Raw genomic sequence first — 57671 nt, 5'->3', positions numbered from 1 at the left:
CGAGGCGCGGGCGGCTGCGCAGCGGCTGATGGAGGCGTTCCCGACCTACACGCTCACCCTGCAGAGACAGATCAACCCATGGCAGGACAAGATGTTCGGCGAGCGTTACGTCGAGGCCTTGGGCGTCGCCGGCGTGCCGGAGTGATCGTCGCGGATAAGATGGCAGCCTACCCCAACCGCCCCAGCACCGGAAAATTCTCCAGCAGCCAGTAGGAGACACTCTGCACGCCGCCGGTGAGGAAAAACACGCCGGCAACGACCAGCAGCGCGCCGATCCCCTTCTCGACGCGGCCGAGATGGACGCGGAATTTGCCGAGGAAGCGCATGAAAGCGCCGGAAAACAGCGCCGCGATCAGGAATGGAATGCCGAGGCCGAGCGAATAGGCGGCGAGCAGCAGCGCGCCCTCACCCACCGTCTCGCGCCCGCCGGCCAAAGTGAGGATCGGCCCCAGCACCGGGCCGATGCAGGGCGTCCAGCCGAAGGCGAAGGCGAGCCCCATGACATAGGCGGCGACCATGTTTGCGGGCTTGCCCTGCGATTGGAAGCGCGCCTCGCGCGACAAAAGCGGAATGCGCAATATGCCGAGGAAGTTCAGCCCCATGATGATGATCAGCGCGCCAGCCGCCATCGCCAGTGGCTCCTGCCACACGCGCAGCAGCCTGCCGATGGTCGAAGCTCCCGCGCCAAGCGCGACAAACACCGTGGAGAAGCCGAGCACGAAGGCAAGCGAGGCATAAAGCAGCGCGCCGCGCGTGCCTTCCCGCGCCGTCACGCCATGATTGCCGCGGAAATCGTCGACCGACACGCCGGCCATGTAACAGAGATAGGGCGGCACCAGCGGCAGCACGCAAGGCGACAGGAACGAGATCGCCCCCGCCCCGACCGCGCTGACATAGCCGATGTCCAATGCCATCCAATGAGTCCCGATTGTGCTCGCGTTCGATATAGCGATGCGGGCGTGCGCCTGCCAATCACCATTGTGTGGCAGGCGCCATTGTGTGGCACGTCGCCGCTTCGCCGCAGGAAGAAACAGGCTTTCCAACGCGTTGTCGGGATGAGCGCGCGATTGCGGCGCGCTCGTTCTCAGGGAGATTCAGCATGAAAACGATCGCACTCGGGTTTGCCGCCCTTCTGCTCGGCACCGCCGCGTCCCAGGCCGCCGAGGCCTGGAAGGAAGCCGAGGTTGGCGGCACGAAGATCTACACCGACGCCAAGGGCATGACGCTCTACACTTTCGACAAGGACGAGAAGGGCAAGTCCAACTGCTATGACAAATGCGCCGCCAACTGGCCGCCGCTGAAAGCCAAGGCGAGCGCGAAGACCGAAGGCGAATGGTCTGTCGTCAAGCGCACCGACGGCACCCATATGTGGGCCTATGACGGCAAGCCGGTCTACACCTTCGTCAAGGACAAGAAGGCCGGCGACATGAACGGCGAAGGCGTGGCCGGCGCCTGGCATGTCGTCAAGGCAGATTGAACTCGCCCCACCGAGCGATCCGGCTGCCGGGTTCCTTGATCCGGCAGCCAGCCATCTTTCCGCTGGTCACCACCGGTTCGGCGCGCGCATGCCTCCATCGCCAAAAAAGTGATCTTTGCCATACACTCTAAGAGTGTATCGTCGGCGACCGCTTCCCAAATTGGCCGCTTCCCCTTGACCGATTGCAAAAGCACGGCCATGTGAGCGACGAAAAGAGTGGGATTTCGTCGTGCGTCGCGGAGTTCTTCCGCCACCTCACAGCTGATTAAAGAGACCTCATGGACGTCGTCGTCGTCGAATCGCCGGCCAAGGCGAAGACAATCAACAAATATCTGGGCAAGAACTATAAGGTTCTGGCCTCGTTCGGCCATGTCCGCGACCTGCCCGCCAAGGACGGCTCGGTGCGCCCTGACGAGGACTTCGCCATGTCCTGGTCGGTCGACACGGCGTCCGGCAAGCGCCTCGCCGACATCGCCAAGGCGGTCAAGGACGCTGACGGCCTGATCCTCGCCACCGACCCGGATCGCGAGGGCGAGGCGATTTCATGGCATGTGCTGGAAGTCCTGAAGCAGAAGCGCGCGCTGAAGGACAAGCCTGTCAGCCGCGTCGTCTTCAACGCCATCACCAAGGCCTCGGTGCTCGACGCGATGGCCAATCCGCGCCAGATCGACGCGCCGCTGGTCGACGCCTATCTCGCCCGCCGCGCGCTGGACTATCTCGTCGGCTTCACGCTGTCGCCGGTGCTGTGGCGCAAGCTGCCGGGCGCCCGTTCCGCCGGCCGCGTGCAGTCGGTGGCGCTGCGCCTCGTCTGCGATCGCGAATCCGAGATCGAGCGCTTCATCCGCGAGGAATACTGGCAGATCGCCGCCATCCTCAACACGCCGCGCAACGACAGTTTCGAGGCGCGGCTCACGGCCTTTGCCGGCAAGAAGCTGCAAAAACTCGATATCGCCAACAAGGCGCAGGCCGACGACATCAAGGCGATGCTGGAAGGCGCGACCTTCAAGGCATTGTCGGTCGAGGCCAAGCCGACAAAACGCAATCCCGGCCCGCCCTTCACCACCTCGACGTTGCAGCAGGCCGCCTCGTCCGGGCTCGGCTTCTCGGCGACGCGTACCATGCAGGTGGCGCAAAAGCTCTATGAAGGCATGGATGTCGGCGGCGAGACTGCCGGTCTCATCACCTATATGCGTACCGACGGCGTGCAGATGGCCCCCGAGGCGATCGAGGCCGCCCGCAACGCCATCGTCAGCGAGTTCGGCGCGAAATATCTGCCGGAAAAGCCGCGTTTCTACACCACCAAGGCCAAGAACGCCCAGGAAGCGCATGAGGCGATCCGCCCGACCGATTTCCGGCGCACGCCGGCTTCCGTCCGGCAATATCTCGACGCCGACCAGGCCCGTCTTTACGAGCTGATCTGGAAGCGCGCCATCGCCAGCCAGATGCAGCCGGCCGAGATCGAGCGCACCACGGTCGAGATCGAGGCCGTCAACGGCGCCCGCACCGCGGAGCTGCGTGCGGTCGGCTCGGTCGTCCGCTTCGATGGCTTCATCGCCGCCTATACCGACCAGAAGGACGAGGACGCGGAGGACGAGGAGAGCCGCCGCCTGCCCGAGATCCGCTCCGGCGAGCAGCTCGCCCGCCAGGCGATCAACGCCACCCAGCACACCACCGAGCCGCCGCCGCGCTACTCCGAGGCGTCGCTGATCAAGAAGCTGGAAGAGCTCGGCATCGGCCGGCCGTCGACCTACACAGCGATCCTGAAGACGCTCGAGGACCGCGACTACGTCACCATCGACCGTCGCAAGCTGGTGCCGCAGGCCAAGGGCCGGCTGCTCTCGGCCTTCCTCGAGAGCTTCTTCGAGCGTTACGTCGAATATGACTTCACCGCCTCGCTCGAGGAAAAGCTCGACGAGATTTCCGACGGCAAGCTTGCCTGGAAGGACGTTCTGCGCGATTTCTGGAAGGATTTCTCCGGCGCCGTCGACGACATCAAGGAGCTGCGTGTCGCCGACGTGCTCGATGCGCTCAACGAAGAACTCGCGCCGCTTGTCTTCCCGGAGCGCGAGGACGGCTCCAACCCGCGCATCTGCCCGAAATGCGGCACCGGAAACCTGTCGCTGAAGCTTGGCAAGTTCGGCGCCTTCGTCGGCTGCTCGAACTATCCGGAGTGCTCCTACACCCGCCAGCTCGGCGACGCCGCCAATCCCAATGGCGAGAATGGCAATGGCGAGGACGGCGTCAAGCTGCTCGGCAAGGATCCCTACACGGCCGAGGAAATCACGCTGAGGAGCGGCCGTTTCGGCCCCTATATCCAGCGCGGCGAAGGCAAGGAAGCCAAGCGCTCCAGCCTGCCCAAGGGCTGGACGCCCGAGTCGATCGACCATGAGAAGGCGCTGGCGCTTCTGTCGCTGCCGCGCGATGTCGGAAAACATCCTGAGACCGGCAAGATGATCTCGGCCGGCCTCGGGCGCTACGGCCCGTTCGTGCTGCATGACGGCACCTACGCCAATCTGGAGAGCATCGAGGACGTGTTCTCGATCGGCCTGAACCGCGCCGTCTCGGTGATCGCCGAGAAGCAGCAGAAGGGCAAGGGCGGCCGCAACGGCGCCACGCCGGCAGCGCTGAAGGAGCTTGGCGACCATCCCGACGGCGGCGGCAAGATCGTCGTGCGCGACGGCCGCTACGGGCCTTATGTCAATTACGGCAAGGTCAACGCGACGCTGCCCAAGGGCAAGGACCCGCAATCGGTGACGATGGAAGAAGCGCTCGCCCTGATCGCCGAAAAGGAAGCCAAGGGCGGAGGCGGCAAGAAGCCCTTCCGCAGGGCGGCAAAGAAGGGGTAGCAGGACGTGGCGCGCAGGATCTCCGGAAGAAGCCACGGCGATCCGCGCCACGCCGACACCAGAGCCAAGGTCAAGGACGACTATCGGCCCTCGCGTGACGAGATCCTGCGCTACATCGCCGAAAATCCCGACCGTTCCGGCAAGCGCGAGATCGCCAAGGCCTTTGCGCTGCGCGGCGAGGATCGCGTCTGGCTGAAGGACATGCTGCGCGACCTGCAGGACGAGGGTCTGCTCAACAAGGAGCGGAAACGCCTCACCCGCGCGGGCGCCGTGCCGCACGTCGCCGTGCTCGACATTTTCGGCCGCGACGACAACGGCGTGCTTCTGGCCAATCCGAGCGAATATACCGGCGCCGGCTCGCCGCCCGTCATTGCCATCCGCATGTCGCGCGGCGCCAGCGGCCCGGCGCCCGGCATCGGCGACCGCGTGCTTGCCAAAACCTTCCCGACCGACGATCCGTCAGGCCCTGCCTATACCGGCCGGGTGATGAAGATCTTCGAGAAGCGCAGCGACGCGGTGCTCGGCGTCTTCCGCGTGCTGAAGGACGGCACGTTCCGCATCGAGCCCGTCGAACGCCGCCAGCCGGAATTGATCGTCGACAAGGAATTCCAGAACGGCGCGAAGAACGGCGACCTCGTCGAGGTCGAGCCGGCGCGCGCTTCGCGCTTCGGCCTGCCGCGCGCCAAGGTGCTGGCGGTGCTGGGGTCGCTCACCAGCGAGAAGGCGGTCTCGATGATCGCCATCCACGCCCATGACATTCCCCATGTCTTTCCGGCGGACGTGACTGCCGAGGCCGAGGCGGTGAAGCCGGCCACGCTTGCTCACCGCGAGGACTGGCGCGACCTGCCGCTGGTGACCATCGACCCCGCCGATGCCAAGGACCACGACGACGCTGTCTTCGCCGCACCCGATTCGGACGAGAACAATCCCGGCGGCGTCGTCGTCACCGTAGCGATTGCCGATGTCGCCGCCTATATCCGCTACGGCACGCCGCTCGACCGCGAAGCGTTGAAGCGCGGCAATTCCGTCTATTTCCCGGACCGCGTCGTGCCGATGCTGCCCGAACGCATCTCGAACGATCTCTGCTCGCTGCGCGAGGGCGAGGACCGGCCGGCGATCGCCGTGCGCATGACCTTTTCCGCCGAGGGCCGCAAGCTCAGGCACTCCTTCCACCGCGTCATGATGAAATCGGCGGCCAAGCTCGCCTATCCGCAGGCGCAGGCGGCGATCGATGGCGTCCCCGACGACAAGACGCGGCCGATCCTCGACAGGGTCCTGAAGCCGCTTTGGGAAGCCTATTCGGTGCTCAAGCGCGGCCGCGATGCCCGCCAGCCGCTGGAACTCGACCTGCCGGAACGCAAGATCCTGCTGAGGCCCGACGGCACCGTCGACCGGGTCGTGGTGCCGGAGCGCCTCGACGCGCATAAGCTCATCGAGGAGTTCATGATCCAGGCCAATGTCGCGGCCGCCGAGACGTTGGAGGGTAAGAAAGAGCCCCTCGTCTACCGTATCCACGACGCGCCGTCGCTCGCCAAGCAGGAATCGCTGCGCGACTTCCTGCAGACGCTCAGCCTGTCCCTGGCGCGCGGCGCGCAGATGCGGCCCAGCCAGTTTAATGGCATTCTGGAGCGGGTGCGCGGCGCCGACAACGAGGCGCTGGTCAACGAAGTGGTGCTGCGCTCGCAGAGCCAGGCGGAGTACTCGCCGAAGAACATCGGCCATTTCGGCCTCAACCTCCGGCGCTACGCGCATTTCACCTCGCCGATCCGCCGCTATGCCGATCTGATCGTGCACCGGGGGCTGATCTCGGCGCTTGGCCTCGGGCAAGGCGGGTTGACGCAGCAGGAGGCGGACCGGCTGGAAGAAGTCGCCGCGCTGATCTCCGCCACCGAGCGCCGCGCCATGGCCGCCGAGCGCGACACGGTCGACCGGCTGATCGCCGCCTATCTGGCCGAGCGCGTCAACGACACGTTCGACGCGCGCATCTCCGGCGTCACCAAGGCGGGGCTCTTTGTCCAATTGCCGCAGTATGGCGCCGACGGCTTTATTCCGGTGTCAACTCTGGGCGGCGATTACTATATCTACGACGAAACCGCCCGATCGCTCTTCGGAGAACGCACCGGCAAAGGCTACCAGCTTGCGGATCGCGTCGAAGTCCGGCTGGTCGAGGTCGCGCCGATGGCCGGCGCGATGCGTTTCGAGATGCTGACCGACCCGAAGCCCCTGCCCGGATCGAGGCGGTCGTTCCACAAGGCCAAGGGCCGCGCCCGCGCGTCGCAATCGCGCGTCGGACCGCGCGGCAGGAGACGGTAATGCCAGGCAACTTCCAGGTGGAAGAACAGGTTTTCGGCGGCGAGCATCATTCGAGCCGCGTCGCCCGCCCGCTGTGGACGGCTATCAAGCGCGGCTTGCTCGGTCGCTGCCCGCATTGCGGCAAGGGAAAGCTGTTCCGCGCTTTCGTGAAATCCGTGGACAAGTGCGAGGTCTGCGGCGAGGAGCTGCACCACCATCGCGCGGACGACCTGCCTGCCTATCTGGTCATCGTCATTGTCGGCCACATCGTGGTTGGCTCCTTCATGGCAGTGGAGGCGGCCACTACGCTGTCGACCTGGCAGCACGCGCTGATCTGGGTGCCGCTGACCATCATTCTGGCCGTCGCGCTGCTGCAGCCGGTCAAGGGCGCTGTCATCGGCCTGCAATGGGCGCTTTATATGCACGGCTTCGGCGACGAGAAGGACGAGTTCGAGAGCCATTGATAAGCCGGAATGCGCGGCTGTCCGTCCTGGTGCAAAGACCATGGCGCGCAAGCCACTTTCACATCCGAGAAGTTTCCGCTAGGTCGAGCGCATGGAACGAATGACCAAGGCGGATGTCGACAGGCTCGATAAAGGCCTGGCCGTACGCAGCGGCCGGGCATTGCGTCCGCGCGATGCCGCGACCCTCATCCTGCTCGATCGCAAGAACAAGGACGTTCTGGTGCTGATGGGCCGGCGCCATGCCGGCCACGCCTTCATGCCCGGTAAATTCGTCTTCCCCGGCGGCCGCACCGATCCGGCGGACAGCCGCATTGCCGTCGGCTCCCCTTTGCGCGGCGAAGAAGAGAAAAAGCTGGCCGCCGGCCCCGGCCGCGCCAGTCCGGCGCGGGCGCGGGCAATCGCCCTGTCGGCGATTCGCGAGACCTATGAGGAAGCCGGCCTGCTGATCGGCTGCAAGGGCGCCTTCTCGACCACGAAGCGCGACTGGCAGGGTTTCGCCGAACATGGCGTCATCCCGTCGCTGGACGTGCTCCGCTTCATCGCCCGCGCCATCACTCCGCCCAATCGCGTGCGCCGTTTCGACACGCGTTTCTTCAGCGCCTGGCGCCACGACGTTGCCGTCGAGTTGCCCGGCGGCGGCCCGACCAACGAGCTGGAGGAACTCGTCTGGCTGCCGCTTGCCGATGCCCGCAAGGCCGACATTCCCGACATTACCGGCATGATCCTGGAAGAACTGGAAGGTCGGCTTGCCGATGATCCCTTGCTGCGGCCGGGCGGCGCCGTGCCGTTCTTCCGGCTCGTCCGCAACCGCTTCGTCCGCGAAGTCCTTTAGAAGCAGAGCATTTTGATCCCATGACGGTCGATACCCAACAACAGGGCGACGAACGTGTACACTGGTTGCCGATGGTCGCGGCGATCTCCTCGATCAGCGTCGTCGGCATCGCCATCGGTCTCGGCATGCCTCTGCTCAGCGTCATTCTGGAAAGCCGCGGCCACTCCGCTTCGATGATCGGCCTCAACACGGCCGTCGCCGGCCTCGCCTCTATCGCCGGCGCGCCGCTTGCAACCCCGCTTGCCATGCGGCTTGGCGTCGCCTGGACCATGCTGTTGATGATCGCCATCGGCGCGCTCGCCTTCGTCGGCTTTCACTTCGCGCCGGATTTCTGGATGTGGTTCCCGCTCCGCGTCGCCCTGCATATCTCGCTGACGGTGCTGTTCATCCTGTCGGAATTCTGGATCAGCACCTCAGCTCCGCCGAACCGCCGCGGCCTTGTGCTTGGCATCTACGCCACCGTTTTGTCGCTCGGCTTCGCCGCCGGACCGTGGCTGTTCGCCCATCTCGGCAGTTCGGGCTTCCTGCCATTCGGCGTCACCATAGCGCTGGTCACGCTTGCCGCGATTCCGGTGCTGGCGGCCCGCAACGAGAGCCCGACCATCGTCGCCGACAGCGAGACCAGCCATTTCCTGCGCTACGTCTGGCTGGTGCCGACCGCGACCTTCGCCGTGCTTGTTTTCGGCGCGGTCGAGACCGGCGGTTTCGCGCTTTTCCCCGTCTATGGCAGCCGCATCGGCTATTCGGAGGCCGACGCCGCGCTCCTGCTGACGATGATCGGGCTCGGCAACGTGCTTCTGCAGATCCCGATCGGCATGATCAGCGACCGTGTCTCGGACCGCCGCCATCTGCTCCTGGGCTGCGCCACCGTCGGCCTGATCGGCACCGTATTCATGCCCTTCTTCGCGCAGAACTGGCATCTGATGGCCGCCCTCCTGTTTGTCTGGGGCGGTGTCGTCGCGGCCATGTACACGATCGGCCTTGCCCATCTAGGCTCGCAGCTTTCCGGCCATGAACTGGCATCCGCCAACGCGGCCTTCGTGCTGTGCTACGGCGTCGGCATGGTTATCGGCCCGCAGGCGATCGGCATCGGCATGGACGCCTTCGGCCCCTCAGGCTTCGGCTGGTCGCTGGCCGTCTTCTTCGCCGCCTACATGCTGCTGGTCCTGGTCAGGCTGGTGCGCAGGATTCTCTAGGCGAATGTCCTGAACGTCGAGCATCCTGACATCACCGTGTCAGCAGCACCCCTGCTATACCTGCCTCCGACGCCAGGCAGGAGAATTGCGATGATCGACAGCGGCTTTGAAACCAAATCCCTCAGGATGGAACTGCTTCTGCTCGTCACATTTCAGGCGCCGGCCGCCGATGTCGAGCGCATCATGGAGGCCGTGGTGGCGATCACGTCACTGCGCATGGGCAAATACGACAGCAATGCCTATCAGTCGGCGCAAGGCATCGAGCGCTACCGGCCGCTCGAGGGCGCCGCCGCCGGTGCCGAGAGCGAACTGCGCCGGCGACCCGGCACCGTCGAAGTGTCGTTCGAGATTGCCGACGACCAGGCGCTCGCCGCCCGTGTCGTCGAGGCGATATTCCAGGCCCATTCCTACCAGGAGCCCGTCATCCGCATTCAGCCGCTGCTCGCCAGCCGCTCCAAGGGCCTTGACGATCGCGCCAATCCGAATCGCTGGTGGAACACCACGGGCGACTGGAAAAAGGCGGGTCAGCCGATCAGGGAGAATGCTTGAAGCCGTCAGATCGGCGACCTGGAATGAGGCAAGGACGGCGCCCGGGCTTGACTTTCCGGGCGCGTTCTTTATGTGTCGCGCCAAGTTTCCCGCGTCCGGGTGTTTTCCCCGTGCTCCAGCGGCCAAAACTCCACGAACATTAACGGACGAACATCATGGCCAAAGCCGCAAACATCAAGATCAAGCTTCTGTCGACCGCCGACACCGGGTTCTTCTACGTGACCAGCAAGAACAGCCGTACCAAGACGGACAAGCTCTCGTTCCGCAAGTACGACCCGATCGCCAAGAAGCACGTCGAGTTCAAGGAAACCAAGATCAAGTAATCTGGTTACCCCGAGAAATCGAAACGCCGCCCTCGGGGCGGCGTTTTTGTTTTGGAGCAATTTTCAGGAAGCACGGTTTTCCGACAGGAAGAAAGACCGCGACGCAGAGCCGCGCGGCTGTCAGCGCAAGGTCAGTCGGCGGCTTTGTAGGAAAAAGGGGGCCGGTCGGCGTTTGGCAGCGGTACGAGGAGGCCACTATGTGCCAGCGCCGGCCGGCCGACCCCACGGACCCAGGAGATGCGGCGGACCTGAGCATCATGGGGTATTTTTCGGATCGGGCCGGCTTGTCTACCCTCGTGCCGGCCTCATCATCTGTCTATGCGCCGCAGATTTGCGCAAGACCTTATAAAAATCAACCATTTCTTAACCACCGCTCGCGAATCGCTCGGGTTAAGGTAAATTCGTAACCCTGTGGGGACAGTCGCTAATCGGCGCCCTTTGCAGGCATGCCGCCGAAGCGCGAACATGCGCAAAATCTAAATCTAGAGCATAAACAGCGGGTCTGGAAGATTGCGAGGGCGCCTTAGGCCGCCTTGGCGACCACCCGGTTGCGGCCGCCGCTTTTGGCTTCATAAAGCGCAAGATCGGCGCGCTTCATCAGCGCCGCGACGCTGTCGGTTCCCTTCAGAAGCGAGGATACGCCGACGCTGACCGTCACCTCGATCGTCTTGCCGTCGCTCCCGATGGCAAAAGGCGCCTGCGCGATCTCGGCGCGGATGCGCTCGGCCACCTTCTCGGCGATCGCGCCGTCGGTATCCGGCATGACCACGACGAACTCCTCGCCGCCGAAGCGACAGGCCAAATCGATGCCGCGCACATTCTTGCGCAACCGCCTGGCGAATTCGCGCAGCACATCGTCGCCGCCGTCATGGCCGTACGTGTCGTTGATCGACTTGAAGCGGTCGAGGTCGGTGATCATCACCGACAGCGGCCGCCGCCGCGCCGCGGCGCGATCAAACAGCGTCTGCAGGTGGCTGTCGAGATAGCGCCGGTTGTGAAGCCCGGTCAGTCCGTCGATCACCGCCATCTCGATGGTCTGGGCGACGCTGGCGCGCAATTGATCGTTGTAGCGCTTGCGCCGCACCTGCGTGCGCAGCCGTGCCGTCAGCTCGTGCTGGTCGATCGGCCGGATGAGGTAATCATTGATGCCGAGCTCCAGCCCGCGCAGGATGCGGCCCTCCTCGCCCTCGTCGGCGAGCAGCATGATCGGCAGGAAGCGGGTGCGGTCGAGAGAACGCAGCTGCGAGCAGAGCCTCAGCGCATCGAAACCGGAGAAGGCGGTCGAAATCAGCACGCACTCATACGGTGTCTCGGCCGCCTGGAAAAACCCTGCGTTCGGATCGGTCGCCACATCGAGTTCCGCGCTGTGGCGCAGCATCTTCTGGATGCGTTCGACCGAGGATCTCCGCTCGTCGATGAGAAGCACCTTCGGCTTGACGTCGTCGGTCGCGAAATCGCGGCTCAGAAGTTCCTCGATGCCGATATTGCGCGTGGTCGAGGCGCGCAGCCTGAGCTCGTCGGTCAGCGACTTCAGCCTGACAAGGCTCTTCACGCGCGTCATCAGCTGCAGGTCGTTGACCGGCTTGGTCAGGAAATCGTCCGCGCCGGCCTCGAGGCCGCGCACCCGGTCCGAGACCTGATCGAGCGCGGTGATCATGACCACCGGTATATGGGAGGTCGCCGGATCGCCCTTCAGGCGCTTGCAGACTTCGAACCCGTCCATGCCCGGCATCATCACGTCGAGCAGCACGACGTCCACCTTGCCATTCTCGCAGGTCTCGATCGCATCCGGCCCGTTATTGGCTGTCAGCACCTCGAAATACTCGGCAAGCAGCCGAACCTCCAGCAGCCGCACATTGGCGGGGATATCGTCGACGACGAGGATCCGCGCGGTCATCTCAAAAGGCTCCGGTTCTGCTGGTCACGGGCATCAGGCATCGCCCAGATAGGATTTGATCGTCTCGATGAAGCGCGGCACCGAGATTGGCTTGGAGATATAGGCCTCGCAGCCACCCTGGCGGATGCGCTCCTCATCGCCCTTCATGGCGAAGGCGGTGACGGCGATGACGGGGATCGAATGCAATTCGTCGTCTTCCTTCAGCCATTTGGTCACTTCCAGGCCGGAGACTTCGGGCAGCTGGATGTCCATCAGGATGAGGTCCGGCCGGTGCTGGCGCGCCAGATCCAGCGCCTCCAGCCCATTGCGCGTGCGGACCGTTTCGTAACCGCTGGCTTCGATGAGGTCCCGAAAGAGCTTCATGTTGAGCTCGTTATCCTCGACGATCATGACCTTCTTAGCCATCAATTTCCCGTCCCGACCGCCCTCGAAGCCGAAGACCGTCGTAATGCGTCCCCTTCGGACCGCACCCAACCCTGTTCCACCCTAGCCCAATATAATTGACGAAACGGAAACCGGAGGTTGGAAAGCTGCATCAATTCCACCTTCGGACGCTGTACGGGAAAGAGCGGAGGCTTGCCGCAAGCGACGCTTGCCGTTACTGCGGTAGGAGACTCAAAAATCCACCATTCCAAAGGTAATGATGGCGAACGCAGCGTCAATGCGCGAGGAAGCGGAAACCATTGCCGTCAAGGCGCTGGGCTTCGTCGCCGCAGATCCCGAACTTCTGCCCCGCTTCCTGGCGATCACCGGCATCGAGGCCAACTCGGTCCGCAAGGCCGCCGCGGAGCCCGGCTTCCTTGCCGGCGTCCTGCAATTCATCCTGGCCCACGAGCCCACGCTGCTGCGCTTCGCCGAGGAGACCGGCACGCCGCCGGCCGCTGTCGGCAAGGCATTGCGCGCGCTTCCGCTCGGCAACGACGATCATGAGCGTTCGACATGAGCGACGATCCCGAGACGGCGCGGCAGATCGAAGAGCTTGCCGCCGACGACCGGCCGCTGCTGGTGCTCGATGTCGACGATGTCGTGCTCGAATTCGTCCGGCCCTTTCCGCATTTCCTCAGGACGCGCGGCTTCGGGCTGACGCTGACTTCCTTCCGCCTCACCGGCAACATCGCCGAAACGGCGACCGGCCGACTGACAGCCGGAAGTGACGGCGCTGCTGGGCGAATTCTTCGACACCCAGGCGGATTGGCAAAGCATCGCCGAGGGCGCGGCGGACGCCTTAGCGATGCTTGGACAAGGCGCAGAGATCGTCCTGCTGACCGCGATGCCGCACAAGCATCGCGCCGTGCGCCGCGCCCATCTCGACGCGCTGGGGCTCGACTACCCGCTGCTGACGACGGAGATGGCCAAGGGACCGGCGATCGCGAAACTGCGGGGCCTCAAGGGTCGGCCGGTCGCCTTTGTCGACGACCAGCCCTCCAACCTGGTCTCGGCGCGCAATTCCGTGGCCGACGCCCACCTCTTCCATCTGATGGCCGACAACTCGTTGCGTGCCTTCCTGCCGCCGACGCCGGAGGACATCGTCTCGGTCGAGGATTGGCGCGAGGCCGCGCCCAAGATCGCTGTCGCGCTTGGGCTTTAGGGCACATGTCCCGAAAACGAGAACCGATTTCGGGATAAAACATCTTTGAAATCTGAGACCTGATGCTCAGGGCTGCAGCTTCGCGCCCGCCCCGCCGTTGTCGCCGCCGTCCGAATCGTCGCCTCCGGTTGAACCATCGGTTCCGTTCGCGCCATCATCGCCGCTCGAATTGTCGTCCTGTCCCGCGCTGTTGTCCTGGACCTCGTCCGGCCCCTTCAGCATGGCGCCGTTGACGGCGACGGACCCATCGGCCTTGGTGTTGATCACCCACTCCAGCCGGCCGTCCGGCAACGTCTTGCCGAAGCCCTTGACGGCCAACGCGAACGGGAAGGCCTGCGCCATCTGCTCGTCGCTCTTGGCGCCTTCCTTGAGCGCATCGACGATCTTGTCATAGCCGGCAACGTCGATGGTCACGGTCGCATCCGGTTTCTCGCCGGGAAACGTCATCTCGCCTTCCAGCGCGACCTCGATGTCGCCGTTCTTCACAGTGCTGTGCCCGATGACGACCTTGGGATTCTTGGCCTTGAAATCCGCGACCAGAGCCTTGCCGAATTCGTCCGAGAGCGGTGGTTCCTTATTGAGATCAAAGGCTTCGATCGTCTTCCTCGCCATCGTATCGAGATCGATATTGGCGCCGCCGAAGTTCAGGTCGATGTCGGTCGGCAGCAATGGCGTGGTCCATTCAGGCAGGGTCTGATGCGGGATCGTTAGCCCGGTTGCCTTGATCGTGTAATCGACCTTGCCGTTCTGGGAAACGCCATCCATGCCGAATGCGGTGCTGAATTGCTTCGCCCCGAATTCGCCGACAGGGCTTTCCACGATGAAATCCTTGAAGCCGTAATTGCCGTCGACCCTTTGCCAGATCGGCAGCGCCGCCAGCATCAGCGATTTGAGCTCTGCCGGGTTCGCCTTGAGCTTGGCTTCGTCCTCATTCGCCACGGCAAAGGCGAGCAGGTCGAGCAGCGGCTTCGTCCGCACGCCCTTGCCGGTTGCGTCGACGGAAAGTTCCGGCGTTTTCAAGGTGAGCGGAAAATTCATGCCGCTGTCGGGATCGTTGACCTTGATGGTCTCGACGAAGTCCGAGACTTTTTGGGTCGCCGTGAAGTCGACGCCGCCATTGGCGGATTTGGTCGCGACAACGGTGGCGGTGCCGGCGCCGGTCGAGGCCTCGGCCTGCTGCTTGGCGTCCCGGGACGTCATGGTCATCCCGGCCAACGAGCTGGTTGCATTGGTGAAGGCCGCAAGGGCCGGATCGTAGACGCTGGTCAGCTTGCCGTCCTTGATCGTGAATTCCATGCTCTGGCGGCCTTCCGGCCCATCGAACTCGAACGACGCGCCCTGCGAGAAATTCGACGAGACGTCCCATGATCCATCGCTGCGCGGCTTCACCATCAGCGCGTAGGGCGCCATGTCGAATTTCAGGAACTTCTGCTCCGGCACCGCATTGACGAGCGCTTTGATGTCGAGAGCGATCTTGTAGGCGTCGCCCTCCACCGAAACCTTGAGCACGCCCTTGTCGAACGCCTGCTTGCCGAAATAGCGCGCCAGATCGTCGGAAAGCTGCTTGGCGCCCTGGCTGTCCACGGTCTGGGCAAAAGCGGGCGCGCTGAGCGCGAGGGCAAAGGCGAGTGGCAAAATACGCTTCACGTCGGTTCTCCGTGCTGTCGGAAGACGAAACAATGGCTTCTGGTAGGCAAGAAGCGTTACAGCCGCAAGACGCCCACTGTAGGCCAAAAGCGCATCCGGCTAAAGCACCAGCCGCATCAGCGGCCGGCCGGGCTTGCGCTCCACGAGCCTTTCGAAGCCGGCCTTCTCGAACACCCGCGACGAGCCGACGAAAAGCCCGATCGAGCGCGAATCGCGCGACAGGTCGATCGGGCAGGCTTCGAGCAGCCTCGCGCCGTTCTCGCGGGCGAAGGCGATGCCGCCCGCAACGAGCCGATGCGAGACCCCGCGGCCCCTCGACTTGACGCGGATGAAGAAGCAGGAGATCGCCCAGACATTCGGGTCGCCTGCATCGGCCGGATCGATCGGGGCCGAGCCCCTGCCCTGATTGTTCCACTCGGGCACGTCCGCGCGCGGGCCGACCTGCATCCAGCCGACGGCCTTACCGTCCTCGAACGCCAGGAGTCCCGGCGGCGGACCTGCCTCTATGCGCGCCTTGATAAGGTCCTTGTTGCGCTCCTTGTCGCTGGCGCGGCGCTCCGCCGGCGCCAGCCGGAAATGCGTGCACCAGCACCCGTAACAGGCGCCCTGCTTGCCGAAGAGGTCCTCGAAATCGGCCCAGCGCTCGGGGGTCAGCGGTGCTATGGTCGTGCTCATGCGTTCTCCCCAGGCCAAGCTTGTTGCCAGCCTTGCGCTGTCGTACCATTGCGTTTGTTCTCTTTATGTTCGCAGCGATGGCGGCTCCTGTCAACAATCCCGAACACGGTTTTTGCCGTGACTGCCTGGCGCTCCAACGCTCGGAGACGCGCCGCTGCGATCGCTGCGGCAGCCCGCGCCTTGTCCGGCACACGGAACTCTACCGGCTCAAGATCGCGCATATCGATTGCGACGCCTTCTACGCGGCGATCGAAAAGCGCGACAATCCGGCGCTGAAGGACAAGCCGGTCATCGTCGGCGGCGGCCGGCGCGGCGTCGTCTCCACCGCCTGCTACATCGCCCGCATCCAGGGCGTTCGCTCAGCCATGCCGATGTTCAAGGCGCTGGAACTCTGCCCGGAAGCGGTGGTGATCGCGCCCAACATGGAAAAATATGTCGGTGTCGGCCGCCAGGTGCGGGCGCTGATGCTGGCGCTGACGCCGCAGGTCGAGCCGCTGTCGATCGACGAGGCCTTTCTCGATCTCGCCGGCACCGAGCGGCTGCACGGGATGCCGCCGGCGCTGGTGCTGGCGCGCTTCGCGCAGACGGTGGAAAAGGAACTCGGCATCACCGTCTCGGCCGGCCTTTCCTACTGCAAGTTCCTGGCCAAGATCGCCTCGGATTTCCGCAAGCCGCGCGGCTTTTCGGTGATCGGCGAGGCGGAAGCGCAAAGCTTTCTCGCCGCGCAGCCGGTGACGATGATCTGGGGCGTGGGCAAGGCGCTGGCCGCGACGCTGGAGCGCGACGGTATCCGCATGATCGCGCAGTTGCAGCGCATGGAGCGCGGCGACCTGATGCGCCGCTATGGCGTCATGGGCGACCGGCTGTACAGACTTTCTCGCGGCGAGGACGATCGTCCGGTCGACCCGGGCGGCGATGCCAAGAGCGTCTCGGCCGAGACCACCTTCGACACCGACATCGGAGCCCTGGCGGACCTTGTGCCGGTGCTGCGCGGCCTGTCGGAAAAGGTCTCGGCGCGGCTGAAGAAATCCGGCATTGCGGGGCGAACCGTGGTGCTGAAGCTGAAGACGCAGGATTTCAAGCTCCGCACCCGCAACCGCCAGCTCGGCGATCCGACCCGGCTGGCCGACCGCATTTTCCAGACCGGCCTCGACCTGTTGCGCCGCGAGGCCGACGGCACCAAGTTCCGCCTGCTCGGCATCGGCGTCAGCGACCTCTCCGGCGACGATAAGGCCGATCCGCCCGATCTGGTCGACCAGCAGTCGCGCAAGCGCGCGCTGGCCGAAGGCGCCATGGACGCGTTGCGCGACAAGTTCGGCAGGAAAGCCGTCGAGACCGGCTATACATTCGGCAAGGGCCGCGCCGCCAATCCGCCCGAGCCGCTGGAGGATTGAGGGGTCAGTTTCGCTTCAGATCGATCCGGCTGGTCACCACCATCTTGCCGGTCGCCGGATCCATGTCAGTCACCGTCATGCGCATATTGTCCGGCCCGATCTTTTCAACCGTCAGCTCGGCGTCGCGGTCGCCATTGACGATTTTCGCCCAGTGGATGTCGAGGTCGATCGCATCGCCCTTGCGGCTTCCGTTGAGCCCGGCGGGTCCGCTGCGCGAGCCGATATAGGTGCCGGTGTACCCCGCCCCGCTTACCTTCAGGTCGGCGCGGATTTCCCGCGACATGATCAAGAACGCACGGCAGGTGCCATCAAGCGACAGCGAGTCCGCCGTCGCGTCCGAGGTGAAGGTGCAGTCGATGTTCATCACCGGCGTGTTCGTCCTGATCCTCACCGTTCCCTTCCCGGAAAACTTGCCCTGCAGCGAACGCAGGAAAGCCGCCTCGTCGGCATGCGCGCCGCTCGCGCAGAAAAGACAGGCGGCGGCCAGCAAAGCAGCGGTCGATTTCATCAAAATGTCCCCCTCTCGCGATCACTAGTACAATTCCAGGAAGAGTTTGAAACGGTTTCGGTCGGCACCTGCCGATGGAAGGCGTGGGCTTAACGGATGCCCGGAGCGTCAAGTTCCGCCGTGGCGATGACTGTTTTTTGACACGAATCCCCTGGCCCAGTGGAATGACGCCGCTAACGGTTGCAGCCCAGGTCCGGGCTTGCGAGATAGAGTCCCAAATGGCACCCGCTCCCTCGATCCCCAAAGCCGCATTCTGGATGGCGCTGTCAATCGCCTCCTTCCTGGCGATGACCGTAGCCGGCCGCGCCACGACCAGCGATCTCAACGTCTTCCAGGTGCTGGAACTGCGCTCGGTGATCGGTTTCTTCATCCTGCTGCCGCTGGTGATGACAAGCGGCGGCTTCCCGGCGATGCTCACGAAACGCCCGTTCACGCATATCGCCCGCAATGTCATCCATTATACCGGCCAGGCGGCGTGGCTCTATGCGCTCACGCTGATCCCGCTCGCCGTGCTGATTTCCATTGAATTCACCACACCGATCTGGACCGCGGTTTTCGCGGTTGGTTTTCTTGGCGAACGGCTCTCCAGGCCCAGGCTGACGGCTATCGTGCTCGGCCTGATCGGGGTGATCATCATCGTGCGTCCAGGCGTCAGCTCGGTCAACCCGGGGCAACTCATAGTGCTGGGCGCCGCGGTCTGCTTCGGCACTTCGGTGGTCATGGTAAAGTCGCTGACGAAGACCGACAGCGTCGTGCGCATTATCTTCTGGATGCTGATCATCCAGTCGGTGCTCGGCCTGCTGCCCGCGCTCTACGAGTGGCGCAACCCGCCGCTTGCGCTTTGGCCATGGATCGTGGTGATCGCTTTCACAGGCATGTCGTCACACTTCTGCATGGCGCGTGCACTGGCCTATGCGGACGCCACCCTCATCTCGCCAATGGATTTCCTGCGCGTGCCGCTGTCGGCACTGGTCGGCTGGCTGCTCTATCGCGAGCAGATCGACATCTTCACCGCCGGCGGCGCGGCGCTGATTCTGGCCGGCAATTTGCTCAACCTGCAGCGCAAGACGCCGCAAGTGGCGGAGGCTGAGGCGGCAACGCCCTGAGCGATCTCAAAGCCTCGCTACGTAGATGCGCCACTTGCCCCGCAGGTCGAACAGCATTCAGTCATAGACGCCGTAAAATAGAAAATCGTTGTCACCGCCGGCCTTGAAATGTCCTGCGTAGGAACCCGTCGGCAACAGCAGCGCTTCGCCTGAGCCGTTGCGTAATGCCACAGTTTTTGGTCCCGTCGCAAGATGAAATGGCGGGGCAAGCACGGCTCCATCGATCTCGACCTCGCCCTGCAGTGGCGTTCCGTCGGCGCTGTAGAGCGCATAGTTTCCTGCAATCGGAACTTCGAAAATCTTCCGCTCACCGGGTTGCAGGCGGAAACCGGCGATCCGGAGGTTTGGTGCGACACGGACGTAGCTGTTCAAAATCAGGGGCGCGACCACCGGATAGATATAGTTCATCCGGTAGGACCAAAGGATCAGCTTCGGCGGAGACTTGCTAAGGACATTGTAAGCCTCGGAATTCTTGCCTTCCCTCAAGGTCGCTAGCACATAGTGCTTGTCGAGCCACAAGGTTGTCGGCTCCATTCGGTTGGGCAGCATTCCTACGCCGTCGAAATACCGCTCGTCAGGCGCGAGTAACGACTCCGCACGCGTCACCAGGTCAAGCTGGGCCGCGTTGTCGAAGCGAAGATAGAGCAGATTGGCGACGAAGCTTATGCCCATGGCCGTGACCAGCGCTATCTGCGCAACGCGTACGTAGCGCGCGCGGGCTGCAATGCCGTCGAGCAGTGTCAACGACCATAGCGACATGAACGGCAAAGCCATGATGAACACGTAAGGCCATGGCTGATCGTGCGCGAAAACCTGCGCCGTCACGACAATCGAGAAGACCAGCGCAATTCGCCTTCGCTCGCCCAGCCTCATGATCCGCGTCAGGGACAGTGCCATGCCGGCGAAACAGAAGACATAAAGAACATAGTTGCGCGCGAACGTCTGCAGCACATAGCGCCGTAGCCCCCCGTAGTCACCGCCCCCCCGCGTCGCGATCTCAACCGGACCGAGCAAGAGGTTCATGGCAACCGGAACAGGATGAGTACCGCCGAAGATGAAGCAATAGGCAATTATGGGGATAGTCCACCCAAGCACGAGCCATGCGCCGCGAACGATGCCTGCCGCGTAGCGTCTCATCAACGCCGCGTCGACGACCAGGCCAAGGCCGAGCGCAAGATTGAAGTAGAGCGATTTCTGAGTAGCGAGGAACGACAGGCCACTTAGCATGCCGGCGGCGACCAGCTGCCATCCCCTCAATTCACGCACCCGCAGGACGACCAGCAGCGCAGCGACGGCGAAGAACACCGCCAGCGGTTCCGCGATGGTGCGAAAGATGCGCTCCATGAAATTCGAGAAGCAGAGGAGCAGGAGGACAATGATCAAAGCCCGGTTCCGGTCCTCCCCGAGCGCGCGAGCGCAGGCATAGACCGTGGCCACGGTCGCGCATGCCAGCAGGGCGGTCTGGATGCGGCCAGCAAGCAGGATCGACGTGGCGTCCCAGCCGATGAGATGTGCTATCCCGAAGAATACCGCGTAACCAACAGCCTTGGGGTGCCAGATCGTATCGAAGAGGCCGTGGGAGAAGTATTTTGCCCATCCGAGCTGGACAAATTCGTCCATGACGAAGCGGCATTTATATGCAAAGACGAATAAAATGACGATCTTTATGGCGACAGCGATACTTATAAATGCGGTTGCAACTCGGGGAAAATCGTTATTACTATTCGTTGCAAGCACTTCTGTTTTCATCGAACCTACGGTGCCAAAATCTTTGCAGCTGCAAAGAGCCTGAATCGGCGCAGAAGATATATTCTGCACACGAAATGCGTACGCTCACAAGGCAGCTTGATCCGGACCAGGATCGAGGGGAGAGTCCGGTACGCCGCAGCATGGGGCTTCGGCTTACTGATTGTAAACAGGTCGTCAGACAACATGGAGCGAAGGTGCCCGTCTATTATACAAGGCGCCGGATGGAGAAAGTTGCGCCCGCCAAAAAGGGAGTGCGAAGCCATTTGTCCTCATCCGCCAACAAGGCGATTGGTGTCCTTCGGCCGCTTTCCTCTCGGCCTGCTAGCGGCGGCCGTCTCCTGACTCTGCCCGCTATGACAGACTGGAAGGTAGACCGGGCCGATGGGTCGTTGTCGGCATGGCGCAAATGAACGCAACATCAGGCCCGACCTTGCCGCGCCTCGCCGTCGTGATTCCGAGCTACCGCGTGCGTGCTCGCATTCTTTCTGTGCTGGAGCGGATCGGTCCCGAAGTGGAACTGATCTATGTGGTCGATGACGCCTGCCCGGAAGAGAGTGGCCGTTTCGTCGAGGAGAACACAAGGGATCCTCGCATCAGGGTGATTCGCAATTCGGCGAACCAAGGCGTTGGCGGCGCCACCATGGTGGGCATGACGCATGCCGCCGCCGATGGCGCCGATGTCGTCATCAAGATCGACGGCGACGGACAAATGGACCCGGCGCTGATCCCGAGCTTTGCCGGCGTCATCCTCTCCGGCGAGGCGGACTACGCCAAAGGCAACCGCTTCTTCGAGCCGGAAGGACTCGCCGCCATGCCACTCGGCCGGTTGATCGGCAATGCCGGTCTTTCCTTTCTGTCCAAGATATCGACCGGCTACTGGCACAGCTTCGACCCGACCAACGGCTATGTCGCGATCCATGCCAGCCTTATCCGCCTGCTGCCGCTGGACAAGATTTCGAAGCGGTATTTCTTCGAGTCGGACTTGCTGTTTCGACTGAACATCCTGACGGCGCGGGTGGTCGATGTCCCCATGCATGCCCGTTACGCGGACGAGGTCAGCAGCATGCGGCCATTGCGGGAGATTCCCCGCTTCGCCTTCTCGCATATGCGCAATTTCGCCAAGCGCATCTTCTACAACTACTTTATCCGCAATTTCAGCCTTGCTTCTCTCGAACTTGCGCTGGGCGTGCTGCTTCTGTTGTTCGGTGTTGTCTACGGATTTGCCAATTGGGGCACGGTCGCACCCGCGACGGCCGGAACCGTGATGGTCGCCGCGCTGCCGATCATCATCGGCTTCCAGTTGCTGCTTGCCTTCATCAACTACGATATACAGTCGGTACCGCGCATCGCGTTGCACCCGCGGCTGACAGCCTCGCGCCAACCGATGCGGGCGCTGACATGACATAAGGGGGCTGGCGGGTAAGGCCGTGAACTGCAAAGGATGGTCCATGTGCCCTGAAGGAACGGCAACGACTGAGCCCAAGAACTACCGCCCTCTCCCAGACTACGATGCGCTCGTAGCGCGATGGTTGGGCAACTACGACAAATCCAACTACGATCGAGGCCTGTCGGCCGCCGTACTGAGGAACACCCATGCGCTCGTCGAGCGGCCCTTCGGCCCCGACGTTATATTCCCGCAGGTCCTCGAAGTGGGCGCCGGCACGCTTGCCCACCTGCCTTTTGTCCGGCATCGCTTCGAACGCTACATCTCTTCCGATTTCGACCAGTCGGTGCTTGATGCCGTCAAGGATGCACCGCGCCCCGAGGGCGTGGAGTTGTTGAAATTGGACGGGTCTTCGCTTCCCTTTCAGGACAACAGCTTCAACCGCCTGATAGCAACCCACGTCCTGGAACATGTTCCCTTCCCTCATCTGGCAATCCAGGAATGGGTGCGTGTCCTAAAGCCCGGCGGCGTGCTGTCGCTGATCCTACCCTGCGATCCAGGCTGGGCCTGGCGGTTGGGCCGATATCTGGGGCCGCGCAAGCAGGCGGAAAAGGCAGGGCTTCCCTACGATTACTACATGGCGCGGGAACATATAAACAGCATATTCAATCTAGACCAATTACTGAAATATCACTTTCCGAAGAGAGAGATCATATGGTGGCCAACGCGGCTGCCGTTTCCAGACATCAATCTGATATATTCTGGGAATTTCTATGTTTAACATAAATTATATTTTCATCATATTCGCAGTTTCCATAATTGCGGCCGGACAGATCACATTCAAATTCGCGGCTCAAAGCCTTCGCATTCTGCCGTCCCAATCGCTGCTGGCCTTGTTGCGCGACAATGCCTGGCCGTTCTCGCTGGTGGCGTTGGCCTTGTTTTTCTATCTGCTGTCGACCCTGGCCTGGGTCCATGCCCTGCGCACGGTTCCGCTGTCCGTGGCCTTCATGTTCAATTCCCTCGCTTTCATCGTCGTTCCGGTTGCCGGCTTCATGTTGTTTGGCGAACCGATACCGCGCTTCTTCCTACCGGGAATTACCCTCATCATCGCGGGAATTGTTCTCGTTGCCGGCTGGTAGAAACCGGCTTATCGGCAGGATCAACACGTCTGCTCTGACCTCCGGGGCGGGCACGTTTTTGAGAGAAATGTGCGCATATCTGTTGAATAGATAGTTGAACTTCGCGCTATCCATTTCCGGGTATACTTTCCTGAAGAAACCCATCGCGGGTGCCGTGAGCGTATGGTTGATCGCGGCTATTCCTATTCCGGAGAACAGTGATCCATACCAGCCAGGCACGGCCGCCCAACCATTGGGATCGTTTTTGGCCTGCTCGCGAACCGACGCCAGGAACGCTGTTTCAGGGGGAGCGGCGAAGATCGGAAATGCTTGCTGGAATGGATTGAAGGTGCCGAAGGTAGTCATGCCGGAAATGGCGGCGGCCGCGAACAGCACCTGGATATTGAAGGCTGGAGGAGCCTTGTACTTCCAGAGAAGCACCGCGGCCTCCAGAAATATGACCATAACTATCCAGTCGAACCAGCCATATGTCAGGGCGTCCGCGGTGGTCACACTCGCCTGCGGCCATATCTGGATGTAGCCGATCTTGGCAAGCCATGCAGCCCCCATCGCGCCCGTGAACGCTGCCAGCCGTGGTTGGGTAACGACGAAACTGCATTTCGCAGCGAGGACGATCAGCGACGCGGTCGCCAGAAGACCGAACCCCCATATCATTCGTGTCGGGGGAACCTGGGTCCACAAAAATATCCACCCGATGGATGCGGGAACTGGAATGACCATCCAGATCAGCATCAGGATCAAGCCGGCGGCCGTAATCCAGAAATCGATGGGATTGCCTTCAAGCGCTTTCCGCAGCGATCGATAGTCGACGAAGCACAGCATCGTCATCGGCAGCAGCGTGGAGACGACGGCAATCTCGCATTCGTTGAAGTTTGCTAAGAGAGGCGTGAATTGAATAGTTGTCAGGAACGGAAACAGGTGGCTGAGCAGCCTTGTCCCTTCAACCCCGCCTCCGGACATGTATCGCTGCCCCGGATAGATGGTCTCCCGCATCGTCTGGATGTAATCGCCGAAATAGAGGATGAAACTGGCACCGAGAGCCGAGAGCGCCACGATCGCGATTGCTATATTACCAGGGGAAAGGGCATCGCGGCGGAAGGCGAGCAGCAGAATGGCAAGCGCAAAGGCTTCGGAAATCATGAACGGCGGATAAACCAGACCGAAAACCCAGACTGCGGAAGTCCAGAACAGAAGCGGCAATTTCAGCCAAGGTCGGATCGGGAGCAGGAACACGACCAATGGCCAAGGCGCGAAGGCGAATGTTGGTGCGTTCGACGTCCACCAGACTTGGACGAAGCTTGAGAAGAAAAGGCAGGCGGCACCCAATGCAGCGACCCAGATCTTGACGCCAAACAGCTTGAAGAGCATTGCGTATCCGGCAAGAAAGGCAGTCCACATTGCCGCGAAATAGAGCGAATAGGCGTAAGCCGGAGGCAACACCCAAAACCCCCAGAGCTGGGGTTTGAAAACGAGCGACCAATCCAGGATGGGCAGCGCCCAGAAGCCCTTGAGAGACTCATGGTAGGGGGAAATCTGGTTGGTCGTGGAAAACCCGCCGCGAACTGCGGTTTGAAAAAACGGCGTAAGCACAATCCACTCGTCTGACCGGATAGGACGAGCCGAAAGCAGCAGTGGGGTGGCATCCTTCACGCCGAGATAGCGCAGCCCGACCGCGTAATGCGAAGGCGTCAGCGCAAGCGCTACGTAAACCGCCGCGACTCCCAGAAGCGTGATCACGAGGATGCGGGCGGCTTTCTCCTCTGCGCTACCGGATAGAAAACGGCCTTCAATCACATGCCCTCTCACGGCTGGAAGATATTTGACGATCTTTGCGGCGACCGCGATACCTATAAATACAGTCGAAACCCGACGTTAAAACTCCGCATTACTTGATTAGCCACTTCTGTTTTCATTAAATGTACGTGCCAACCTCTTTGCGCCACGGCGAGCCTGAATCGCTGTAGAAGTCGTATTGTACATATGGAATGCACGCTCACAAGGCAGGTCGGGAATTGCGTTAGCAGTTGCCAGCAATCGCGCGGGATGTTGATATTGTCTTGTGCCAATCTGGTCTGAGATGCACAGTTATGGGGTGTTCCGGATGATCTGCCTTGGTGACGATTCGGAAACTTGCCAGTATGTGTCGCTGGGCAAATTTCTGGATCGTAGCGGGCAGTTCGAGCATGTCGAAGTTGTGCGTTGCCTGCGTTGTGGTCACGGCGTCTCCATGCCGCCGCTGCCTGATGTAACCTTTCTCTACCAGAACCGAGAGAGTCAGGATTTTCAGCCGGACGCGAAAGGCCTCTCACACGCAATCAAGGATATTGCCTTTCGCTCGCAGGCTAGAAAACTCTTGCGGCAAATCGGCGGCGCTGAAGGGAGAATCCTCGATTTCGGTTGCGGAAGCGGACAGTTCACGAGAGTCCTTGGTGAAATGGTTAGTGGCGCTTCGGAGGTCGTCGGCGCCGATATGCACTCCGAACCCCCGGCCGAACTGGCTGAAAGGCCCTATCTCGGCCCAAAGGAGCTCAGCTCCTGCAAGGAGAGCTTTGACATCGTCATAGCGTTGCACGTCTTAGAACATGATGACGATGCCGACGGTTTACTCACAACGATCTCCGGGTACGCGCGCAGCCGGGGCAAAGTTGTGATCGAGGTTCCGAACATCGATTGTGTGTGGGGTATGGCGTTCGGAAAGTTTTGGGATGCCTGGTACCTGCCCTACCACAGGCACCATTTTACCCGTAACTCTCTGGTCAGATTGATGCAGCGCAACGGCCTTAAGATTGAGTCCGTGCATGGGGTGACCGTTCCGACAATGGGTAGATCATTCGCCGACATTGCCGGAGGAACCAATAATCTGTTCTGGCTGCTGCTGGGTATCCTAGCGCACCCGGTGCAGGTCCTCGGGGAAGTCCTGACGGGCAATTCGACCGCAATTAGAGTGATTGCCGTCAAGGAATAGGCATCGTCTACAGAAATCAAAAGGCGAGCACGCGGCGATGTAATCGCATGTCTTTGTCGCAAGATGCAAGGGCGTCGATTGATAATCCGTTCGATACGCGACGGTCATCGACGCCGCAGATAAAACCGCGGCAGGATGGCCCAGTGCGCAGCGATAAAGTTCCAGACGAACAGCGCAACGGTGGCAATCGGAGTTGCAATCGCAACACTCAGGCTTAGGCCCGAACAGAGGACGATCATCATGGCCACTGAAATCGGATAAGCCATGGCCACGCCTCCTACGAAACGTGTGAATGCCTTGAACCGAAGTGGTTCGGCAAAGGTGAACCGGCTGTGGAGTAGGTATCCAAGTGGCGTCACAGCCAGGAACGAAATCACGGTGCCCAGCAGGTAGTGTATTTCCACGTGATCGGCTGCAATCATGATGGCGTTGTGCGCGATTGCGCAGACCGCTCCCACCAGCGTGTACCGCCACCCTCGTTCCAAAAGCGGTCTGTCGCTGGCTCCCGCGCAAGGCTCCCGCTCAACCCGCTCATCCGTGCGTGCAACTGGATTGGGCATTGGGGTCAAAAAGCTCCGGTCAATTTCGCCCGAAGCCGACATATGACGCGCTCCCATAGCCGCGAGTCACGCAAATAACGCCTCATGCCCACCGGTCCAAGCGAGAGCACAACACGCGCCGCGCGCACCAGTGCCTTCAAGTCACCGCCCGACGCGGCGGCCAGCGATACATTGACGCTGATCGATGCCCGGGCAGTAGGTTCAACCAGGCGCCGGTTGCTCGCCGCAAGACGGGGAAGATGGCGCTCCATGACAATCTGCATTTGCGACCGGAACTCACTGACATCCCGAGATCCGGTTACAGTAAGCGAACTGCCGTGGACCCGAAATGCAGTCGTGATCTCGTCGTGATAAACGACCGTGGCGGTGTTGGCGAGCTTCGCCCAGATGTCCCAATCCGCCGTATACCAAAGCTTCTCATCCATGCCTCCGCACGCCAGCCATGCGGTTCGGCTAAATATCGGAGCAGGCACCGAGACAAAATTTTGCACGAGCAGCCGTTCCAGCAGGAATTCGGCGCCGAGCGCCTCCTCCGCAGGCAAGGGGCAGTTCCAGCGTCCGATTCGGCGGCCGTCGCGGTCAATGATGGCGGTCGGGGCCAAATGCAGCCCGGCTTTGGGAAAGCTTCCCAGCCAGCGGCGAGCGGCCTTCACGCGCCCAGGCAGCCACAGGTCATCCTGATGGAGCATACAAACATGGTCAGCGGCAGCCAATTCAACGCCCAAATTGGTCTTCGTCTGCCAAGGCGCAAGGTCTCTTCGCTGAAGCAGCCGAAGCGGTAGTCGGTCGGCAAATCGCTCGACGATGGCAGAGGTGGCATCCGTCGAGCTGCTGTCGACAACGATTATCTCCAGGCCCGCCGTCGGCTCCGCTGCCAGCGAGTCAAGCGTCGCCGCAATCCATGCCGTTCCTTCATGCACCGGCATGACCACCGACAGGAATGGCTTTTCGCCCGCTGAGCCATCTGTTCGAGCCTGGGTTCGGGCGCCAGCCGAACCGTCAGAACGCATGCCTGTGGTCCAAATTATCGAGCAGCAGCTTAAGCACGAAGCCGGACAACACCATAGACATCCCGGCGACGCAGGCGGTGGTGGTCACAAAGGTCAGGTGCACCGACTGCTCCATCGGGCCACCGACAAAGATCCAGTGCAGCGCCAGCAGCGCGTCCGCGACAAAGCCGGCCACTGCCAGCGCACCGCCGGAAAAGAACAGCCATTCCAAGGGGCTGCCACGCATCAGCCAGGGCACGATTCGGCCGCCGTGGACTGGCTGATAGATAGCGATTGCCACCTTGGCCAGCATACCGAACAAAATCGCCGAAAGGCCGATCAGAGTCGCCATGGAGGAAAGCGCGACGAAGTGAATTCCAAAATACCAGCCACCGATACGGACGGGTCCAGCAGCGAGGGCCGCAAGGCCGAAGATGCCTGTCGCCAGCAAGGCCGCTCCCGGTATGAGGTACATGGTGTCTGGCGCATGGGCTATGATCAGCCGCAGGTGTCGCCAGCCGTCGCGGAACGAGCGCAGATGAGGTGGGCGGCCACGCTTGTCCGGGTGTAGCTTGATCGGCACCTCGCGGATCACCAAGCCCGCGCGATGCGCATTGATGATCATCTCCGAGGCGAATTCCATACCAGGCGAGCGCGCCCGCATCCTGCGGAACGCATCGCGGGTGAAGCCTCGCATGCCGCAGTGGAAATCATGTATCGGAGAATGGTGAAGCCGGCGGGCAATCATCGAAAGCACCGGATTGCCGAGATACCGATGCAGCGGCGGCATGGCGCCAGGCTCGATACCACCCGCAAAGCGATCACCCATCACCAGATCGGCCCCTTCTTCCAAGGCGTCGATAAAATCGCCGAGGCTGCTCCAATCGTAAGAATCGTCGGCATCGGCCATGACGAGATACGTACCTCGGGCAGATTCAGCCGCCGCGCTGATCGCCGCACCATATCCCTTGACCCGTTGGTGCACGACACGCGCGCCGAGAGACTCGGCGATCTCAACCGACCGGTCGCTCGATCCGTTGTCTCCTACGACCACCTCGCCCTTGATGCCCCGCTTCGCAAAAACGTCAAAGGCCTTGCGGATGCAGATGCCGAGCGTACGCTCTTCGTTCAGACACGGAATAATGGCCGAAACCAGAGGTGTCGCCGCCTCATCGGCGTGCTGCCTATCGCGATCCGTCTGGATCGTCTCGAAATCCAACCTGTCGACCATGATGCGCCCCGGCCCAATCATCAGCCTTGCAGGCGACGCAGACATGCGCCCGCCGCCTGTCCGCAACATTAAAACAAGTTAGCTAACAATAATATACCGGTCGCGCGCCGTCGGGCCGGGGCAAATGGGGCGTATTCGGCTTGAATTTCTTTACCGCGCTACAGGCGACGACTGGTGGTCAAACAAGCTCCACTTCCACCACGCCCGGCACCGCGCGCATTGCCGATGCCACCTGGGGTGAAATGCGGTAGCGATTGGGCAGTTCGATCTCGACCTCGCCCTGTCCTGCGTCCTTGATCAGCACGAAGCTCACCTGCCCCTCGCCCTTGACCGAAAGCTGGTTGGCCAGCATGCCGAGGGGTGCCGCGTCACGCACGAAAATGCGCAGCGCCTTCTGGATTCGGCTGGCTTCGTCCTCCAGCGACTGCACGGTCTGGATGCGCAGATTGATGCCTTCCGGCCTGTCCTCAGCCGAAACGGTGATCACCACCGAGCGGCCGGGCTCCAGCATGTCGCGATACTGCGCCAAGCCTTCGGAAAACAGCACCGCCTCGTACTGGCCGGTCGTGTCGGAGAACTGCACCACGCCCATCTTGTTGCCGGTGCGCGTCTTGCGCTCCTGCTTGGTGGTGACGGTGCCGGCGAGCCGGCCTGCGGCTGCGCCCCGTTTGACCGCGGCCGAAAATTCCGCCCAGTTCTGCACCCGCATCTTCTGAAGCGCTGCCTTGTACTCGTCCAGCGGGTGCGCGGAGAGATAGAAGCCCACCACCTGGAACTCACGGTGCAGCCGGTCGGCGGCAAGCCAAGGATCGGTCGCCGGCAGGTTGAGCGCCTGCGATTGCGCGCCGAGAGAGGAGCCGAAAATATCGGCCTGGCCGGAGACGGCGTTCTGCTGCGCCAGCGAGGCCAGTCCCATCATCCGCTCGACGCCGGCCATCATCTGGGCGCGGTCATGGCCGAAGCAATCCAGCGCGCCGGCCATGATCAGGCTTTCGAAGACGCGCTTGCCGACGATCTTTGGATCGACGCGCTCGCAGAAATCGGCAAGGTTCTTGAACGGCCTCTCGCCGCGCACGGCGACGATATGCTCGACTGCCGCGTCGCCGACGCCTTTCAGCGCCGCCAGCGAATAGAAGATCTTGTTGTCGCCGACCTCGAAGGGGCGGAAGCTGGTCATCACCGACGGCGCAACCACCTCGATGCCAAGGCGCATGGCGTCCTGGCGGAAATCGGCCAGCTTGTCGGTGTTGCTCATATCGAGCGTCATCGACGCCGCCAGGAACTCGACCGGGTAATGCGCCTTGAGATAGGCGGTCTGGTAGGAAACCACCGCATAGGCCGCCGCGTGCGACTTGTTGAAGCCGTAGTCGGCGAACTTGGCCAGAAGATCGAAGATGAAGTCGGCCTGCAGCTTGGAGACGCCGCGCTCGACCGCGCCGGAGACGAAGCGCTCGCGCTGCTTGTCCATCTCGGCGCGGATCTTCTTGCCCATGGCGCGGCGAAGAAGGTCGGCTTCGCCGAGCGAATAGCCGGACAGCTCCTGCGCGATCTGCATCACCTGTTCCTGGTAGACGATGACGCCTTGCGTCTCCTTCACCAGATGGTCGATCTTGGGATGGATCGAGGCCATCTCCTCCTCGCCATGCTTTCTGGCGTTGTAGGTCGGGATGTTCTCCATCGGGCCGGGGCGGTAGAGGGCGACCAGCGCGATGATGTCCTCGATACAGTCCGGCCGCATGCCGATCAGCGCCTTGCGCATGCCGGCACTTTCAACCTGGAACACGCCGACCACCTCGCCGCGCGACAGCATGGCGTAGGTGTCCTTGTCGTCGAGCGGGATCGTCGCGAGATCGATGTCGACGCCGCGCCGGCGGATCAGCTTCACCGCCGTTTCCAGCACGGTCAGCGTCTTCAGGCCGAGGAAGTCGAATTTTACCAGCCCCGCCTGCTCGACATACTTCATGTTGAACTGCGTGACGGGCATGTCGGAGCGTGGATCGCGGTACATCGGCACCAGCTCGGACAGCGGCCGGTCGCCGATGACGATGCCGGCGGCATGCGTCGAGGCATGGCGGTAGAGCCCTTCGAGCTTCTGCGCCGTGTCGAGCAGGGTCTGCACGATCGGTTCTTTCTCCGCCTCCTCGGCGAAGCGCGGCTCGTTGGCGATGGCGTCCGCCAGCTTGACGGGATTGGCCGGGTTCTGCGGCACCATCTTGGAGAGCTTGTCCACCTGGCCGTAAGGCATCTGCAGCACGCGGCCGACGTCGCGCAGCACCGCGCGCGCTTGCAGCGTACCGAAGGTGATGATCTGGCCGACCTGGTCGCGCCCGTATTTCTGCTGGACGTAGCGGATCACCTCCTCGCGCCGGTCCTGGCAGAAGTCGATGTCGAAGTCCGGCATCGAGATGCGGTCCGGATTGAGGAAGCGCTCGAACAGCAGCGAGAAACGCAGCGGGTCGATATCGGTGATGGTGGTCGAGTAGGCGACCAGCGAGCCGGCGCCCGAACCGCGCCCCGGCCCGACCGGGATGCCTTGCGATTTGGCCCATTTGATGAAGTCGGCAACGATAAGGAAGTAGCCCGGAAACTTCATCTTCTCGATGATGCCGAGCTCGAATTCCAGCCGCTCGCGATATTGCTCGACCGTGTAGCCCGGCGTCGGCCCATGCGCGGCGAGCCGCGCCTCCAGCCCCTCACGCGCCTGGCGGGCGAGCTCGGCCGCCTCGGCCTTCTCGGCCGCGTCCTTGTCGGCGGCGTCGGCGCCGGTGAAGCGCGGCAGGATCGGGCTGCGGTTCTTCGGATAGTAGGAGCAGCGCATGGCGATCTCGACCGTATTGTCGATCGCCTCCGGCAAATCCGAGAACAGCCGCGCCATCTCGGCCTGGCTGCGCAGGAAATTGTCCGGCGAAAGCCGCCGGCGGTTGTCCGCGGCGACTACCGATCCTTCGGCGATGGCGATCAGCGCATCATGCGCCTCGTAGTCCTCGCGCTTGAAGAAGAACGCCTCGTTGGTGGCGACCAGCGGCAGGTCGTGGGTATAGGCCAGGTCGACCGTCGACTTCTCGACCATGCGGTCATAGCCGGCGACCCGCTCCAGCTCGACATAAAGCCTGTCGCCGAACAAGCCCTTGAGGAACAGCAGCCGCTGTTCGGCGAGGTCGCGCCGGTCCGCTTTCAGCGCGCTGCCGATCGGACCGCGCGGGCCGCCGGTCAGACAGATCAAGCCGTCGCTTTTGCCTTCCAGCATGGCGCTGGTCAGGTGCACCGGCTCGCCGGGCGGCGTCTCCAGATAAACCTTGCTGATCAGCCTGACCAGATTGGCGTAGCCGCCTTCGCTGGCGGCGATCAGCACGACCGGCGACATCTCCGGCCCAAGTCGGCGGCGGTCGCGCTGGCCGTCGCTCGCCTCGCCGGAAAAGGCGAGATCGATCTGGCAACCGATGATCGGCTGGATACCGTCCTTGACCGCCTTCTGGGCGAACTCGAGCGCGCCGAACAAATTGTTGGTGTCGGTGACCGCTATCGCCGGCGCCTCGTCCCTGACCGCATGACCGACGATCGCGCCAAGCTGAAGCGCGCCTTCGAGCAGCGAATAGGCCGAGTGCACCCGCAAATGGATGAAGGCGCGGGCCGGCGCTTCCGGCCGCGCGGCCTTCACGGCTGCTTCGCGCTGCAACGGGTCGCGTGGAAGTCGTTCATCCGCCATGTTTTTTCGCGCTGTTCCAGAGACTCAAATTCCATGCAGATGTATTGTCCCGGACGCGGCCATGCCAGTCCAGCACAAATGACCGACAAGGCACAGGCTTACGGCCGGCTACCGCCTCTTCTCAGGCGAACTCCATGATCACCGCGTCGACCGCCAGGCTGTCGCCTGGCTTGGCGTTGAGCTTGGCTATCGTGAGGTCGCGTTCGGCGCGCAGCACGTTTTCCATCTTCATGGCCTCGACCACGGCCAGCGTCTCGCCGGCCTTGACCTCTTGGCCCTCGGCGACCGCGATCGAGACGACGAGACCGGGCATCGGGCAGAGCAGCATCTTCGAGGTGTCCGGCGGCAGCCTTTCCGGCATCAGCCTTTCCAGCTCCGCCGTGCGCGGCAGCATGGCCTGAACCGTCACCGACATGCCTTTCCAGGCGATGCGCAAACCGTTCAGCATCGGACGTATCTGCGCCGAAATCGTGTGGGCGCCGACCCTACCCTGCCAGAGCCCGTCGCCCGGCCGCCAGTCGGAGGCAACGGTCAGCGGCTTGCCGCCGTCGATCGACAGATCGACCTCCATCGGGATCGTGACCATGCCGTCGACGATCGCGACCGGAAGATAGTCCGCGCCGATCTTCACCACCCAGTCGCGCTTGAGATGGCCGGAATGCGGCGCCAGCCGGCCGCTCAGGCGGTCGAGCCGGTCGCGGCGCAAAAGTTCGATCGCGGTTGCGACGGCGGCGAAAACCGCCCTCTCCTCGCCATTCGGCGCGACCGGCGAAAAACCGTCCGGATATTCCTCGGCGATGAAGCCGGTCGACAGCCGCCCCTCACGCCAGCGCGGATGCTGCATCAGCGCCGAAAGGAACGGGATGTTGTGCTCGATGCCGTCAACGACAAAACTGTCGAGCGCCTCCGACATCGCGTCGATAGCCTCCAGCCTTGTCGGCGCCCAGGTGCAGAGCTTCGCCACCATCGGGTCATAGAACATCGAGATTTCCGAGCCTTCGGTCACGCCGGTGTCGTTGCGGATGACGGTGTCGCCGAACGTGCCCTCCTGCGGCGGCCTATAGCGGGTCAGCCGGCCGATCGACGGCAGGAAGTTGCGGAAAGGATCCTCGGCATAGAGGCGGCTTTCCACCGCCCAGCCGTTGAGCTTGACGTCGCTCTGCTTGATGGCGAGCTTCTCGCCGGCGGCGACGCGGATCATCTGCTCGACCAGGTCGATGCCGGTGACCAGTTCGGTCACCGGGTGCTCGACCTGCAATCGCGTATTCATTTCAAGGAAATAGAAGTTCTTGTCCTTGTCGACGATGAACTCGACGGTGCCGGCGCTCTGGTAATCGACGGCCTTGGCCAGCGCCACCGCCTGCTCGCCCATCGCCTTCCTGGTCTTGGCGTCGAGGAATGGCGACGGCGCCTCCTCGACCACCTTCTGGTTGCGGCGCTGGATCGAGCACTCGCGCTCACCAAGATAGAGCGCCGTGCCATGCGCGTCGGCCAGCACCTGGATCTCGATATGGCGCGGATCGACGACGAATTTCTCGATGAAGACTCGGTCGTCGCCGAAGGAGCTTTTCGCCTCCGAACGCGCCCGGTCGAAGCCGTCACGCACCTCCGCCTGGCTCCAGGCGATGCGCATGCCCTTGCCGCCGCCGCCGGCCGAAGCCTTGATCATGACCGGATAGCCGATCTCGCCGGCGATCCGCTCGGCATGGTCAGCGTCTTCGATGACGCCCAGCCAACCCGGCACGGTCGAGACCTTGGCTTCGCTGGCGAACTTCTTCGATTCGATCTTGTCGCCCATCGCCTTGATGGCCTTGGGCTTAGGTCCGATGAAGACGATGCCTTCTTTCTCCAGCGCCTCGCAAAATGAGGCGCGCTCCGACAGGAAGCCATAGCCCGGATGCACGGCCTCGGCGCCGGTCTCCTTGCAGGCGGCGATGATCTTCTCCGGCAGCAGATAGCTCTGAGCCGCCGGCGAAGGCCCGATATGCACCGCTTCGTCGGCCATCTCGACATGGACGGCATCGCGATCGGCATCCGAATAGACCGCAACGGTGGCAATGCCCATCTTGCGCGCCGTCTTGATCACGCGGCAGGCGATCTCGCCGCGATTGGCGATCAGGATCTTCTTGAACATTCGGATGTCGTTCCTCCGGCAAAGCGGACCAGTTCTATGGACAATTCCGGCGCGCCTCAAGTGCCAGCCGCTTGGCCCCTGCGGCTGGCGCCGATTGCGGAAACCGCGCCGAAAAAACGTCGCAAGAGACGTTGGCCGCCAGCGCGGAACTCGCTAAAGTTACCCACAAGGCTGAAGGGATGGCAGGCTGGCATTCGCCACGGGCAGCTTGCCGTTAGCTAAAACTTACAAATCGCTTGGGAGGAATGCCTCGATGAAAACGCGTGCCGCCGTTGCCGTTGCCGCCGGAAAGCCGCTGGAGATCATGGAGGTGGACCTCGAAGGCCCGCGCGAAGGCGAGGTGCTGATTGAGGTCAAGGCGACCGGCATCTGCCACACCGACGAGTTCACGCTGTCGGGCGCCGATCCGGAAGGCATCTTTCCCGCGATCCTCGGCCATGAGGGCGCAGGCGTCGTGGTCGATGTCGGCAAGGGCGTCACCTCGGTCAGGAAGGGTGACCATGTCATCCCGCTCTACACGCCCGAATGCCGCCAGTGCCCGTCCTGCCTGTCGCGCAAGACCAATCTGTGCACCGCCATCCGCGCCACGCAGGGGCAAGGCCTGATGCCGGACGGCACCTCGCGCTTCTCGCTCGGCGGCGAAAAACTCTTCCACTATATGGGCTGCTCGACCTTCTCCAACTTCACCGTCCTGCCGGAGATCGCGGTCGCCAAGGTCAATCCGGACGCCCCCTTCGACAAGATCTGCTACATCGGCTGCGGCGTCACCACCGGCATCGGCGCGGTCATCAACACCGCCAAGGTCGAGCAAGGCGCGACGGCTGTCGTCTTCGGCCTGGGCGGCATCGGCTTGAACGTCATCCAGGGCCTGCGCCTTGCCGGCGCCGACATGATCATCGGCGTCGATGTCAACAATGACAAGAAGGCCTGGGGCGAAAAATTCGGCATGACGCATTTCGTCAATCCGAAGGAGATCGACGGCGACATCGTGCCTTACCTCGTCAACCTGACCAAGCGTGGCGCCGACCAGATCGGCGGCGCCGATTACACCTTCGACTGCACCGGCAACACCAAGGTGATGCGCCAGGCGCTGGAAGCCTCGCATCGCGGCTGGGGCAAGTCGGTCATCATCGGCGTCGCCGGCGCCGGCCAGGAGATTTCGACGCGCCCCTTCCAGCTGGTCACCGGCCGCACCTGGATGGGCACCGCCTTCGGCGGCGCGCGCGGCCGCACCGACGTGCCCAGGATCGTCGACTGGTACATGGAAAAGAAGATTGAGATCGACCCGATGATCACCCACACGCTGAAGCTCGAAGACATCAACAAGGGTTTTGACCTCATGCATGAGGGCAAGTCGATCCGCAGCGTCGTGGTTTATTGAGGAAAGCCACCAGGCCGCAGGCCGGAACGCCGGCGACCTCTGTGGTAAAACATGGGAGGAATGGAATGGCCGAGAAACTGCATCCGAAGATTGACAATGGCTTGCCAAAGGAAAGCGCATCCTTCTCCGGCGGCACGCTGGTTTGCCTCTGCACCAGCAAGCCGGTGAAGGTGAAGGTCAAGGGTCAGATCGCCCACAACCATGCCTGCGGCTGCACGAAGTGCTGGAAGCCGGACGGCGCTATCTTCTCGGTCGTGGCCGTCGTCGGCACGGGCGACGTCACCGTTACCGAGAACGGGGACAAGCTGAAGGTAGTCGACCCCTCGGCGCTCATCCAGCGCCACGCCTGCACCGGCTGCGGCGTCCACATGCATGGCCCCGTCGAGCGCGACCACCCCTTCAAGGGCCTGTCCTTCATCCATCCCGAGCGCTTCGAGGAGGACGGCTGGTCGCCGCCCGGCTTCGCCGCCTTCGTCTCCTCGATCATCGAATCCGGCGTCGACCCGAACCGCATGGGCGGCATTCGCGGCCAGCTGAAGTCGATCGGGCTGGAGCCCTATGACTGCCTCAACCCCGGCCTTATGGACTATATGGCCACGTGGACGGCGAAGAAGTCCGGCGCGCTTCCGGCCTGACAAGTTGCAATATTTCTGCCATGGGGCCGGTCAAAAGCCGGTCCCATGTTCGTTTGGAGAGACGATTGCCCGCACCAATCATCTACGTCGATGCCGACGCCTGCCCGGTGAAAGCCGAGGTCGAGAAGGTCGCGGAGCGCCATGGCGTCGTCGTTACTTACGTCTCCAATGGCGGGCTGCGGCCGTCGCGCGATCCGATGATCCGCAACGTCGTGGTCTCCAAGGGTGCTGATGCGGCAGACGATTGGATTGTCGAGAACGCAAGAGCCAATGACGTTGTGGTGACGGCCGACATCCCGCTTGCCGCACGCACGGTGGCGCTCGGCGCGCATGTGCTGGGACCCACCGGCCGCCCCTTCACGCCGGAGACCATCGGCATGGCGATGGCGATGCGCGATCTGAAGCAGCATCTGCGCGAGACCGGCGAAAGCCGCGGCTTCAACGCCTCCTTCACGCAGAAGGACAGGGCGCAGTTTCTCGGCGAGCTCGACCGCATCTTGCGGCGCGCGCTCAAATCCGTCACACCGAACTGATCCAACGTCTTCAGGGACCCGAGCCATGGGTGAAGACCTTAAGACGCCGATGCATCGGCATATGCAGTTCGCTCTGGCCTTTGCCATCGGCGTCGTCGCACTGCTCCTAGCCCTGCTTTTGCGCGCGCCGCTCCCCTATTCCATTGGCGCTAATGTATTCTTTGCAAGCTATATCGTCCTGGTCCTGACGCTGATGCCACGGCTTACCGGCCGCTATCTCAGCAAGAACGCCCGCGCCACAGACATGCCCGTGCTGCTGATCTTCGCCGTTACGTTCTTCGTAGTCGTTGCGGCCATCGTCTCGCTGTTTCTTTTGATCAACCAGAAAGCCGCCACGCACCCCTGGCAGCTCGGCTTTGCCATTCTGTCGATCCCGCTCGGCTGGTTCACGATCCACGCCATGGCATCGTTGCATTACGCGCATGTCTACTGGAAGGACGGTGGCGAGACCGACGAGAAAACACAAAAGAAGTTGCCGGTCGGCGGCCTCGATTTTCCCGGCGGCAAGCGTCCGGAAGGCTGGGATTTCCTCTATTTCGCGACCGTCATCGGCATGACGGCGCAGACCGCCGACACGGCCATCACCACCTCGCAGATGCGCATGGTCGTGCTCGTCCATTCGATCCTGACCTTTTTCTTCAACACGGTCATCGTTGCGGCGGCGGTCAATCTCGCGGTCAGCCTGGGTTCTCCGTAATAAATCCGTGATCGCATGAAACATTGCCTTGTGCGGCGACGTATTGAGGGGGAGACAATGATCTGAGAAGCCGCTTGCATGAGGCGGTCGGAGGCAGAATGGACACTGTTGCCAACAACCAATCCGCCGCCAAGGCGGACGGCAAGGATAAGACCCTCATCTATCGGCAATCGCGCTGGACGCGGCTGACCCACTGGATCTGGGCTTTTTCGTTGTTCTTCATGCTGCTTTCCGGCCTGCAGATCTTCAACGCGCGGCCGCAACTCTATATCGGCAAGCAATCCGGCTTCGAATTCAACAACACGATCCTCCAGATCGGCGCCGAAAACACGGCCAACGGTCCGCGCGGCTTCACCGAAATTTTCGGCCATCGCTTCGACACCACCGGCGTGCTCGGCTGGTCGGGTCCGCCCGGGCAGGAGACGCCTCGCGCCTTTCCATCCTGGGCGACGATTCCCTCCTATTACGATCTCGGCACGGCCCGCGTGGTGCACTTCTTTTTCGCCTGGATCCTGACCACGACCTTGCTCGTCTGGCTGATAGCCGGCCTGGTCAACGGTCATATCCGCCGCGACCTCGCCCCTCGCGTGTCGGACCTGCGCAAGCTGCCGCGCGACATAGTCGAACACGCCAAGCTGAAGTTTCATCACACGCGCGAATACAACACGCTGCAGAAAATGGCCTATGGCGGCGTGCTGTTCGTGTTGCTGCCGCTGATGATCGTGACCGGCCTCGCAATGTCGCCGAGCATGGATTCGGTGCTGCCGTGGCTCAACGAAATCCTGGGCGGCCGACAGAGCGCGCGCACCATCCATTTCACAGTCATGGTGCTGCTCGTCCTCTTCTTCATCGTCCACATCCTGATGATCCTGGCCGCCGGCCCGATCAATGAACTCCGCTCAATCATCACCGGCTGGTACCGCACCGACCCGCCGGCGAAGCATGCCGAGCCTACCGAGAGGAGCGCCTGACATGGCCAAATTTCAGATCAGCCGCCGTAAATTCCTGACCGCCGGCAGCCTCGGCCTGTCAGGCATCGCGCTATCGGGTTGCGATGCCTTCGACAGCGGTCTCGGCATCGGCGGCGGCCTGCGCAGCTTCCTCGAGAACGCCAACGGCCTGACTTACCGCGCGCAACGCTTACTTGCAGGTCGCGACGCGCTGGCACCGGAATTCACCGAGGCCGACATCCGCCAGCCGCAGCGGCCGAACGGCGTCACCGCGCCGGACGACGACACTTACAAGGGCCTGCTCGCCAACAATTTTGCCGACTGGCGCCTGGAGGTGACCGGCCTTGTCGAAAAGCCGCTGTCGCTCACCCGCGAGCAGCTCCAGAACATGCCGAGCCGTACCCAGATCACCCGCCACGACTGTGTCGAAGGCTGGAGCTGCATCGCCAAGTGGACCGGCACGCCGCTGTCGCTGGTGCTTGACCAGGCGGTGGTCAAGCCGCAGGCGCGCTACGTCATGTTCCACTGCCTCGACACGATCGAGCAGAGCCTGTCCGGCAACATCAAATATTACGGCACCATCGACCTGATCGATGCCCGCCATCCGCAGACCATTTTGGCCTACGGTCTCAACGGCAAGCCCTTGCCGGTCGAGAACGGCGCGCCGCTCAGAGTACGCGTCGAGCGCCAGCTCGGCTACAAGATGCCGAAATACATTTACAAGATCGAGCTGGTCGACAGTTTCGCCAATGTCGGCGGCGGCCGCGGCGGCTACTGGGAGGACAATGGCTACGACTGGTATGGCGGGATTTGATGGCCCCTCGCCTGCGGGCCGAGCACGATCTGCCGTCCGCCGAGCTTGATGCCGTCGAGGAGCGTCTGCATGACGACAATCGGCGGCTGACCGGTCGTGACGACGACCGTGCGCTCGTCTTTGCCTTGCGAGACGAGCAAGGCCGCGCCGTCGGGATCGCCGCCGGTTATTCCTGGGCCGGCATTGCCGAGCTCACGCTGATGTGGATCGACGAGGCGCATCGCGGTCTTGGCCACGGCAGGAAGCTGCTTGATGCCTTCATCGCCGAGGCCGCCGCGCGCGGCTCCCTGCGGATATGGGTTTCGACTCACGACTTCCAGGTACCTGGCCTGTACGAAAAGGCCGGCTTCAAGCGCATTGCCGAATTGACCGGCTGGCCCGAAGGCCATTCCAACATCATCCTTTGCAAGACACTTCCAGGAAACGCCTAGGCGACCTTATCGAGCAGCGGCTTCAGCGCCGGATGGATTTCCGGCGAAGCGTGCTTGATCAGCGTCAGCAGCGCGCGCTCGTTGTCGCGCAACGGCCGCTGGCCGCCGCCGACGCGCTCGGCCAGCCATTGGGCTTCATCGGCGTCGATGGTCTCGGCGCGGCGGGCTAGCGCCTCGCTGGCCCGGTTCCTGGCTTCCCATTCGGCCTCTATATTGTCAGGGGAATTGTAGGCCTCGAGGATTGCGGAAAACCCGCCCGAGACCATGCGGCCGAAGAACCCGCCCAGCGTCGGCGCCGCCTCGTCGAGGAAGTTTTCGTGCCACAGTGCCACCTCGCGCGTCGGCGGCTCGTAGCCGGCCGAGCACATGACATAGTTGGCGATCACCTTGACGAAGAGGTCGTTCCACGACGGATCGTTGTCGACGTCCGCGGTCCGGTCGTTGATCCTGAACAGGACCTCCGCTTCGGCCTTACTGATGGCGATGTTGCCGTCGCCGCCAAAGGCATGGAGGATGCGGCGCAGGAGATCGACCTCGGCCTTGGCGATCAAGCCCGGAACCAGCTCGCCGCCGAGCATCAACGGCCCCTTGCCGTCGATCACCGCATGCGCGACCTGCTCCAGCGCATAGGCCGAAAGCTGGCCGGGCGAGGATTTCGCTTCCTCCAGCACATGTACCAAAAGCTCGAGCTCCGTGCGGCTGTCGACCATGCCGTCACGCGAGACGGTGCGGACCAGCCAGTCGGCATTCTGCTCCGAGATATAGCCTTCCGGTTTTTCCTGGTGGACGATGTAGTCGGTCACCGCTTCGACGAAGAACGGCGCCCATTCGCCGCATTTGTCGCGCGCGCTCTGGTCGAGCGCGAACAGCGCCTCCGCCTCGCCGCGGCTCACCACGCCGTCAGCGAAAACCTCGCGCCGCAGCATCGCCACGTCCTCGGCCGAGATCTTGTTCTTCGAGGTCAACCCCGCCACCGGAGCGCTCATGATCAATTCGCCCATCCGCCGTCCCTGCCCTGTCGCCTATTGCCGGCGAGCCTTTGTCATTTTGCCGGTTTATCAGCATTGTCTTGAGAAACCGGCAAATGGCGTGGTTAGCGAAGACTTGTCAGCAACATGTCGCTGGGAGGTGACAACGTGTCGCCGACGGGCTATGGATGGCGCGTCGGGGGCTCGGTTGTGAGTCCCACCTGTTTGCGGGAGAGAGCAGCGAGAGCTGTCGCCGAAGGGGAAATCGCCCGAAATCTCTCAGGCAAAAGAACCGTGGACGGGAAAGACAACTCTGGAAAGTCGGGGCCTGGCCCCGCGCCGAAGGTGTAAGCGCTGCCGACAGAGTTACGGGGCGCGAGTCTCTCAGGCTTCAGACAGAGGGGCACGGACTAGGCCGCCAATTGCGGTCGATTGCGTGCGACTCTGGAGAAGACATGACAGGCGAAGACACCAGGCACCTACCCCTCGAGGATTTGCATCAGGCTGCGGGCGCGCGCTTCGGCGCTTTCGCCGGCTGGTCGATGCCGCTCACCTATCCGCCCGGCGTGATGAAGGAGCACCTGCACACGCGCGAGCACGCCGGGCTGTTCGACATCTCGCATATGAAGCTGTTCGAGGTCGGCGGTCCGGGCGCCGCGGCGCTGTTGAACCGGGCCTGCCCGCTCGATGCCGGCGCGCTGGAGATCTCGCAGTCCAAATACACGTTCTTCCTTAACGAGGCAGCGGGCATTATCGACGACCTGATCGTCACGCGCCTGGGCGAAAACCGGTTCATGGTCGTGGCCAATGCCGGCAACGCCGTCGAGGACGAGAAGCATCTGCGCGCTTTGGCAACGGATTTCGACGCCAAAGTCGAGCCGCTCGACCGCGTCTTCCTGGCGATCCAGGGTCCGGACGCCTGGGCGGCTTTGGCACGAGCCGGCATCGAGACCGGCTCGCTGCTCTTCATGCACGGCATCGAGCCGCGCCAGAACTGGTTCATGAGCCGGTCCGGCTACACCGGCGAAGACGGTTTCGAGATTGGCCTGCCGGAAAAGGACGCGCGGGATCTCATCGCCAAACTCCTGGAAGACGAGCGCGTGCAGTGGATCGGCCTTGCCGCGCGCGACAGCCTGCGGCTCGAGGCCGGACTTTGCCTGCACGGGCAGGACCTGACGCCGGAAGTCGACCCGGCGAGCGCCGGCCTGATGTGGGCGATCCCCAAGGAAGTCCGCGCCGGCCATTTCATCGGCGCCGACGCGCTACGCTCCATCGTCGAGCGCGGGCCGTCGCAGAAGCGCGTCGGCCTGAAGCCCGACGGCCGCCAGCCGGTGCGCGCCGGCGCGGCACTCGTCGATGCCGGCGGCAATCAGGCCGGCCATGTCACTTCCGGCGGCTTCGGCCCTTCGACCGGCCACCCGGTCGCTATGGGTTATGTCGACACGGCGCTGGCCAGGCCCGGCACAAAACTCTTCGCCGATGTCCGCGGGACGAAAATCCCGATCGACGTCACGTCCCTGCCCTTCACCCCGCACCGCTACCGCAAAGGATGATTTCCAGATGGCAAAGACCTACTTCACTGAAGATCATGAATGGCTCCGTATCGAAGGCGGCGTCGCCACTGTCGGCATCACCGACTATGCGCAGGAACAGCTCGGCGATCTCGTTTTCGTCGAGCTGCCGGAAATCGGCCGCAAGCTTGCCAAGGGCGATACAGCCGTCGTTGTCGAATCCGTCAAGGCGGCTTCGGACGTTTACGCGCCGGTCGACGGCGAGATCACCGAGGCCAATGGCTCACTGTCGGCCGACCCCTCGCTGGTCAATTCGGCGGCGACCGGCCACGGTTGGCTCTGGAAGATGAAGCTTTCCAACGAAAGCCAACTCGACAGCCTCATGGATGAGGCCGCCTACAAAGCCCATATCGGCTGACAACAGGATCTTGGAAATGACCGCAGCACCTATTCCTTTCTCGGCCCGCCATATCGGTCCCTCCGTCAACGACGTCAGGGCGATGCTCGCCGCCATCGGCGTTCCATCCGTCGAAACGCTGATCAGCCAGGCCGTGCCGAAGTCGATCCGCCTCGAACGGCCGCTCGACCTGCCCGCTCCGGCGAGCGAAGCCGAAGCGCTGGCCGAACTGTCCGCGATCATGGCGAAGAACACGGTGCTGAAGAGCTTCATCGGCGCCGGCTATCACGGCGTCTTCGTGCCGCCGGTCATCCAGCGCAACCTGTTCGAGAATCCGGCCTGGTACACGGCCTACACGCCCTACCAGGCCGAGATCAGCCAGGGCCGGCTGCAAATGCTGTTCAACTTCCAGACCCTGGTCACCGAGCTCACCGGCCTGCCGGTGGCGTCGGCCTCGCTGCTCGATGAAGCCACCGCCGTTGCCGAGGCTGTCGGCATTGCGCTGCGCCATCATCGCGACAAGCGCACCAAGGTGGCGCTTGCCGGCACCCCGCATCCGCAGACGCTGGATGTCGTGCGCACCAGAGCCGAGCCGCTCGGCATCGAGGTCGACGGCGAGACGATCGACGACAACACCGCCGCCCTGCTGGTTTCCTGGCCGGACACGTTCGGCGTCTATGGCGACCACAAGGCGGCGATCGAGAAGGCCCGCGCTACCGGCGCGCTGGTCGTCTTCATCGCCGATCCGCTGGCGCTCACCCTGACGGATGCGCCGGCAAAGCTCGGCGCCGATATCGCGGTCGGTCCGATGCAGCGCTTCGGCGTGCCGATGGGTTTCGGCGGTCCGCATGCCGCCTATTGCGCCGTTTCCGACAAGCTGACCCGTCTGATGCCCGGCCGTCTCGTCGGCCAGTCGACCGACACCAAGGGCCGCCCCGGCTACCGGCTGGCGCTGCAGACACGTGAGCAGCACATCCGCCGCGACAAGGCCACCTCCAACATCTGCACCGCGCAGGCGCTGCTGGCCAATATGGCCACGGCCTATGCGATCTGGCATGGCCCTGCCGGCCTGCAGGCGATTGCCGGTCGTATCCACGGCCTTGCCGATCGCCTCGCCTCAGGTCTCAAAGCCGCCGGCATTTCGGTGCTCGGCGCAAGCCGCTTCGACACGGCGACGGTCGAGTTGAAGGGCAAGGCCGGTGCGATCGCCGCCGCCGCGGAGAAGACAGGCCGGCTGCTGCGCGTCATCGATGCGGACAATATCAGCATCGCCTTCGACGAGACCTCGACGGAAGCCGATCTCGAGGCGATCGCCGGCCTGTTCGGCGCCAAGCCCGGTGCGGGTGCCGGCTCGATGCCTGGCAAACCGCGCGGCAAGGAATTCCTCACCCAGCCGGTCTTCCACGAGAACCGCTCCGAGACCGACATGATGCGCTTCCTGCGCCGGCTGGCCGACAAGGATCTCGCGCTCGACCGCGCCATGATCCCGCTCGGCTCCTGCACCATGAAGCTTAACGCCGCGGCTGAAATGATGCCGGTGAGCTGGCCCAACGTCGCCAACCTGCATCCCTTCGCGCCTGCCGGCCATTCGGGCGGCTACCGCGCCATGATCGCCGATCTCGAAGCCTGGTTGTCGGAGATCACCGGCTTCGATGCCGTGACCTTGCAGCCCAATGCCGGCAGCCAGGGTGAATATGCCGGCCTGCTCGCCATTCGCGCCTATCACCGCTCGCGCGGCGAAGGCCATCGCACCGTCTGCCTGATCCCATCCTCCGCGCATGGCACCAATCCGGCGAGCGCTGCGATGGCCGGCATGAGCGTCGTCGTCGTGCGCTGCACCGAGGACGGCAACATCGATGTCGAGGACCTCAAGGCCAAGGCGGCCGAGCATTCGAAGGACCTCGCGGCGCTGATGTTCACCTACCCCTCGACGCATGGCGTCTACGAGGAAGGCGCGCGCGACCTCTGCGCCATCGTCCATGAGCATGGCGGCCAGGTCTATTTCGACGGCGCCAACCTCAACGCGCTGGTCGGCCTCGCCCGCCCAGGCGATATCGGCGCCGACGTCTGCCACATGAACCTGCACAAGACCTTCTGCATCCCACATGGTGGCGGCGGGCCGGGTGTCGGTCCGATCGGCGTCAAGGCCCATCTGAAGCCCTATCTGCCCGGCCACGTGACGGAAGGCACGACCCATGCCGTGGCGGCGGCGCCGTTCGGCAGCGCCTCCATCCTGCCGATCACCTGGATGTATATCCGCATGATGGGCGCTTCGGGCCTGAAGCAGGCGACGGAAACGGCGATCGTTTCCGCCAACTACATCGCGACCCGGCTCGCGCCGCACTTCCCGCTCCTCTACAAGGGCAGGCACGATCGCATCGCCCATGAATGCATCCTCGACACCCGCGTGCTCAAGGAGCGCGCCGGCATCAGCGTCGACGACATCGCCAAGCGGCTGATCGACTACGGCTTCCACGCACCGACCATGTCGTTCCCGGTCGCCGGCACGCTGATGGTCGAGCCGACCGAGTCCGAGCCTAAGCGCGAGCTCGACCGCTTTTGCGAGGCGATGGTCGCCATCGCCGGCGAGGCGGCGAAAGTGGCGAAAGGCGAATGGCCGCTCACCGACAACCCGCTGGTCAACGCCCCGCACACCGCGGCGGAAGCGCTTGCCGGTGCATGGACCCATCCTTATTCGCGGTTGGAGGCCGCCTATCCGGCGGGCGACGCCGACCTGGCGTCGAAATACTGGCCGCCGGTCTCGCGCATCGACAATGTCGCCGGCGACCGCAACCTGGTCTGCTCCTGCCCGCCGCTGTCGGAATATCTCGGCGCTGCCGAGTAGTCGTTCAGGCGGTTTTCTGGGCCGGCCCGCTATCAGGCCGGCCCTCCTGGCGTTGGGCGATAACGCGGTTCCGCCCGGCGCGTTTGGCGGCATAGAGCGCGGCGTCCGCTTCGGCCAGCATCTCGTCCAGGGTCCGGCCGCTAGCTGCGCCAAATCCCATGCCGCCACTGACGCTGCTGCGCAGCGGGCCGCGATGCGTCGCGACGACCTCTGTGCCGAAGGCGACGCCGATGCGGCTTGCCATGTCATGCGCCTTTTCAGGCGTGATCCGCGACATGACGATCGCGAACTCCTCGCCGCCTAGCCGGAAGGCGTCGACCCCTGTCCTGCCATATTTCTTGATCACCGCCGCGAAGCGGCAAAGGACCTTGTCGCCGACGGGATGGCCGAAGACATCATTGGTTGTCTTGAAATGGTCGAGATCGAACATCGCGATCGCCATGAACGGACCGAAGCTGCGATCGCCGTAGAGTTCGTTGAGCGCCCTGCGGTTCATCAGGCCGGTCAACGGATCGGTCATGGTCTCGGCCTTGAGCTCGATCTGCGCTTGCAGATGATGCAGCGAAAGCGTCAGCGCGCCGAGGCCAGTCATGCAGGCGACCGCGACGACGGTATTCAGCCGCTCCGCCCAGTTGTCGGGCGCAGCACCGAGAACCCATTGCCCTTGCTCGAGCAACACCAGGCCGCACAGCGCGAAGGACAAGCCGCAGGCTCCGCTCAGGAACGAGACGACGAACAGAATCCTGCGGTCGTGATCGCCCTTCATCCAGAACATCGTTCCGATCGCCGCGAGCAGCGCCGTGACAGCCGAATAGGTGATGAGGAAGCCGATGCCGTCGAATCCGAGATAGGTGAACACGGCGCAGGCGGCCATGGCTGCCAATGTCGGCAGAACAACCCTACCATGGTTGCCGACGCCCAGATATTGCATCGCCGACAGGCAGATGATGAGGAAACCCAGGCTGAGCAGCACCAGCGCTGCCTGGCAGAGCCAGGGGTTGGGTTCCTTGGTGTATTGCCAGAACAGAATGACATGCGCGACAAGCACAAGGATGCCGCACGCCACCGTCAGCACGAAGGGCGCCCGCGGAGCGGTGAGCCAGATCGCAAGCATGGTGATGCTGAGGCACGTGCCCGACAACGCCGCCGCGAGCAGGAGCGAACTAAAATCCAACATTGTTGAGCCGCCACCTCTTGGGAGTCGTCAGTGACGCTGCATTCTAGGTTAACGGCGGCCCGCTGATACCGTTTTCAGCTAACCTTTCGACCTAACCTTCCGACAAGGTTTACAAAGCATCCACCAGTGCATCCAGCAGACGCGAAGACTAGAAATTGTTGGTTTATATTGAAACAGTTCTTCTCACCAGCGCGAGGCGATCCACAGGGCGTGCGTCCGCCAGCCCGGAAGTTTCACCCTGGCGCTTCGATTTCGCCAATCGACAAACAAAAATCGTACCGGGTGGAACTTGTCCCGTTTCGCTGAAACGGCGTTCGGCCGGCGGCCGAGGAATTCGGGCGGAACGATTCAACCCAAGCCCGAGAAGGCTCTAGCTCTTGTTCAGAAGTGCCAGATTGGCGTCGACCACGGTCGGATCAGCCATGTGGGCCTTGGCTTCGAGCAGCAGCGCGCGCGCCTTCTTCTTGTTGCCGCGCAGGAGCTGCGAATAACCCATATTGTTGACGATCTGCGGCTTGCGGCCGGCAACCTTCAGCAACTGCGCATAGGCGCGGTCGGCGAAGTCGAAACGGCCGAGTTCGTCATAGGATGCGGCAAGCCCCATCCAGGCTTCGGCATTGTCTGATCTGAGCTCGACCGCCTTGCGGAAATGCTGTTCGGCCAGGCCGAAATTCGCCTCGCGGAACTGCGCCTTGCCTTCGACGAGATCATCGGCGCTGACATCCTTGGCCACCGGCTGGATTGCCGTGGTCTTGGTCGTGTCGACGTTGTTGTTCGTCGTGCAGCCCGCAATCATCAAAATGGCTGCCAACGCCGCCGCTGCTTTGGGAAGTCTCTGACGCATGCCCCTGCCCCATCGCCCGATTTGCCGGGTCGTTCTTCAGGAAAAGACGATACAGCAGAGGCGATTAAGCTTCGGTGCCGAAATGCAGCTAAATTTTGGTTGCCCGCCAAGGATGCGTTAACCAGCGCCCCTTGAGGTGCTGCTGGATTCAGGTCAGGCCGAGTCGGAGTCGAAGACGGGCCCGAAGCGATCAAACAAGGTGGCTTCCGAGAACCGGAGCGGAACGTACTTAAAGTACGTGAGCACCGGAAGCGCAGGAAGCCGCCGTTTGCAGACCGGCCTCACCTGAATCCTCAGTGGTGGGTGGTCAGCTTAACAATGATCGGAATAATGGCGATCATCAGCACCACCGGCAGGATGCAGACCGTCACCGGCACCGACATCTTGGCCGGCAAGGCATGCGCCTTCTCCTCCGCCAGCGACATGCGCTTGTGCCGCATTTCGTCGGAGAAGACGCGCAGCGAGCCCGACAGGCTGGTGCCGAGTTCCTTGGATTGCTGCAGCAGCGTTGCGAAGGAGCGCACCTCGTCGAGGCTGAGGCGGTCGGCGAGCGCCTTGAGCGCGTCGTCGAGGCTGCGCCCGGCCCGCAGTTCCAGCGACACCAGGATCAGGTTCTGGCTGAGCGACGGATAGGTCCTGGAAAGCTCCCTTGAGACCCGCTCGATGCCGGCCTCCATGCTCATGCCGGCATCGGAGCAGACGATCATCAGATCCATGAAATCGGGAAAGCCGTTGCGGTATTCGCGCATCTTCTCCCGAACCTTCTGCGTCAGCACCAGACCCGGCAGGAAGTAGCCGCCGGCGCCCGACAGGATGATGAAGGTCCAGCGGCTGGTCATGGTCGACTCGGCACTCGCCGCCCAATGGTTGATCAGGAACGCGCCCAAGGCCGCACCGATCAGGGTGGCGAAGCGGATCAGGAAGAACATGCCGACGGCGCGCGGCTCCATATAGCCGGCCTGGATGAGCTTCATGCGCAGCCGCGCGACATTTTCCGGGTCGCTCTTGGCATAGAACTCCTGCGCCCGTTTCACCGCCTTCTCGCGCACGGCGCTGGTGCTCTTCTTGGGCGCCGCTTCCGCCTGTTCGACCGGCTGCACCACCTCGACCTTCAGCCGGCGCTTGACCTCGCCGCGATCGCCCTTGGCGAGCACAAGCGGCCAGGCGACGGCGCCGCCGCCCAGCACCAGCAGCAGCACAGCAACCGGCATCAGCGACGTCGGCGCGAGCGAGGCGAGGAAGCGGATGACGTCTTCCATTTCAGAACCTGAAATTCGACATCTTGAACATGATGGCGTTGCCGAGCAGCAGCCACAGGATGGTTCCGCTCAGCATGTACCAGGTCTTCGGCTCGTCCCAGACGTCCTGGTAGAACTGCGGCATCAGCACCATGATGGCGGTGAACAAAAGCACCGGCACCGCGGTCAGGATGTAGGCGGACATGCGCCCTTCGGTCGAAATGGCGCGCACCTTGCGGCGCAGCTTGCCGCGCTCGCGTATCGTCGCGGACAGGCCGTCGAGGATCTCGCGCAGATTGCCGCCCGAACTGCTCTGGATCGACACCGCCGTGACGAACAGCGGCAGGTCCTCGTGCCCCACCCGGTCGAACAGATTGTTCAGCGCCGACACCAGGTCCGAGCCATAGGTCACCTCGTCGGCGACGACGCCGAACTCGGTGCCGATCGGGTCGGCCATTTCGCGCGCCACCATGGCGATCGCCACCGGCACCGGATGGCCGGCCTTCAGGCCGCGCGTGATCAGTTCCAGCGCCTCGGGCAACTGTATCCCGAACCGCTTGTGCCGGCGCTTGCGCATGAAGCGCATCGCCATCACCGGCAGCACCGGCAGCAGTATGAGAAACAGGATCAGGCCGAACAGAAGCGGCAAGCCCTTCCAAATCGTGAGAAGCGCCAGCGCGAAAGCGACCCCCGATGTGATCATCAGGAACTTCGGCAACGGCGTGGTCATGCCGGACTGCGTGCGCAGGGCGCGGAAACGGTCGAGGGAAAAGACGGAGCTGTGGCCGTCGATCCCGCGCTCCTTGCGCAGTTGGATCAGCACCTGCTCCTGGCTGATCTTGTTCTCGGCAAGCTTCATGCGGCGGTTGATCGCCATGCGCTTGTCGCTGCGCCCGGCATAGAGCAGGTAAAGGCCCTCGGCGATCATGATGCCGGTGAGCGCCGCCGCGGCGTAAACGACGTAGATCGGGCTGAATCCCTCGAACACCGGCCTAGTCCTGCGGCCGGCCGGGCTCGAAATACTTGCCCGGGAATTCGATGCCCATATTGCGCAGGTCCTCGAGGAAGCGCGGGCGGATGCCGGTCGCCTCGAAGTGGCCGAGGATCTTGCCGTCCGCCTCCATGCCGGTGCGCACGAAGCGGAATATCTCCTGCATCTGAATGACATCGCCTTCCATGCCGGTCACTTCGGCGACGCTGGTCACCTTGCGCTTGCCATCGGAAAGGCGTGTCAACTGCACGATGATGTCGAGCGCGCTGGCGATCTGGCTGCGGATCGACTGCACCGTCATCGGCATGCCGGTCATGCCGAGCATCTGTTCCAGACGCGAAATCGCATCGCGCGGCGTGTTGGCATGGATGGTGGCCATCGAGCCTTCATGGCCGGTGTTCATCGCCTGCAGCATGTCGAAGGCTTCCTCGCCGCGGCACTCGCCGAGGATAACGCGGTCGGGACGCATGCGCAGCGCGTTCTTGACCAGGTCGCGCTGTTTCAGTTCGCCATGGCCCTCGATGTTGGCCGGGCGCGTCTCCATGCGCGCGACATGCGGCTGCTGCAATTGCAGCTCGGCCGCGTCCTCGATGGTGATCAGGCGCTCGTCTTCCGGGATGAAGGCAGACAGGGCATTGAGCATCGTCGTCTTGCCGGTGCCGGTGCCGCCGGAGATGATCGTGGTCTTGCGGGCGTGCACCGCGGCCGCCAGCACCTCGGCCATGTTCTGGGTGATGGCGCCGAACTCGACCAGCTTGTGCAGGCCGAGCTTGTTCTTGGAGAATTTGCGGATCGACACCAGCGGCCCGTCGACGCCGACCGGACGGATCGCCGCGTTGAAGCGCGAGCCGTCGAGCATGCGGGCATCGACCATCGGCTGCGATTCATCGACGCGGCGGCCGACGGCCGCGACGATTTTATTAATGATTCTAAGCAGATGCGCTTCATCCTTGAACGGGATGTGGACCTGCTGCAGCTTGCCGCGCTTTTCGACGAAGCAATTCTCGTGGCCGTTGATCAGGATATCGTTGATCTCGGGGTCCTTGAGCAACGGCTCGAGCGGGCCGAGGCCAACCATCTCGTCGACGATATCGTCGACCAGCGCATCGAGCTCGGCGATGTTGATCGCCATCCGCTCCTCGCGCGTCTTTTCCGAGACGAACTCATGCACCTGCCGGCGCATTTCATCCTTGGGCAGCCGCTCCAGCGCCACGAGGTTGATCTCCTCCAGCAGCATGCGGTGGATGCGCACGCGCGCATCGAGCACCTTGTTGGCGCTTTTTGCGGGCGCCGCTTCCGGCTTCGGCGGCGCCGGCTTGCGGGTCGTCGGGATGATCACCGCATTGTGCACCACGGGCGCGGGCTCCGGCGCCCGCTGCGGGCGAAGGTCGCGGTTCTGCAGGTTGGAAAAGCGACTGTTCATCCCGCCTTCCTCCTCAGCAAGCCCTTGCCGAGGCCGAACAACGATTTCGACTTGACCGTGGTCTGGACGGCCTCTTCCGGCAGGATGATCTTCTTCAGGTCGTTGACGACATTGGCGTTGGGGTCGATGGCGTGCAACGGCACGCCGCGGTCGACGGCCTCGCGCACCAGCCGGTAGTTGTTGGAGATGCCGCCGACGAAATGCTCGCCGAGTATGTCCTGGACATCGGCCTGCTTGATGCCGCTGTCGAACATCTTCTGCTCGAAGCGGTTGACGATGACGTTGGGCTTCACTTCCTTGCCGGCGGTCTCGTAGACGGCCTGGATGAGACGCTGCGTATGGCGCAGGCAAGGCACCGTCATCTCGGCGACGATGTAGAGCTTGTTGGAACCCAAGAGCACGGTCTCGGTCCACGGGAACCAGGTGCGCGGCATATCGATGACGACATTGTCGAAATAAGCCGCCACGAGGTCGAGCATGCGAACCACCACATCGGTCTTGAACGAGCGCATGTCCGAGGGGCGCGTCGGCGCCGCGAGCACGCATAGCCCGCTCGCATGCTTGGACAGCATCACATCGAGCAGTTGCCGGTCGAGGCGCTCCGGCTGGTTCTCGATTTCCGTGATGTCGAAGCGCGGTTCGAGGTCGAGATATTCGGCGCAGGCGCCCTGCTGGAAGTTGAGGTCGACCACGCATGTCGAGGCGCCGCGCGTCACCGAATGATGCAACTGGAAGGCCGTCTGCAGGGCGAGCGTGGTGGTGCCGACGCCGCCGGCGGCCGGCATGAAGGTATAGATGTGCGATTCGGTGTTCTCTTCCCGCCCCGGTCCCTGCAGCGCCCGGATGACGGAACGCACCAGGTCTGCCGTGGTGATCGGCTTGACCAGGAAATCGGCGACCTTGAGCTGCACGAGGATGCGCACCGCCGCCGCGTTGAATTCCTGGGTGACGACGACCACGGGGACGCTGCCTTCCAGCCGGCGCATGACGCGCTGCAGCGACTCGATCTCCTCGAGCTTGGCGGCGTCCATGTCGACGATGACGGTGCCGAAATCGGTCTCGAGGGCTTCGCCGCGCAGCTCGTTGATGCTCTTTTCCACCGTCAGGAGCTCGATGACCTCGGAGGTCGCAAACGCCGTCCGCGTGTCCTGCACGAACGCCCTGTCGGTGGAAACGAGCAGGATCTTCTTGGTCTTGGTAGCAGATGCCATCGTCGTTGGCCGATCAATTCGATGTCGTTGATGATGTTGTCGGCGCGGACGCGGCGCCGGCCTTCGCGCCGACGGCGACAGTCTCGGAACCCGGACGTTGAGCCGGCACGAGAAGCCTTGTGTTCTGGACGCCGTACTTCCAAGGGTCGACCATCTGCATGGCGGTGTTGGATGCCTGCGCGTTGCCTACGCCCGGCGTCACCCCTTCGGTGCGCACAAAGTCGTCGCTGGTGCAGCCGGCGACGACAGCGCCGGCCAGGAGCAGAGCGATGCAAGAGAGGCTGCGCATGGCCTTAATCCTTCGGCAGGTCGAGGAAGTGGCCGGACGTGGCCGATACGGAGCGGGCGGCGGCACCGTCGGCGAACGCCAGCGGACGCTTCGGCGCCGAGGCGTCCACCTCCTCGGTGTTGTTGAGGAAATAGTCGGCGGCGCTTGCCGGCCGGGTGCCGTCGGTCGGCTCGACCATCTTCTTCGACGGATCGACCGGCTTGACCAGGTAAGGCGTCACGATGATGACCAGATCGGTCTCGCGCCGCTGATAGGATTTCGAGGAAAACAGCGGGCCTAGCACAGGCAGCTTGCCGATCCCCGGCACTCGCGATGTCGTGATGTCGTTCTGCGACTGCAGAAGGCCGGCGATCATGAAGCTCTGGCCGTTCTTGAGGTCGACCGATGTCCTGGCGCGGCGCACGATGAAGGCCGGAATGGAAATGCCGCTGCTGACCTGGATCGAGGCGGACGGGTCGATCGAGGACACTTCCGGAGCGATGTCGAGGCTCACCAGTCCGTCCTTCAGCACCGTCGGCGTGAAATCCAGGCCGACGCCGTACTTCTTGTAGGTGACGCTGATCTTGCCATTGTCTTCCGAAACCGGGATCGGGAACTCGCCGCCGGCAAGGAAGCTCGCGGTCTGGCCCGAACGCGCGATCAGGTTCGGCTCCGCAAGCCGCCGCGCCAGGCCGCGTTCTTCCAGCGCCTTGATGGCGATGTCAATCGAGACTCCGTTGGAGAGCAGCCGACCAATGATCTCGCCGGTGCCAGCGGATGGCACCGTGCCCGGATCGATGACGACGTCGCGGCCGCCCATGCCGAAGGCGAAATTGGCGCCGTATTTGGCGCCGAGATCCTGGCCGGCCTGGCGGTTGATCTCGACGAAGCGGACATTGAGCTGCACCTGCTGCGAGGACGAGATGTTGACCGAGTTGATGACTTCCTCATTGCCGGAAAAGCGCGAGGCGATCTTGCTGGCCTTGTCGGCGGCGACCGCATCGTCGGCCTCGCCCGACAATACGACGCGGCCGTTTGCCGAACCGACCTTGATCTTGGCGTCGGGCACGCTGGCGCGGATGGTGCTGGCCAGTTGATCGGTGTCCAGCGTCACCTCGATGTCGATGGTGCCGACAAGCTGCTTGTTCTGGTCGAACAGGGCGATACCGGTGGTGCCGAGATTGTTGCCCAGCACATAGAAGGACTTGTCGGTCAGCGGGTTGACATTGGCGATCTCCGGATCGCCGATGACGATCTGGTAAAAGGCCGCGCTCGTCACGATCGTCTTCGGCTTGCCCTTGGCGACCTTGATCGAGGCGTTCTTGTTCGCCGAGACATAGACGACGTCATTGTCCGCCCTTGCCGGCGCGGCGAAGCCGAGCATAGCCAGCGACACCGCCAGCGCGATCGCGCCAGGAAGGCGCCATCCGCCGGCCGTCCGAAATGCATTGAACCCGAACATGTTGTCCCCGTCCCCGCCGGTCCCCACCGGCTATTGCTGCAGTTCCTGCGGCGCTTCCCGTGAAGGAACCTTGTATTCTTCGACCTTCTCGCCGCGCGTCACGATCACCGTCTTGAATTTCGGCTCGTCGGATTCTTTCGTCACCGCATTGACGAGCGAGGCCGCACTTGCCTCAGCGCTTGCGGCAGCCGAGCCGCCGAAGGAAGAGATCGTCGTAAGCCCGCTTTTGCTGGCGCTGGCGTCGGCGGCGGACCGCAGCGATAACGACAGCGTGCCGACGGTGCGGGCCAGCGCCACCTTCTGCGCGCCTTCGTTGGTCACCTCGATGGTCACGGAGTTGGCGACCTGCGGCTCAGTCTTGCGCTCGTCGGCGCCCTGGCCGACCGAAAGCACCTTGGCGTCGGAGACGACGACCTCGGACGTCACCGTCGAGCCGGCCGCCCCTTGAGCATTCTTGGATACCTCCTGGATGTCTCCCGCGTCGCGCGTCAGCACGACGTCGACCCGGTCTCCCGGCGTGATGAAGCCGCCGACACCGGCGATCTCGTCGGTGCGGATGGTGACGGCCCGCATCCCGGGCGACAGCATGTTGGAAAGCGTGGCGCGGCCGTTCGGTCCCGACAGCTTGGCCAGCAGCACCGGTTCGTTGACCTCGATCGGCGACAGCACGACCCGACTGCCGTCGGCAAGCAGCTTGTCGATCGTGGGGAAAGCGCCTTGCGGCAGGGAATCCTGCGGCCACGGGATCTCGGCGAGTTGCGGCCGTCCGAGCTCCATGCCGTAACGCAGCGGCGCCTGAGCCACCACGATGGTCTTGAACTCGACCTTGGGCTGCTGCGGAGCTTCGACCGTGACGACCTTGACCTCGGGCTGAGCCTTTGCCTGGCTCTTGACCCAGAAGTCCGCCGCAAAGATCGAGATCGCGCCGAAGACGGCTGCGATACCGATCATGGTTATGACCCTGCCCCTCACAACGAAACCCCTGACGCCCGTGGTCTTTTGTTGGTTGGGCCTCACGCTAGGCGTTAATGTTAAAGAATAAGGAACAGCGGGCCGCGCGGGCCGCCCTATTTCGGCCGGCTTGGTTATCGATTGGTTTTGGAATAAGAGACAGTTTTATCCCTGAACGGAACAGGAACTCGTTCGCCCGCAAAAAGCGTGGCAGTATCGAGACGTGATTCGCATTACCGGACGCTAGACCTCGCATGGACGACAGCAACGACCTCTTCGGCAAGATGGAAAAGCAGGCACAGCCGGTGCGCGCGCCCTCGCGCCCTGCCGATCCGCTGGTGCAGGCGGCGAAGCGCTCGGCCGCCGCCCGCGACGGCAGCGAAAGCTACAGCGCCGCCGATATCGAGGTGCTGGAAGGGCTCGAGCCGGTGCGGCGCCGTCCTGGCATGTATATCGGCGGCACCGACGACAAGGCGATGCATCACCTGTTCGCCGAGGTCATCGACAATTCGATGGACGAAGCCGTGGCCGGCCACGCCACCTTCATCGACGTCGAGCTTTCCGCCGACGGCTTCCTGACCGTCACCGACAATGGCCGCGGCATCCCGGTCGATCCGCATCCGAAATTCAAGAAGCCGGCGCTCGAAGTCATCATGACGACGCTGCATTCGGGCGGCAAGTTCGACTCCAAGGTCTATGAGACCTCCGGCGGCCTGCACGGCGTCGGCGTTTCGGTCGTCAACGCGCTGTCCGACCACCTCGAAGTCGAGGTCGCGCGCGGCCGCCAGCTCTACCGCCAGCGTTTTTCCCGCGGCGTCCCGGTCAGCGGCCTCGAGCATCTGGGCGAGGTCCATAACCGCCGCGGCACGAGGACCCGTTTCCACCCCGACGAGCAGATCTTCGGCAAGGGCGCCGCCTTCGAGCCGGCGCGGCTTTATCGCATGGCGCGCTCGAAGGCCTATCTGTTCGGCGGCGTCGAGATCCGCTGGAGCTGCGATCCGTCGCTGATCAAGGAGAAGGACCAGACGCCGGCCAAGGCCGAATTTCATTTCCCCGGCGGCCTGAAGGACTATCTCAAGGCGACGCTGGGCGACGAGTTCCAGGTCACGCGCGAGGTTTTTGCCGGCAAGAGCGACAAGCAGGGTGGCCACGGTTCGCTGGAATGGGCGGTGACCTGGTTCGGCGGCGACGGATTCCTCAACTCCTACTGCAACACCATCCCGACCCCCGAAGGCGGCACGCATGAGGCCGGTTTCCGTAACGTGCTGGCGCGCGGACTGCGCGCCTATGCCGACCTGATCGGCAACAAGCGCGCCTCGATCATCACCACCGAGGACGTGATGATCTCGGCCGCCGGCATGCTGTCGGTGTTCATCCGCGAGCCGGAATTCGTCGGCCAGACCAAGGACAGGCTGGCGACCATCGAGGCGATGCGCATCGTTGAAAACGCCATCCGCGACCCGTTCGACCATTGGCTCGCCGACAATCCGCAGGAAGCCTCGAAGCTTCTCGAATGGGTCATCGCGCGCGCCGACGAGCGCGTGCGCCGCCGCCAGGAAAAGGAAGTCTCGCGCAAGACCGCCGTGCGCAAGCTGCGCCTTCCGGGCAAGCTCGCCGACTGCACGCAGAATGCGGCCGCCGGCGCCGAGATCTTCATCGTCGAGGGCGACTCGGCCGGCGGCTCGGCCAAGCAGGCGCGCGACCGCGCCAGCCAGGCGGTGCTGCCGCTGCGCGGCAAGATCCTCAACGTCGCCAGCGCCGGCAACGACAAGCTTGCCGCCAACCAGCAGATCTCCGACCTCATCCAGGCGCTCGGCTGCGGCACGCGCTCGAAGTACCGCGACGAGGACCTGCGCTACGACCGCGTGATCATCATGACCGACGCCGACGTCGACGGCGCGCACATCGCCTCGCTGTTGATCACCTTCTTCTATCAGGAGATGCCGAACCTGATCCGCGGCGGCCATCTCTACATGGCAGTGCCGCCGCTCTATTCGATCCGGCAAGGCGGCAAGGTCGGCTACGCCCGCGACGACGCGCATAAGGACGAATTGCTGCGCACCGAATTCACCGGACGCGGCAAGGTCGAGATCGGCCGCTTCAAGGGCCTGGGCGAGATGATGGCCTCGCAGCTCAAGGAGACCACGATGGATCCGAAGAAGCGCACGCTTCTGCGGGTCGACGTGATCGACGCCGAGCAGGCCACCAAGGATGCCGTCGACGCGCTCATGGGCACCAAGCCCGAAGCCCGCTTCCGCTTCATCCAGGAGCGCGCCGAATTCGCCGAGAC

51 protein-coding genes, 1 pseudogene and 1 riboswitch (2 of these 53 only partly in view) are annotated in these 57671 nt (G+C 63.1%); of the genes and pseudogenes, 28 read left to right on the top strand and 24 right to left on the bottom strand.

The features are described from left to right. A protein-coding gene (locus tag EN862_RS08505) for an adenylate/guanylate cyclase domain-containing protein (RefSeq protein ID WP_127863667.1) crosses the window boundary here: on the top strand, positions 1–145 show its 3' end. Its footprint begins 1658 nt before the window's first position; only the last 145 of its 1803 coding nucleotides appear in the window; its start codon lies beyond the left edge, outside the window; it ends in the stop codon at positions 143–145. A 22-nt stretch (positions 146–167) separates the two neighbouring features. Here the strand turns inward: EN862_RS08505 and EN862_RS08500 are convergent, their stop codons facing one another. Beyond that, entirely contained in the window at positions 168–914 is a 747-nt protein-coding gene (locus tag EN862_RS08500; RefSeq protein ID WP_042644161.1) for a cytochrome c biogenesis CcdA family protein, read from the bottom strand. A gap of 185 nt (positions 915–1099) precedes the next feature. Between EN862_RS08500 and EN862_RS08495 the strand changes: the two genes are divergently transcribed. The 8 genes from EN862_RS08495 (at position 1100) to rpmG (ending at position 9979) form a co-directional block, all read left to right on the top strand. After that, positions 1100–1477 carry a hypothetical protein gene (locus EN862_RS08495; RefSeq protein ID WP_127863666.1) on the top strand — a complete coding sequence of 126 codons (378 nt, stop codon included), beginning with the start codon at positions 1100–1102 and terminating at the stop codon, positions 1475–1477. Between the two features lie 278 nt (positions 1478–1755). Continuing rightward, the gene (gene topA, locus EN862_RS08490) at positions 1756–4323 is read left to right on the top strand and encodes a type I DNA topoisomerase (RefSeq protein ID WP_127863665.1); all 2568 of its coding nucleotides are present in this window, start codon (positions 1756–1758) and stop codon (positions 4321–4323) included. 6 nt (positions 4324–4329) lie between these two features. Then, positions 4330–6636, top strand: a complete 2307-nt coding sequence (gene rnr, locus EN862_RS08485; RefSeq protein WP_127863664.1) for a ribonuclease R — start codon at positions 4330–4332, stop codon at positions 6634–6636. Further along, complete coding sequence (locus tag EN862_RS08480) at positions 6636–7079, top strand: DUF983 domain-containing protein (protein WP_127863663.1); 444 nt, start codon at positions 6636–6638, stop codon at positions 7077–7079. The genes rnr and EN862_RS08480 overlap by 1 nt, the downstream gene beginning before the upstream one ends. Positions 7080–7170: 91 nt before the next feature. Beyond that, entirely contained in the window at positions 7171–7911 is a 741-nt protein-coding gene (locus tag EN862_RS08475; protein ID WP_127863662.1) for an NUDIX domain-containing protein, read from the top strand. 20 nt (positions 7912–7931) lie between these two features. Then, positions 7932–9107: an MFS transporter gene (locus tag EN862_RS08470; RefSeq protein WP_127863661.1), complete on the top strand. Its 1176-nt coding sequence runs from the start codon at positions 7932–7934 to the stop codon at positions 9105–9107. Between the two features lie 90 nt (positions 9108–9197). Continuing rightward, positions 9198–9656 (top strand): hypothetical protein, encoded by a 459-nt coding sequence (locus EN862_RS08465; protein WP_127863660.1) that lies wholly within the window; start codon positions 9198–9200, stop codon positions 9654–9656. 155 nt (positions 9657–9811) lie between these two features. Next, positions 9812–9979: a 50S ribosomal protein L33 gene (gene rpmG / locus EN862_RS08460; RefSeq protein WP_040995604.1), complete on the top strand. Its 168-nt coding sequence runs from the start codon at positions 9812–9814 to the stop codon at positions 9977–9979. 523 nt (positions 9980–10502) lie between these two features. Here the strand turns inward: rpmG and EN862_RS08450 are convergent. Continuing rightward, the gene (locus tag EN862_RS08450; protein ID WP_127863659.1) at positions 10503–11876 is read right to left on the bottom strand and encodes a PleD family two-component system response regulator; all 1374 of its coding nucleotides are present in this window, start codon (positions 11874–11876) and stop codon (positions 10503–10505) included. Between the two features lie 33 nt (positions 11877–11909). Then, positions 11910–12281 (bottom strand): response regulator, encoded by a 372-nt coding sequence (locus EN862_RS08445; protein ID WP_027166515.1) that lies wholly within the window; start codon positions 12279–12281, stop codon positions 11910–11912. A gap of 238 nt (positions 12282–12519) precedes the next feature. Between EN862_RS08445 and EN862_RS08440 the strand changes: the two genes are divergently transcribed. Further along, the gene (locus EN862_RS08440; RefSeq protein WP_127864025.1) at positions 12520–12819 is read left to right on the top strand and encodes a DUF3572 domain-containing protein; all 300 of its coding nucleotides are present in this window, start codon (positions 12520–12522) and stop codon (positions 12817–12819) included. On the opposite strand, the gene EN862_RS37355 is transcribed toward EN862_RS08440, so the two are convergent. Then, entirely contained in the window at positions 12801–12932 is a 132-nt protein-coding gene (locus EN862_RS37355; protein ID WP_281035844.1) for a hypothetical protein, read from the bottom strand. The genes EN862_RS08440 and EN862_RS37355 overlap by 19 nt on opposite strands. On the opposite strand from EN862_RS37355, the pseudogene EN862_RS08435 reads away from it, so the two are divergent. Next, positions 12876–13464, top strand: a pseudogene (locus tag EN862_RS08435) (hypothetical protein). The gene EN862_RS37355 and the pseudogene EN862_RS08435 overlap by 57 nt on opposite strands. Before the next feature lie 66 nt (positions 13465–13530). On the opposite strand, the gene EN862_RS08430 reads toward EN862_RS08435, so the two are convergent. Together EN862_RS08430 and EN862_RS08425 are read right to left on the bottom strand one after the other, a co-directional pair. Further along, a complete protein-coding gene (locus EN862_RS08430) occupies positions 13531–15111 on the bottom strand; it encodes a hypothetical protein (RefSeq protein ID WP_127863658.1) in 1581 nt (526 codons plus the stop codon). 99 nt (positions 15112–15210) lie between these two features. Next, complete coding sequence (locus EN862_RS08425) at positions 15211–15786, bottom strand: GNAT family N-acetyltransferase (protein ID WP_127863657.1); 576 nt, start codon at positions 15784–15786, stop codon at positions 15211–15213. Positions 15787–15851: 65 nt separating this feature from the next. Here EN862_RS08425 and EN862_RS08420 point away from each other — a divergent pair, with 65 nt between their 5' ends. Further along, positions 15852–17180, top strand: coding sequence for a DNA polymerase IV (locus tag EN862_RS08420; protein ID WP_127863656.1), 1329 nt, complete (start codon positions 15852–15854; stop codon positions 17178–17180). A 4-nt stretch (positions 17181–17184) separates the two neighbouring features. Here EN862_RS08420 and EN862_RS08415 read toward each other — a convergent pair whose 3' ends face one another. Next, positions 17185–17688: a hypothetical protein gene (locus EN862_RS08415; protein WP_127863655.1), complete on the bottom strand. Its 504-nt coding sequence runs from the start codon at positions 17686–17688 to the stop codon at positions 17185–17187. A gap of 218 nt (positions 17689–17906) precedes the next feature. On the opposite strand from EN862_RS08415, the gene EN862_RS08410 reads away from it, so the two are divergent. Further along, positions 17907–18794, top strand: coding sequence for a DMT family transporter (locus tag EN862_RS08410; protein ID WP_127863654.1), 888 nt, complete (start codon positions 17907–17909; stop codon positions 18792–18794). 57 nt (positions 18795–18851) lie between these two features. On the opposite strand, the gene EN862_RS08405 is transcribed toward EN862_RS08410, so the two are convergent. Beyond that, a complete protein-coding gene (locus EN862_RS08405; RefSeq protein ID WP_127863653.1) occupies positions 18852–20543 on the bottom strand; it encodes a hypothetical protein in 1692 nt (563 codons plus the stop codon). Positions 20544–20949: 406 nt separating this feature from the next. Between EN862_RS08405 and EN862_RS08400 the strand changes: the two genes are divergently transcribed. The 3 genes from EN862_RS08400 to EN862_RS08390 all read left to right on the top strand — a co-directional run bounded on the left by EN862_RS08400 (position 20950) and on the right by EN862_RS08390 (position 23069). Continuing rightward, positions 20950–21945, top strand: coding sequence for a glycosyltransferase (locus EN862_RS08400; RefSeq protein ID WP_210235655.1), 996 nt, complete (start codon positions 20950–20952; stop codon positions 21943–21945). A 127-nt stretch (positions 21946–22072) separates the two neighbouring features. Next, a complete protein-coding gene (locus EN862_RS08395; protein ID WP_245519525.1) occupies positions 22073–22708 on the top strand; it encodes a class I SAM-dependent methyltransferase in 636 nt (211 codons plus the stop codon). Positions 22709–22823: 115 nt separating this feature from the next. Then, positions 22824–23069, top strand: coding sequence for an EamA family transporter (locus EN862_RS08390; protein WP_127863650.1), 246 nt, complete (start codon positions 22824–22826; stop codon positions 23067–23069). Here the strand turns inward: EN862_RS08390 and EN862_RS08385 are convergent. Further along, positions 23016–24863 (bottom strand): hypothetical protein, encoded by a 1848-nt coding sequence (locus EN862_RS08385; protein WP_127863649.1) that lies wholly within the window; start codon positions 24861–24863, stop codon positions 23016–23018. The genes EN862_RS08390 and EN862_RS08385 overlap by 54 nt on opposite strands. A 307-nt stretch (positions 24864–25170) precedes the next feature. Between EN862_RS08385 and EN862_RS08380 the strand changes: the two genes are divergently transcribed. Next, positions 25171–26034, top strand: a complete 864-nt coding sequence (locus tag EN862_RS08380) for a class I SAM-dependent methyltransferase (protein ID WP_189400849.1) — start codon at positions 25171–25173, stop codon at positions 26032–26034. Positions 26035–26138: 104 nt separating this feature from the next. Here the strand turns inward: EN862_RS08380 and EN862_RS08375 are convergent, their stop codons facing one another. The 5 genes from EN862_RS08375 to EN862_RS08355 all read right to left on the bottom strand — a co-directional run bounded on the left by EN862_RS08375 (position 26139) and on the right by EN862_RS08355 (position 34654). Beyond that, entirely contained in the window at positions 26139–26636 is a 498-nt protein-coding gene (locus tag EN862_RS08375; protein ID WP_189400851.1) for a GtrA family protein, read from the bottom strand. Continuing rightward, on the bottom strand, positions 26600–27604 hold the full coding sequence (locus EN862_RS08370; protein WP_245519524.1) for a glycosyltransferase: 1005 nt from the start codon (positions 27602–27604) through the stop codon (positions 26600–26602). Before EN862_RS08370 ends, EN862_RS08375 begins: the two co-directional genes overlap by 37 nt. After that, positions 27594–28814 (bottom strand): glycosyltransferase family 2 protein, encoded by a 1221-nt coding sequence (locus tag EN862_RS08365; RefSeq protein ID WP_127863646.1) that lies wholly within the window; start codon positions 28812–28814, stop codon positions 27594–27596. The genes EN862_RS08370 and EN862_RS08365 overlap by 11 nt, the downstream gene beginning before the upstream one ends. A gap of 178 nt (positions 28815–28992) precedes the next feature. Beyond that, complete coding sequence (gene dnaE, locus EN862_RS08360) at positions 28993–32520, bottom strand: DNA polymerase III subunit alpha (RefSeq protein WP_127863645.1); 3528 nt, start codon at positions 32518–32520, stop codon at positions 28993–28995. Between the two features lie 121 nt (positions 32521–32641). Beyond that, positions 32642–34654 carry an acetyl/propionyl/methylcrotonyl-CoA carboxylase subunit alpha gene (locus tag EN862_RS08355; RefSeq protein WP_127863644.1) on the bottom strand — a complete coding sequence of 671 codons (2013 nt, stop codon included), beginning with the start codon at positions 34652–34654 and terminating at the stop codon, positions 32642–32644. A gap of 253 nt (positions 34655–34907) precedes the next feature. Between EN862_RS08355 and EN862_RS08350 the strand changes: the two genes are divergently transcribed. From EN862_RS08350 to EN862_RS08320, 7 genes are all read left to right on the top strand, one after another. After that, the gene (locus EN862_RS08350) at positions 34908–36035 is read left to right on the top strand and encodes an S-(hydroxymethyl)glutathione dehydrogenase/class III alcohol dehydrogenase (protein WP_127863643.1); all 1128 of its coding nucleotides are present in this window, start codon (positions 34908–34910) and stop codon (positions 36033–36035) included. Between the two features lie 65 nt (positions 36036–36100). Further along, a complete protein-coding gene (gene gfa / locus EN862_RS08345) occupies positions 36101–36670 on the top strand; it encodes an S-(hydroxymethyl)glutathione synthase (RefSeq protein WP_127863642.1) in 570 nt (189 codons plus the stop codon). Between the two features lie 65 nt (positions 36671–36735). Continuing rightward, positions 36736–37203: a YaiI/YqxD family protein gene (locus EN862_RS08340; RefSeq protein WP_127863641.1), complete on the top strand. Its 468-nt coding sequence runs from the start codon at positions 36736–36738 to the stop codon at positions 37201–37203. A 25-nt stretch (positions 37204–37228) separates the two neighbouring features. After that, positions 37229–37900, top strand: a complete 672-nt coding sequence (locus EN862_RS08335) for a DUF1345 domain-containing protein (protein ID WP_127863640.1) — start codon at positions 37229–37231, stop codon at positions 37898–37900. Positions 37901–37998: 98 nt separating this feature from the next. Then, positions 37999–38871: a cytochrome b/b6 domain-containing protein gene (locus EN862_RS08330; RefSeq protein WP_127863639.1), complete on the top strand. Its 873-nt coding sequence runs from the start codon at positions 37999–38001 to the stop codon at positions 38869–38871. 1 nt (position 38872) lies between these two features. Continuing rightward, positions 38873–39664, top strand: a complete 792-nt coding sequence (locus tag EN862_RS08325) for a molybdopterin-binding protein (protein ID WP_127863638.1) — start codon at positions 38873–38875, stop codon at positions 39662–39664. Beyond that, entirely contained in the window at positions 39664–40095 is a 432-nt protein-coding gene (locus tag EN862_RS08320; protein WP_127863637.1) for a GNAT family N-acetyltransferase, read from the top strand. Before EN862_RS08325 ends, EN862_RS08320 begins: the two co-directional genes overlap by 1 nt. Here the strand turns inward: EN862_RS08320 and EN862_RS08315 are convergent. Next, positions 40092–41096 carry a hypothetical protein gene (locus tag EN862_RS08315; protein ID WP_127863636.1) on the bottom strand — a complete coding sequence of 335 codons (1005 nt, stop codon included), beginning with the start codon at positions 41094–41096 and terminating at the stop codon, positions 40092–40094. The two genes, EN862_RS08320 and EN862_RS08315, sit on opposite strands and share 4 nt — an antisense overlap. 185 nt (positions 41097–41281) lie before the next feature. Then, a riboswitch (glycine riboswitch) is annotated at positions 41282–41368 on the top strand. 150 nt (positions 41369–41518) lie between these two features. On the opposite strand from EN862_RS08315, the gene gcvT reads away from it, so the two are divergent. The 3 genes from gcvT to gcvP are packed head-to-tail and all read left to right on the top strand — an operon-like array spanning position 41519 to position 45816. Beyond that, on the top strand, positions 41519–42616 hold the full coding sequence (gene gcvT, locus EN862_RS08310) for a glycine cleavage system aminomethyltransferase GcvT (RefSeq protein ID WP_127863635.1): 1098 nt from the start codon (positions 41519–41521) through the stop codon (positions 42614–42616). Positions 42617–42623: 7 nt separating this feature from the next. After that, positions 42624–42992: a glycine cleavage system protein GcvH gene (gene gcvH / locus EN862_RS08305; RefSeq protein WP_127863634.1), complete on the top strand. Its 369-nt coding sequence runs from the start codon at positions 42624–42626 to the stop codon at positions 42990–42992. 16 nt (positions 42993–43008) lie between these two features. Continuing rightward, a complete protein-coding gene (gene gcvP / locus EN862_RS08300) occupies positions 43009–45816 on the top strand; it encodes an aminomethyl-transferring glycine dehydrogenase (RefSeq protein WP_127863633.1) in 2808 nt (935 codons plus the stop codon). A gap of 4 nt (positions 45817–45820) precedes the next feature. Here gcvP and EN862_RS08295 read toward each other — a convergent pair whose 3' ends face one another. The 9 genes from EN862_RS08295 to cpaB all read right to left on the bottom strand — a co-directional run bounded on the left by EN862_RS08295 (position 45821) and on the right by cpaB (position 55381). Further along, positions 45821–46993 carry a GGDEF domain-containing protein gene (locus EN862_RS08295; RefSeq protein ID WP_127863632.1) on the bottom strand — a complete coding sequence of 391 codons (1173 nt, stop codon included), beginning with the start codon at positions 46991–46993 and terminating at the stop codon, positions 45821–45823. 370 nt (positions 46994–47363) lie between these two features. Next, positions 47364–47837, bottom strand: a complete 474-nt coding sequence (locus EN862_RS08290; protein ID WP_127863631.1) for a tetratricopeptide repeat protein — start codon at positions 47835–47837, stop codon at positions 47364–47366. A gap of 293 nt (positions 47838–48130) precedes the next feature. Beyond that, entirely contained in the window at positions 48131–49096 is a 966-nt protein-coding gene (locus EN862_RS08285; RefSeq protein WP_127863630.1) for a type II secretion system F family protein, read from the bottom strand. 1 nt (position 49097) lies between these two features. Next, positions 49098–50063 (bottom strand): type II secretion system F family protein, encoded by a 966-nt coding sequence (locus tag EN862_RS08280; protein WP_127863629.1) that lies wholly within the window; start codon positions 50061–50063, stop codon positions 49098–49100. A 4-nt stretch (positions 50064–50067) separates the two neighbouring features. After that, positions 50068–51489, bottom strand: a complete 1422-nt coding sequence (locus EN862_RS08275) for a CpaF family protein (protein WP_127863628.1) — start codon at positions 51487–51489, stop codon at positions 50068–50070. After that, positions 51486–52700, bottom strand: coding sequence for a response regulator/pilus assembly protein (locus EN862_RS08270; RefSeq protein WP_127863627.1), 1215 nt, complete (start codon positions 52698–52700; stop codon positions 51486–51488). Before EN862_RS08270 ends, EN862_RS08275 begins: the two co-directional genes overlap by 4 nt. 13 nt (positions 52701–52713) lie before the next feature. Next, on the bottom strand, positions 52714–52989 hold the full coding sequence (locus EN862_RS08265) for a hypothetical protein (protein WP_127863626.1): 276 nt from the start codon (positions 52987–52989) through the stop codon (positions 52714–52716). A gap of 4 nt (positions 52990–52993) precedes the next feature. Next, a complete protein-coding gene (locus EN862_RS08260; RefSeq protein WP_127863625.1) occupies positions 52994–54430 on the bottom strand; it encodes a type II and III secretion system protein family protein in 1437 nt (478 codons plus the stop codon). Between the two features lie 30 nt (positions 54431–54460). Next, positions 54461–55381, bottom strand: coding sequence for a Flp pilus assembly protein CpaB (gene cpaB, locus EN862_RS08255; RefSeq protein ID WP_127863624.1), 921 nt, complete (start codon positions 55379–55381; stop codon positions 54461–54463). A 254-nt stretch (positions 55382–55635) separates the two neighbouring features. Here cpaB and parE point away from each other — a divergent pair, with 254 nt between their 5' ends. After that, positions 55636–57671, top strand: partial view of a DNA topoisomerase IV subunit B gene (gene parE, locus EN862_RS08250; RefSeq protein WP_127863623.1) — the 5' portion only. It continues 19 nt past the right edge of the window; only the first 2036 of its 2055 coding nucleotides appear in the window; it begins with the start codon at positions 55636–55638; the stop codon falls past the right edge of the window.

This window comes from Mesorhizobium sp. M2E.F.Ca.ET.219.01.1.1, assembly GCF_004016445.2.
Taxonomy (GTDB): Bacteria; Pseudomonadota; Alphaproteobacteria; order Rhizobiales; family Rhizobiaceae; genus Mesorhizobium.
The sequence above is the reverse complement of the archived record's forward strand: the minus strand, read 5'-3'. Positions and strand labels throughout refer to the sequence as shown.

Coding starts and splice junctions, on each gene's coding strand:
- EN862_RS08465 (WP_127863660.1), top strand. CDS start 9,198: ATGATCGACAGCGGCTTTGAAACCAAATCCCTCAGGATGGAACTGCTT.
- EN862_RS08285 (WP_127863630.1), bottom strand. CDS start 49,096: ATGGAAGACGTCATCCGCTTCCTCGCCTCGCTCGCGCCGACGTCGCTG.
- cpaB (WP_127863624.1), bottom strand. CDS start 55,381: ATGATCGGTATCGCAGCCGTCTTCGGCGCGATCTCGATCTTTGCGGCG.
- dnaE (WP_127863645.1), bottom strand. CDS start 32,520: ATGGCGGATGAACGACTTCCACGCGACCCGTTGCAGCGCGAAGCAGCC.
- gcvH (WP_127863634.1), top strand. CDS start 42,624: ATGGCAAAGACCTACTTCACTGAAGATCATGAATGGCTCCGTATCGAA.
- EN862_RS08350 (WP_127863643.1), top strand. CDS start 34,908: ATGAAAACGCGTGCCGCCGTTGCCGTTGCCGCCGGAAAGCCGCTGGAG.
- gcvP (WP_127863633.1), top strand. CDS start 43,009: ATGACCGCAGCACCTATTCCTTTCTCGGCCCGCCATATCGGTCCCTCC.
- EN862_RS08315 (WP_127863636.1), bottom strand. CDS start 41,096: ATGGGCGAATTGATCATGAGCGCTCCGGTGGCGGGGTTGACCTCGAAG.
- EN862_RS08295 (WP_127863632.1), bottom strand. CDS start 46,993: ATGTTGGATTTTAGTTCGCTCCTGCTCGCGGCGGCGTTGTCGGGCACG.
- EN862_RS08325 (WP_127863638.1), top strand. CDS start 38,873: ATGGCCAAATTTCAGATCAGCCGCCGTAAATTCCTGACCGCCGGCAGC.
- EN862_RS08500 (WP_042644161.1), bottom strand. CDS start 914: ATGGCATTGGACATCGGCTATGTCAGCGCGGTCGGGGCGGGGGCGATC.
- EN862_RS08440 (WP_127864025.1), top strand. CDS start 12,520: ATGGCGAACGCAGCGTCAATGCGCGAGGAAGCGGAAACCATTGCCGTC.
- EN862_RS08330 (WP_127863639.1), top strand. CDS start 37,999: ATGGACACTGTTGCCAACAACCAATCCGCCGCCAAGGCGGACGGCAAG.
- EN862_RS08475 (WP_127863662.1), top strand. CDS start 7,171: ATGGAACGAATGACCAAGGCGGATGTCGACAGGCTCGATAAAGGCCTG.
- EN862_RS08425 (WP_127863657.1), bottom strand. CDS start 15,786: ATGAGCACGACCATAGCACCGCTGACCCCCGAGCGCTGGGCCGATTTC.
- rpmG (WP_040995604.1), top strand. CDS start 9,812: ATGGCCAAAGCCGCAAACATCAAGATCAAGCTTCTGTCGACCGCCGAC.
- EN862_RS08335 (WP_127863640.1), top strand. CDS start 37,229: ATGGGTGAAGACCTTAAGACGCCGATGCATCGGCATATGCAGTTCGCT.
- EN862_RS08375 (WP_189400851.1), bottom strand. CDS start 26,636: ATGTCGGCTTCGGGCGAAATTGACCGGAGCTTTTTGACCCCAATGCCC.
- EN862_RS08270 (WP_127863627.1), bottom strand. CDS start 52,700: ATGGCATCTGCTACCAAGACCAAGAAGATCCTGCTCGTTTCCACCGAC.
- EN862_RS08260 (WP_127863625.1), bottom strand. CDS start 54,430: ATGTTCGGGTTCAATGCATTTCGGACGGCCGGCGGATGGCGCCTTCCT.
- EN862_RS08405 (WP_127863653.1), bottom strand. CDS start 20,543: ATGAAAACAGAAGTGCTTGCAACGAATAGTAATAACGATTTTCCCCGA.
- EN862_RS08495 (WP_127863666.1), top strand. CDS start 1,100: ATGAAAACGATCGCACTCGGGTTTGCCGCCCTTCTGCTCGGCACCGCC.
- EN862_RS08380 (WP_189400849.1), top strand. CDS start 25,171: ATGATCTGCCTTGGTGACGATTCGGAAACTTGCCAGTATGTGTCGCTG.
- EN862_RS08445 (WP_027166515.1), bottom strand. CDS start 12,281: ATGGCTAAGAAGGTCATGATCGTCGAGGATAACGAGCTCAACATGAAG.
- EN862_RS08480 (WP_127863663.1), top strand. CDS start 6,636: ATGCCAGGCAACTTCCAGGTGGAAGAACAGGTTTTCGGCGGCGAGCAT.
- EN862_RS08365 (WP_127863646.1), bottom strand. CDS start 28,814: ATGGTCGACAGGTTGGATTTCGAGACGATCCAGACGGATCGCGATAGG.
- gfa (WP_127863642.1), top strand. CDS start 36,101: ATGGCCGAGAAACTGCATCCGAAGATTGACAATGGCTTGCCAAAGGAA.
- EN862_RS08320 (WP_127863637.1), top strand. CDS start 39,664: ATGGCCCCTCGCCTGCGGGCCGAGCACGATCTGCCGTCCGCCGAGCTT.
- EN862_RS08420 (WP_127863656.1), top strand. CDS start 15,852: ATGTTCGCAGCGATGGCGGCTCCTGTCAACAATCCCGAACACGGTTTT.
- EN862_RS08415 (WP_127863655.1), bottom strand. CDS start 17,688: ATGAAATCGACCGCTGCTTTGCTGGCCGCCGCCTGTCTTTTCTGCGCG.
- EN862_RS08275 (WP_127863628.1), bottom strand. CDS start 51,489: ATGAACAGTCGCTTTTCCAACCTGCAGAACCGCGACCTTCGCCCGCAG.
- EN862_RS08470 (WP_127863661.1), top strand. CDS start 7,932: ATGACGGTCGATACCCAACAACAGGGCGACGAACGTGTACACTGGTTG.
- EN862_RS08290 (WP_127863631.1), bottom strand. CDS start 47,837: ATGCGTCAGAGACTTCCCAAAGCAGCGGCGGCGTTGGCAGCCATTTTG.
- EN862_RS08370 (WP_245519524.1), bottom strand. CDS start 27,604: ATGCGTTCTGACGGTTCGGCTGGCGCCCGAACCCAGGCTCGAACAGAT.
- EN862_RS08450 (WP_127863659.1), bottom strand. CDS start 11,876: ATGACCGCGCGGATCCTCGTCGTCGACGATATCCCCGCCAATGTGCGG.
- EN862_RS08400 (WP_210235655.1), top strand. CDS start 20,950: ATGAACGCAACATCAGGCCCGACCTTGCCGCGCCTCGCCGTCGTGATT.
- EN862_RS08410 (WP_127863654.1), top strand. CDS start 17,907: ATGGCACCCGCTCCCTCGATCCCCAAAGCCGCATTCTGGATGGCGCTG.
- topA (WP_127863665.1), top strand. CDS start 1,756: ATGGACGTCGTCGTCGTCGAATCGCCGGCCAAGGCGAAGACAATCAAC.
- EN862_RS08355 (WP_127863644.1), bottom strand. CDS start 34,654: ATGTTCAAGAAGATCCTGATCGCCAATCGCGGCGAGATCGCCTGCCGC.
- EN862_RS37355 (WP_281035844.1), bottom strand. CDS start 12,932: ATGCGGAAAGGGCCGGACGAATTCGAGCACGACATCGTCGACATCGAG.
- EN862_RS08265 (WP_127863626.1), bottom strand. CDS start 52,989: ATGCGCAGCCTCTCTTGCATCGCTCTGCTCCTGGCCGGCGCTGTCGTC.
- gcvT (WP_127863635.1), top strand. CDS start 41,519: ATGACAGGCGAAGACACCAGGCACCTACCCCTCGAGGATTTGCATCAG.